We start from the raw sequence: 49,957 nt of genomic DNA, 5'->3' as shown, positions 1-49,957 counted from the left end.
ACCCGTTCCCATCCCGAACACGGCAGTTAAGCTCTTTTGCGCCAATGGTAGTTGGGGGTCTCCCCCTGCGAGAGTAGGACATTGCTGGGCCCTGTAAGAAGAAAAAGCCGTAGCCGGCATTCCCGGCTACGGCTTTTTTGTGTTTCTGACGATAATTACCGCGAGTTGAGTTGAATAAACCATCACTAGTGCTCAGAACTAATGAAAAAACTGTCTATGTTGTCTAGGTCATGAAACGCTTTATTATGATAGGGAATAATTTTTCAAGAGACAATTCTACAGAATGGCTGGCTGCATGACCATTATTGATTAAAGTTACGTCAAAAATGGAGACGACAGCAGTTCTGAGGGCTGTATTAATGAAGTTTTGTTTTGCACATAATTGTTAAATGTTCAGCTTGATATAAGGCAGTGACCGCATTTTTATCAAATACTACCGCGCTGCCAGGAATATCTATTCAAGAATGAATTTGAAAGCCCGGTTTTGCCCATTTGCTACATCTTAAAAGCGAACAAATAGAATTTATGTAGTAGCGGGAGTTTATTAATGAAGGATTAATAAAATCTAATAGTCGTTCTTGATTGAACACAGTTTGTTCTACTTCGCTTCATTCAATAAGAGGCAGCCATAAAACAAAAATTAAAAAGTGTGCTTCGTGTATTAACTTCTTTGCTCTAAATTCTTGCTAGCACCTTCTTTTCCATGTTACTTATGAAGCAATTCCTATCGTTTCCTACAGTCTATTGCACTCTGCCTTGCATTCCCAAGTAGTTTCTACTAGTATGAAACTTGAATGTTTTAAGGCAACACAGAAAGGGTGCGAAATGTGGATATTAATCCATGGTTAATGGTTATTATTATTTTCTCTATAAATATCGTTTATGTAACCTTCTTTACAATACGGATGATTATGACGCTTAAAGGTTATCGTTATATTGCTGCAGTTGTGAGTATGGTCGAAGTAGTTATTTATATAGTAGGTTTAGGACTTGTTTTAGACAACTTGGATCAGATTCAGAATTTGGTAGCTTATGCAATTGGTTATGGATCAGGCGTGATTATAGGATCGATAATTGAAGAGAAAATGGCACTTGGCTATATCACGGTGAATGTTATCACCAGTGATGAAAACCAATTGCTTCCGAAGAAATTGCGGGAGAAAGGCTATGGAGTGACAGACTGGATAGCTAACGGCATGGAAGGCGGGCGGCATTCAATGCAAATTTTAACGCCACGCAAAATGGAGCTTCAATTATATGCGGTTATTAAAGAGCTAGACCCGAAAGCTTTTATCATCGCTTATGAACCAAAAACGATCCATGGTGGATTCTGGGTGAAACAAGTAAGGAAAGGAAAGTTATTTAAATGAGCAAGAAGACAATATGGTTTGAGGTCGGCGAAAATGAAACAATGGATGCTTGTCTTGAACGCATGAAGCGGGAAGGATATGCAGCTGTCGGCCGTAAAGAAGAACCTTTATTTGAAGAAATTGATGGCAAGCCGGTACCAATACGGCAAATTGTAAAATTTAAGGGAATTAAGCTAAGCGAATAAGCATAGAACCTATAAAAAGCCGAACGATTAGTTTAGTAAATAAACAATCGTTCGACTTTTTTTATTGACTAGGCAACAGTATCTTGTTATGATGATTGAGGATACCCCATATATGCAGGAGAATTGGCTTCTGCGTTTCTACCAAGACACCGGAATGTCTGGACTATGCGGGAAAGCAACTTATGGATACGTGGCGAAAAATGTGCTTATTTAAGGCATCATTCAATTTCGTCTTATTAAAAAGTCCTTAAGTAAACTGCTTTTCACGTAATGTGAGCAGTTTACTTGAGGGCTTTTATTTGTTTTAAAGGAGAGATTTCGAAAATGAATCCACGAATCGGCGTAATAATGGGAAGTTCAAGTGATTGGGAAACAATGAAGCATGCATGTGATGTGCTTGAGGAAATGAATATCGCGTATGAGAAAAAAGTGATTTCAGCTCATCGTACACCCGACTTGATGTTTACCTATGCAGAGGAAGCAAGAGAACGTGGTCTGCATGTAATCATTGCAGGTGCGGGTGGAGCTGCTCATTTGCCAGGAATGGTCGCAGCAAAAACGACGCTTCCGGTCATCGGAGTTCCTGTCCAATCAAAAGCGTTAAGCGGTCTGGATTCACTGTTGTCAATTGTTCAAATGCCTGGAGGCGTTCCGGTCGCAACTGTTGCAATCGGAAAAGCAGGCGCCACCAATGCTGGTCTTCTTGCCGCTCAAATTCTGGGCACAACAGACGCACAAGTTGCTCAGGCATTGCAGGACAGAAGAGATCGAACGCATGATGAAGTCTTAAAAAGTACGGGTGACTTACAATGACAAAAATTATTTTACCGGGACAAACGATTGGAATTATTGGCGGAGGGCAGCTTGGCCGCATGATGGCATTGGCTGCTAAAGAAGCAGGCTTTAAAATAGCTGTTTTAGATCCGGCAATGGATTCGCCGACAGGCCAAGTGGCCGATGTTCAAATCATCGCTCCTTACAACGATATGCATGCCTTAGAAGAATTAGCGGAAGCCAGTGATGTTATTACTTATGAATTTGAAAACATAGACGTTATCGGCTTAGAAAAGCTGGCCCAAATAGCATATGTACCCCAAGGATCTGAGTTGATCCGGATTACACAAAATCGCATTTTTGAGAAGCAAGCAATCTTGGAAGCAGGCGTACCGATTGCAGAATACATTACGGCTTCATCATTTAGTGAATTAGAAGAGAAAAGCAGTCAATTGCCTTTTCCTTTTGTCGTGAAGACTGCCAGAGGCGGATACGACGGAAAAGGCCAGCAAACGGTCACTTCCAAAGAAGAATTGGCTTTAGTAGAACCGCTTTTCCAAAATGGTGAATGTGTAGCAGAGGCATTCGTTGAATTTACAAAAGAAATTTCTGTCATTATTCAACGTAATGTCCAGGGCGAGATGACAATATTGCCAATCGGGGAGAATGTACATAGAGACCATATTCTTCACCAAACAATCGTTCCTGCTCTTGTCATGGACTCAACGATTGAAAAAGCGAAAGAAGCTGCTGCAAAGATTGCCAGTCACTTGGATATGGTTGGCACGCTGGCCGTCGAAATGTTCGTGCTTGAGAACGGGGAAATCCTGGTCAATGAATTGGCGCCTCGTCCGCACAACTCAGGCCATTATTCAATAGAAGGAACGAATATCTCCCAGTTTCATCAGCATGTGCGGGCCATTTGCGGATGGCCGCTCAGAGAACCGAAACTATGGGCAGATACAGTGATGGTGAATATTCTTGGAGAGCATGTAGCTCCGCTAACAGCAAAGATTTCCAGATATCCGAACTGGTCCGTTCATTTATACGGCAAAGATGAAGCCAAACATAAACGCAAAATGGGCCATGTTACAATATTAACGGAAGACCTGCAAGGGACTTTAATAGAAATAGATGAATCCGGCATTTGGCCGAAATAATTGGAGGAATTAAATTATGATAGCACGTTATACTCGACCTGAAATGGGCGCAATTTGGACAGACGAAAACCGGTACAATGCTTGGCTGGAAGTTGAAATTCTAGCTTGTGAAGCTTGGTCGGAGATTGGAGACATTCCCAAAGAGGATGTTGTGAAAATTCGTCAGAACGCTTCATTTTCGGTAGACCGCATTTTGGAAATAGAAGAAGAAACCCGCCACGATGTGGTGGCCTTTACACGGGCAGTATCCGAAACATTGGGCGAAGAGCGCAAATGGGTACATTACGGGCTGACTTCTACAGATGTGGTAGATACGGCGTTATCGTATTTGATTAAACAAGCAAACGTAATTATCCGCAAAGATTTGAATAATTTTATCGAAATTTTGGCGAATAAAGCCAAAGAACATAAAATGACTGTCATGATGGGGCGCACACACGGCGTCCATGCAGAACCAACAACATTCGGTTTGAAACTGGCTCTATGGCACGAAGAGATGAAACGCAACTTAGAGCGCTTTGAAGCAGCTGCTAAAACAATCGAAACCGGCAAAATGTCCGGTGCTGTTGGAACCTACGCAAATATCGATCCGTTTGTCGAAGAATATGTCTGCAAACAGCTTGGACTTGCGGCTTCACCTATTTCAACACAAACTTTGCAGCGTGACCGCCATGCGCAATATATGAGCACGTTGGCATTGATTGCGACGTCAATTGAGAAGTTCGCAACGGAAATCCGCGGCTTGCAAAAATCAGAAACGCGTGAAGTGGAAGAATTCTTTGCGAAAGGGCAAAAAGGTTCTTCAGCTATGCCGCATAAACGCAATCCGATCGGTTCTGAAAACATGACAGGGCTTGCGCGCTTGATTCGCGGTTATATGCTGACAGCTTACGAAAACGTTCCGCTTTGGCATGAACGCGACATTTCGCATTCTTCTGCAGAACGGGTAATTTTACCGGATGCAACAATCGCTTTGAACTATATGCTGAACCGCTTCTCGAATATCGTGAAAAACTTGACGGTGTTCCCAGAGAACATGAAGCGCAATATGGATTCGACGCTTGGCTTGATTTATTCACAGCGCGTGCTTTTGGCCTTGATCGATAAAGGCATGGCGCGTGAAGCGGCTTATGATACAGTCCAGCCTTGTGCGATGGAAGCTTGGGAAAACCAAACGCATTTCCGCCAAATCGTGGAAGCGAACGAAACAATCACTTCACAATTGTCTAAAGAAGAATTGGATGATTGCTTTGACTATAACCACCACTTGCAGCAAGTGGACATGATTTTCAATCGTCTTGGATTAAACTAAACGGGGGCATCGAACATGGAAAAAGGTCAGCTATTGTACGAAGGCAAAGCGAAACGTTTATATGCAACAGATGAGCAGGATATCTTATGGGTGGAATATAAAGACTCGGCAACAGCTTTCAACGGCGAGAAGAAAGCGGAAATCGTCGGCAAAGGCATGCTGAACAATAAAATCACATCATTGATTTTTGAAAAATTGCAGGAAGCGGGCATTGCTTCCCATTTCGTTAAACAATTGTCTGACCACGAGCAGCTTGTGCAGCAAGTAGCGATCATTCCAGTCGAAGTAGTGACCCGGAATATCGTTGCCGGCAGTATGGCTAAACGGCTCGGTTTGGAAGAAGGAACCATCCTGAAACGTCCAATCGTTGAATTCTATTATAAAGATGATGAACTTGGTGATCCGATCATTACAGAAGACCATATTGAAATGCTGGAACTTGCGTCAACGGAAGAAATTCAGGAACTGCGTGAAAAAGCGCTGAAAGTCAATGAAGTGCTGATTGGATTCTTCAAAGAAGTCGGCGTTGATTTGGTGGATTTTAAAATTGAATTTGGCCGCGACAATAATGGCCGCATTTTATTGGCAGATGAAATTTCACCGGATACTTGCCGCCTGTGGGATAGCGAAACAAAACAAAAACTTGATAAAGATGTATTTCGCCGGGATCTGGGCAATTTAACTGACGCTTACGGACTTATTTTAGCTAAACTGGGAGGACAACATTCATGAAAAAAGTAAAAATTTACGTCACGTTGCGCGAAAGCGTATTAGATCCACAAGGGTCTGCGGTAATGGGATCTCTTCATAAGATGGGTTACGCTGAAATTGAAGATGTCCGGATCGGCAAATACTTGGAATTGATGGTTTCAGATGACGCACGTGATATCGATGCTTTAGTTAATGAAATGTGTCAGAAGTTATTGACGAATACGGTAATTGAAGATTACCGTTTCGAAATTGAGGAGGCTGTCTCGCAATGAAATTCGCAGTAATCGTATTTCCTGGATCAAATTGTGACTTGGATATGTATCACGCAGTCAAGGATGAACTTGGTGAAGAAGCAGAATACGTTTGGCATGATTCAACAGATTTGAGCGGTTATGACGGCATTTTATTGCCGGGCGGATTTTCATACGGCGATTACTTGCGCTGTGGGGCGATTGCCCAGTCTTCAGCAGTGATGGATGAAGTGAAAAAAGCAGTGGAAGCCGGCAAACCGGTTCTCGGCATCTGCAACGGTTTTCAAATTTTGACTGAAGCGGGACTTCTTCCAGGCGTTTTGCTCCGCAATAAAAACTTGAAATTCATGTGCAAAACAGTCGGCTTGAAAGTTGAAAATGCCAATACGCTATTTACTAGTGAATATGCAGACGGCCAAGAAATCCAAATTCCAATCGCACATGGTGAAGGGAATTATTATTGCGACGATGCGACTTACGAGCAGTTGAAAAAGAACAACCAAATCGTCTTTTCATATGCGGATGATTTTAACGGCAGCCGCAATAACATCGCAGGAATCATCAACGAGCGCGGAAATGTGCTTGGTATGATGCCGCATCCAGAACGTGCTGTAACCGATTTGATCGGCGGCAGCGACGGACTGGCATTATTCAAATCAATCGTGAAACAGTGGAGGGAAGCAAATGTCAGTCATGCTTGAGCCAAATACTGAGCAAATCAAAGAGCAGAAAATTTATCAGCAAATGGGATTGTCCGATGCAGAATTTGCCATGGTGGAGAACATCTTGGGCAGAACGCCAAACTACACCGAAACCGGCTTATTCTCCGTCATGTGGTCCGAGCATTGTTCATATAAAAACTCTAAACCTGTGCTGGCGAAATTCCCGACAAAAGCGCCGCGCGTTCTTCAAGGTCCGGGCGAAGGAGCAGGAATTGTGGATATCGGGGACGGCCAGGCAGTGGTCTTTAAAATGGAATCCCACAATCACCCGTCAGCGATAGAACCTTATCAAGGTGCCGCGACTGGTGTCGGCGGCATTATCCGTGACGTTTTCTCAATGGGGGCACGCCCGGTTGCCTTGCTGAATTCTCTTCGTTTCGGTGAATTGACAACGCCACGCGTGAAATACTTATTTGAAGAAGTAGTCGCTGGAATTGCAGGATACGGCAACTGCATCGGCATCCCGACAGTCGGCGGTGAAGTGCAGTTTGATGATTCATACGATGGCAACCCGTTAGTCAATGCCATGTGCGTTGGATTGATTGACCATAAAGACATTCAAAAAGGCGTAGCTTCAGGAGTTGGCAACCCAGTAATGTATGTCGGCGCTAAAACAGGGCGAGACGGCATCCACGGAGCAACTTTTGCTTCAGAGGAATTGACGGAATCATCTGGTGACAACCGTCCCGCTGTACAAGTCGGGGATCCATTTATGGAGAAATTATTGCTGGAAGCTTGTCTGGAACTAGTGAAATCCGATGCGCTTGTCGGCATTCAGGATATGGGAGCAGCAGGGCTGACTTCTTCTTCCGCAGAAATGGCTTCAAAAGCTGGATCTGGAATTGAAATGGATTTGGATCATGTGCCTCAGCGCGAAACTGGGATGACGGCTTATGAAATGATGCTGTCGGAATCACAGGAACGCATGCTGATTGTTGTGAAAAAAGGCCGTGAGCCTGAAATCGTGGAGCTATTTGAGAAATATGGCCTTGATGCTGTAACAGTCGGAACCGTAACAGACGATTCTACTTTGCGTTTGGTCCATAAAGGCGAAGTCGTAGCGGAAGTTCCGGTTGACGCGCTTGCAGAAGACGCACCGGTTTACCACAAACCATCAAGTGTACCTGCTTACTTCAAAGAATATCAGCAAATGGAAAATGTGGAACCGGAAGTGGAAAACTATGGTGAAACACTGACGGCTTTATTGAAACAGCCGACAATTGCTTCTAAAGAATGGGTTTATAATCAATACGACCACCAAGTGCGTACAAGCACAGTCGTCAGCCCGGGATCTGATGCAGCAGTGATCCGCGTCCGCGGCACAAACAAAGGTTTAGCGATGACGACAGACTGCAACTCCCGTTACATTTACTTGGACCCGGAAATGGGCGGCAAGATTGCAGTAGCGGAAGCAGCACGAAATGTCGTCGTCTCCGGTGCAAAACCGCTTGCCATTACCGATTGCCTGAACTTCGGAAACCCTGAAAAGCCGGAAATCTTCTGGCAGCTCGAAAAAGCGGCAGACGGCATGTCTGAAGCTTGCACAATTCTCGATGCACCTGTTATTGGCGGAAACGTCTCTTTATATAACGAAACAAACGGCACAGCGATTTATCCAACACCGACAATCGGTTTGGTCGGCCTGGTGGAAGACCTTTCTCATGTAACGACTCAGGATGCTAAAAATGCTGGTGATTTCGTTTATATGATCGGTGAAAGTTTTACCGAGTTTGGCGGCAGTGAACTTCAGAAAATGGTCGAAGGACGCATTTTCGGAAAAGCACCTTTCATCGACTTGACTGTTGAAGCACAGCGCCAAGCGCAAATCTTGTCCGCTATTCAGCAAGGGCTTGTTGCTTCAGCTCATGATGTAGCAGAAGGCGGTGTTGCCGTAGCTCTTGCAGAAAAAGCATTTGGCAAAGGGTTAGGGCTAGATATTACACTGACCGGCTCAGCTACTACCGCTCTTTTCAGCGAATCCCAATCACGTTTCATTTTGACTGTGTCTCCTGGCAAAGCAGGGCAATTCGAACAGATCGTTACAGATGCCAAGAAAATCGGAACTGTCACTGACACCCAGAAATTAGTGATCAAAAGTGAAGACGGTACGGCTTGGATTAATGATTCAGTCGAAACGCTTCGCTCAGCCTGGAAAGGAGCAATCCCATGCTTGCTGAAATCAGAAGCTTAAATGAAGAATGCGGCGTCTTTGGAATATGGGGACATGCAAATGCTGCTCAGCTAACGTATTACGGACTGCATGCCTTACAGCATAGAGGCCAAGAAGGTGCAGGAATTGTTTCAACGGACAAAGCTTCTTTACAAGCATTAAAAGGCGAAGGCATGGTCAGTGAAGTATTTTCTCCGGAAAAAATCGAGAAAATAGCTGGAACTGGTGCAATTGGACATGTCCGCTATGCAACAGCCGGCGGCAGCGGCATTGAAAACGTTCAGCCGCTGCTCTTTAACTCGACAACTGGCAGCTTAGCTATCTCGCATAACGGCAATTTAGTCAATGCCAACCATTTGAAAAGCCACCTAGAACGGCAGGGAAGCATTTTTCAAACGACTTCTGACACTGAAGTGCTGGCTCATCTGATCAAGCGGAGCGGCTATGCAACATTTGAAGAACAGGCAAAAAATGCATTATCTCTTTTGAAAGGCGCTTTTGCCTGTGTGATTCTAAAAGAAGAAGCGATGTATATCGCACTTGACCCGAACGGCTTACGCCCATTATCTCTTGGGAAACTAGGCGATGCCTGGGTAGTGGCATCTGAAACATGCGCATTTGACATCATCGGGGCGGAATTTGTCCGTTCTGTTGAACCAGGTGAGTTCTTAGTGATCACAGACGATGGATTGCGGGCCGAGCGTTTTGCTTACCCGGCAGAACGGTCAATCTGCACGATGGAATATGTCTACTTTTCACGTCCGGATTCAGACATTGACGGCATTAACGTGCATGCTGCCCGGAAACGCCTCGGAAAACAACTGGCAAGAGAAATCCAGATTGATGCGGACGTCGTGACCGGTGTGCCGGACTCGAGCATTTCAGCAGCAATCGGCTTTTCAGAAGAAAGTGGCATTCCGTATGAACTCGGTTTGATCAAAAACCGCTATGTTGGCCGGACTTTTATCCAGCCTTCCCAGGATCTTCGTGAACAAGGCGTGAAGATGAAACTCTCCCCGGTGCGCCAAGTCGTAAAAGGCAAACGCGTCATCATGGTAGATGATTCGATTGTGCGCGGAACGACTTCCCGCCGCATCGTCAACTTACTGAAAGAAGCGGGAGCAACAGAAGTCCATGTCGTAATCAGTTCACCGCCGATTAAAAGCCCTTGTTTCTATGGCATCGATATTTCAACATCAGGCGAATTAATTGCTGCCAATAATACAATCGAAGAAATGCGTGAAATTATTGGAGCGGACTCTTTGACATTTTTATCAGTGGACGGCATGGTGCAGAATATCGGACGTACAGATCCGGGTTCTAAATGCGGCCATTGCTTAGGGTGTTTTACCGGCGAATATCCAACCAATATTTATCCGGATACGGTATTGCCGCATGAAAAAGAGAAAGTGAAATAAGGAGGAACCGGTGTGTCAAAAGCATATGAAAAAGCAGGCGTAAATATCGAAGCAGGCTATGAAGCGGTAAATCGCATGAAATCTCATGTGGAACGGACTGCGCGCAAAGGGATGCTGGGCGCATTCGGCGGCTTCGGCGGCATGTTCGATTTATCCGAGCTGAATTTAAAAGAACCGGTTCTTGTTTCTGGAACTGATGGTGTAGGCACGAAACTGAAATTGGCATTTATGGCGGATCGCCACGATACAATTGGCATCGACTGTGTGGCTATGTGTGTGAATGACATAGTGGCACAAGGTGCAGAACCGCTGTTTTTCCTCGACTATATTGCAGTCGGCAAAGCAGTGCCGGAAAAAATCGAACAGATTGTTAAAGGCGTGGCGGACGGCTGCGTTCAAGCCGGCGCAGCTTTGATCGGCGGGGAAACAGCAGAAATGCCTGGACTTTATGATGAAGAAGAATACGATATTGCAGGATTTGCAGTGGGTGCGGCAGAAAAATCCAAGATTGTCACCGGCGAAAAGATTCAAGCGGGGGATGTTTTGATTGGGCTTGCTTCAAGCGGAATCCATTCCAATGGCTATTCTCTTGTCCGCAACATTGTTTTCGATCAGCACCATTACCAGCTGGATCAACTCGTAGAAGGATTCGAAGACCTCGGGCCGATTGGCAATGAATTGCTGACGCCGACAAAAATTTACGCCAAGACGGTGGCAGCGATTGCTAAAGATACTGAAATCCATGGAATGGCTCATGTGACCGGCGGTGGATTTATCGAGAACTTGCCCCGCATGATGCCGGAAGGACTAGGCGCTGAAGTTGAACTTGGCAGCTGGCCTGTATTGCGTATCTTTGAAATGCTTCAGGAAAAAGGTTCGTTGACAGACCGCGATATCTTCTCAGTTTTCAATGCGGGGATCGGCTTTGTGCTTGCCGTAGCGCCAAAGGATGCTGAACAGGTTTTAACATCTGCAGAGGCAAGCGGTGAACAGGCTTATGTAATTGGCCAAGTTTCTGGCAAATCCGGCGTGCAATTCAAAGGTGAACAGGACGGAACGCTCGATGAACAATAAACCAAAAATTGCCGTTTTCGCTTCTGGAAACGGCTCTAATTTTCAAGCGATTGCCGATGCGATTCAAACAGGTGAGCTGGAGGCTGAATTGCTGCTTGTAGTGACAGACCGTCCGAAAGCTTTTGTAGTGGAACGCGCGAAGAAAGCGGGAATCGCTTCTTTTGCTTTTATTCCAACTGAATACGATTCTAAACAAACATATGAAAAGATGCTGAAAGAGAAGTTGAAAAGCCATGGAGTGGAATGGATTATTCTGGCCGGCTATATGCGGTTGATTGGTCCAGTGCTTCTTGAAGCCTATGAAAACCGGATTATCAATATCCATCCATCTGCTTTGCCGGCTTTCCCCGGAAAAGATGCGATTGGCCAAACGATGGCTTCCGGTGCTAACACAGCAGGCGTCACGGTGCATTTTGTGGATGCCGGAATGGATACCGGGAAAATTATCGCCCAACAAACCTTTTCCATAAATGGTCGCAATCAAGAAGCCGTTGAAAAAGAAATACATGCGATTGAACACCGGTTATATCCGTCAACTTTACAGCAATTATTCAACCGGTAATGTTACCGGTTTTACTTTTTAGGAGGACTCCAAGTGAAAAAAAGAGCATTACTTAGCGTATCGGACAAATCAGGAATTTTGGAATTCGCACAGGAATTGGACAAAATGGGCTATGAAATTTTGTCGACAGGCGGTACTAAACGTTTTTTGGAAGAAAACGGCGTTAACATAACGGCTGTTGATGAAGTAACAAAATTCCCGGAAATTCTGGGCGGACGTGTGAAAACTCTTCATCCTTTAATCCACGGCGGACTTCTTGCTAAACATGATGACAGCCAGCATCAAACTGAAATGGCGGAAAACGGCATTGCTCCGATTGAGGTTGTCTGTGTAAACCTATACCCATTCCGCGAAACGATTATTAAACCGGATGTCACAGTGGATGATGCCATTGAAAACATTGATATCGGCGGTCCGACAATGCTCCGCTCTGCTGCGAAAAACCATGCATATGTGACGGTTATTGTCGACTCCAAGGACTACGCGGTTGTGATCAGTGAATTGCGTGCTCAAAGCTCTACTACTCCAGAAACAAGACGCCGTTTGGCAGCGAAAGTTTTCCGCCATACCGCAGCGTACGATTCTTATATCTCAAATTACCTGACAGAATTGACTGGCGAAGAATATCCGGAAGGGCTTACCCTTACATATGAACTGGAACAGCCGCTCCGATATGGCGAGAACCCGCATCAGAAAGCCGCATTCTACCGCAGCCCTCTTGGATCGGATTTCTCGATTGCCAATACAAAACAAGTACATGGCAAGGAATTGTCTTATAACAACATCCAAGATGCCAATGCTGCTCTTCAGATCATCAAAGAATTCAAAATGCCTGCTGCTGTTGCGGTGAAGCATATGAACCCTTGTGGGGTTGGAACAGGAGAAACTATCTCCGGTGCATTTGCTAAAGCTTATGAAGCTGACTCTACTTCGATTTTTGGCGGTATTATTGCTTTGAACCGGGAAGTGGATGCTGAAACGGCAACTCAATTAGCCGGCATCTTCCTTGAAATTATTATTGCGCCAGCGTTCTCAAAAGAAGCGCTGGAAATATTGACGCAGAAGAAAAATATCCGCTTATTGACGATTCCTTTCGATGGTACGAAACAAGATAAATGGAATACAGTCTCTGTAGAAGGCGGATTGCTTGTGCAGCAGCCTGACACTTTCGGTTATAAAGATGCAGAAATTCAAGTGCCAACCGACCGCCAACCAACTGAAGCAGAACTTGAAGCCTTGAAACTTGGGTGGAGCGTTGTAAAACATGTGAAATCCAATGCCATCGTTGTTTGTGACTCGGATATGACATTAGGAATTGGCGCTGGCCAGATGAACCGCGTGGGTTCTGCAAAAATCGCTTTGGAACAAGCTGGCGATCGTGCCAAAGGAGCAATCATGGCTTCTGATGCATTTTTCCCGATGTCTGATACGGTTGAAGCCGCTGCAAAAGCCGGAATCAAAGCGATTATCCAGCCGGGCGGTTCGAAAAAAGACCAGGATTCAATCGATATGGCCAATGCACATGGTATTGCTATGGTCTTCACAGGCGTTCGCCATTTCAAACACTAAGTGAGGTGCAATTTGATGAAAGTAATGGTCATTGGAAGAGGCGGAAGAGAACATGCTATCGTACGCCAATTTGCACGTTCAGCTTCGATTGAAAAGGTTTATGCAGCTCCAGGCAACGATGGAATGGCAGATGATGCTGAAATCACAGCAATCGATGAAATGAATTTCCAGGCGCTTGTAGATTTTGCCAAACAACAGCGTATTGATTTTACATTTGTTGGTCCTGAGCAGCCACTCGCTGCCGGAATTGTCGACTTTTTTGAAGAACGTGGACTGCGGATTTTCGGACCTTCGAAAGCGGCAGCCCAAATTGAAGGCAGCAAAGCTTTTGCTAAGGAATTGATGGAAAAGTATAGCATTCCGACAGCAGCATATGAGACGTTTACCGAAACAAAACCAGCGACTGATTTTATTCGTAAGCATGGGGCTCCTATTGTCATTAAAGCGGATGGTTTGGCCGCGGGCAAAGGAGTGGTCGTAGCGATGACCGAAGAAGAAGCAATCTCAGCGGTCCATGACATGCTGGAAGACCAAAAATTTGGAGATTCCGGTTCACGGGTTGTCATTGAAGAGTTTTTGGAAGGCGAAGAATTTTCATATATGTCATTTGTTCAAGATGGACAGATTTATCCAATGGCCGTTTCGCAAGACCATAAGCGTGCGTATGACGGAGACCGAGGGCCCAATACCGGGGGAATGGGTGCGTATTCACCAGTCCCTCAAATCCCCGCTTCAGCTGTAGAGGAGACTTTTACGAAAATCGTCGTTCCCGCAGTTGAGGGAATGGCAGCAGAAGGAACGCCTTTTAATGGCATTTTGTATGCGGGTGTCATTTTAACAAGCACCGGCCCGAAAGTGATTGAGTTTAATGCACGTTTTGGCGATCCTGAAACACAAGTTGTCTTGCCGCGCATGAAATCTGATTTCGGTGCTTTTATCGATAGCCTGCTAAAAAATAAACCGTTTGATCTTGAATGGGATGACCAAGCTGTACTGGGCGTGGTCGTGGCAGCAGAAGGATATCCGGAAGCTGTCGTAAAAGGGCAAACCTTGCCGGACCTTAGCAAGCTAAAAAATGTTGAAGTCACTCATGCTGGAACGAAGCAAGCTGATAAAGGATATGCTGGAAACGGCGGGCGTGTCCTGTTAGTTTCAGCAGCCGGTGAGAATCTTGAAGACGCGCAGCGGCAAGTGTATGAACAACTGGGCAAACTTAAATGGACCGGTTTCTTCTTCCGTTCTGATATCGGATGGCGTGCAAAATAATTTTCTCTATGTTATAATAAAAAAATAGGAAATGGCGTTGATTTCGAAAGAAATACGCCATTTTTTGTTTTCTCCCTAAGATAAAGGGGTATATGATTCAAGTTGAAGGTTTCAAATACCCGTCGATTACACCTCTATGTACACTCCAGAACGGTATAACCGCAAACTTCAGTAGCCATACAAAAAAGCTTTGCAAAAACGAAAGGGGCACCTTTAATGAATTGGTACGAAAAATTAAATCAGTATTTCCCGGTAGAAGAAATGAAATCAAAAGAACATATGGATACTTTGCTGAAAGAAAAAGGCAATGTTTATCATAAAGACGAAGGTCCATACCATGTATTGATGTACGCAGAGTTTGACAACTTTTCTTTTGTTGATTATTTATTTGTTTCAAAAGAATCGCGGGGAATGGGTCTTGGCAAAAAGTCACTGCAAATGCTGAAAGACAAAAACAAGCCGATTATCCTTGAAGTGGAACCGGTAAATTATGAAGATACAGATACTGAAAAACGCCTCCGCTTCTATGCTCGTGAAGGATTCGAGCATGCCTCATCAATCGGCTATTGCCGCCGGTCACTTGCAACTGGCGAAGAAAACTCGATGGAGATCTTGTATTGGGTTCCAAACGGGGAAACTGAAGAAGAAATTTTTGAAGCGATGAAGAAAATGTATAAAGACATTCATACGTATAAAGACGTTCATTTTTACGGGGAATCCTATGATTCAGTTTCAAAGGTTTTGACTTTTGAAGAAGACAGCAAAGAAGATGTATTGGAACCTTTCACGAATACAATTTCAAATTAAAATAAAGTCCACGCGGCAAGCGTGGACTTTTTGTGTCTGAATTTAATCTGAATGTTCTTATATTTGGAAGTCCTCTCTGTATTTTCATACAATGTTATGCTACGATATTAAGTAGAGAAATAGAGAGAGAAGGTGCCGGCACATGGTAAACCCGATATGGAGAAATACAGAAATCAGAGAACAAATGAAGATTATTACAAAAGAAGCATCGCCGGATCTTGTTCTGACGAATGCCACTTATTTACATGGAATCTTTAAAAAATGGGTAACAGGTAATATTTGGATCAAGGGAGACCGCATTGTATACGCTGGACAAGAGCTGCCGAAAATTGGCGCTGCCACTGAAGTAGCGGATATGGAAGGTAAATTCATCGTTCCGGGATACATAGAACCGCATGTCCATCCTTATCAACTTTACAATCCGCAAACCTTTGCTGATTATGCAGCTCAAGGCGGAACGACCACGTTCTTATCCGATAATCTGACTTTGTTTTTAGCATTGGAAAACAAGAAAGCGTTTTCATTGCTGGATAAACTGGCAGAACTGCCTTTTAATTTTTATTGGTGGACCCGTTTTGACTCACAGACAGAGTTGAGTGATGAGGACGGTTTATTCACTTCCAAAGCGGTTGGCGAATGGCTGGACCGCCCGGATGTGCTGCTCGGTGGGGAATTGACAGGCTGGCCAAAACTGATGGCGGGCGATGACCAGATGCTGTACTGGATTCAAAAAGCGAAATTGGGCCTGAAGAAAATCGAAGGCCATTTTCCTGGCGCATCCGAAAAGACTTTGGCACGCATGAGATTGCTTGGAGCCGATGGCGATCACGAAGCCATGACCGTCGAGGAAGTGGAAATGCGCTTGCTGCACGGCTATGGCGTAACGCTCCGGCATTCATCCATCCGTCCTGATTTACCGGACTTGCTAAAGGGAATTGTTGAACGTGAGTTGAATGTGTTTGATAAATTGATGATGACCACTGATGGTTCAACTCCTGGGTTCCATAAGGATGGTGTTATGGACTTATGCATCAAGATTGCGCTGGAGGCGGGGGTACCGCCGATCGACGCTTATATGATGGCCTCTTATAACGTTGCCCGTTATTACAACGTTACGAATCTTCATGGATTAATCGCAACGGGCAGGATAGCCAACTTGAATATATTGGACGAGATTACAAATCCCGTCCCTTCCGGAGTAATATCAAAAGGTGTTTGGTTGAAAAGAGACGGAGAAAAAGTGTATACGCTTCCGGATATCGACTGGTCGGTAATGCCTGAACTCAATATGGAGTTTGAATTGACCGAAGACGACTTCCAATTCTCGATGCCTTTCGGACTGGAAATGGTCAATGATGTTATTACCAAACCATATTCGGTCAGTGTTGATACCCATGATGGCAATTTATCGAAAGATCATGAAGAAAGTTTCCTGATGCTAATTGATAAACATGGCAAATGGCGGGTAAATACGTTGATCAAAGGTTTTGCATCGGGCGTCAGCGGATTTGCTTCTTCTTATACAAATACGGGCGATGTCATTTTAATCGGCAAAAACCGTAGAGATATGTGGGCCGCTTTTGAAGAACTGAAACGCATCAAAGGCGGCATCGTCTTGATGGAAGATGGCACAAACGTTTGCACGCTGCCGCTGCCAATCGGCGGAGGCATGTCGGATTTGCCGATGGAGCAGTTGATTCTTCAGGAAGCGGCATTAAAAGAAGCGTTGGCGGCACGGGGGTATAAACATGGAGATGCGGTTTACACATTGCTCTTTTTACAGGCGACCCATCTTCCATATGTACGAATTACTCAAAAAGGAATATACGATGTAATGAATAAAAAAATCCTGTTCCCAGCATTTATGCGCTAAGGCAAGCCGTTTCAGCTTATGGATAGCCGTATTATTTCTGTCTCTTTGCTGAAAGTGCTAAACTAATGGAACAGGCTTCTAAATTTATTGTCTTATAAGGCATGGAGAAGCAAGCTTCTTCATGCCTTTTACATAGAAAGACATAGCTTAGTAAAGAGGAACAAAAGGAAAGGACGGTGAAGCTGCATGCAGGTAGATAAAATCCGAGGTCCTCAAACAGACCAATTAATCGAAGCGATATTGGCGTTGAAAGACAAAGAAGAAGCTTATCGTTTTTTTGATGATCTTTGCACCATCAGTGAAATCCAGTCGCTGTCCCAGCGTTTGGAAGTAGCCCATATGCTGAGAATGAAAAAAACATATGAAAAAATAAAAAATGAAACTGGTGCGAGTACAGCTACCATTTCCCGAGTGCGTCGCTGCTTACATTACGGCAACGATGGCTATGATGAAATGCTGGGCAGGCTGTATCCTGACGAAAAACCGTTTCAACTGCCAAAAGAATGAATAAAAGAGTTGGCACAGATTACTTTGGGCCAACTCCTGGACAGCAGCAGAGCTAGTACTCCACGTTGATTTTAAAAAAGAGGGCTAACCAATAAGTCGTGAACTAGACTTATTGGTTAGCCTCATTTTTTTGTTATAATGAATTGATGAAAAAAGAACCAAGGTTAGGTGGATGATTGTGGACTTTCAAACATGGCGACATGTGTTTAAATTGGATCCGGCAAAACCCATTACAGATGAACAGTTGGAACGAATTTGCGAATCTGGGACCGATGCCATCTTGATTGGCGGGAGCGATAATGTCACACTCGACAATGTCCTTGATTTGATGGCGCGGGTGCGCCGCTACACTGTACCGGTGGTGCTGGAAGTATCCACGGTAGAATCGGTTACGCCGGGGTTTGATTATTATTTCATTCCAACCGTGCTGAACAGCGACAATCCATTATGGATTAAAGGACTTCACCATGAAGCAATCCGTGAGTATGGAGATATAATGGACTGGGAAGAACTGATTCCGGAAGGTTATTGTATTTTAAATCCCGATTGCAAAGCGGCAGAACTGACCGGTGCCAATACGGCATTGTCATTGGAAGACGTGGTGGCATATGCAAGAATGGCTGAACATTTTTTCCGTTTGCCGATTTTTTATATGGAATACAGCGGAACATATGGAGATGCCGCATGGGTCAGTAAAATAAGAGAAGTTCTTGATCATACCCGGTTATTTTACGGCGGGGGAATCGATTCAGCAGAAAAAGCAAAAGAAATGGCCGGAATTGCCGATACAGTAGTGATTGGCAATATTATATATGAAGATATGGAAAAAGCGATTTCGACCGTCCAGGCGGTTGCGGAAATGACTAACGAATCGCTATAATGAAAAGAACAGATGTTCGAGGTGGTGCACAATGGAAATGATAACAAAGAATTTACTAAAAGGGATGAATCCCGAGCAAGAACAAGCAGTGAAGGCGACTGACGGTCCGCTATTGATCATGGCAGGTGCCGGCTCAGGCAAAACACGTGTGCTGACACATCGAATCGCTTATTTAGTGCTGGAAAAAGAAGTTTATCCTTCTAATATTTTGGCTATTACGTTTACGAATAAAGCAGCGCGTGAAATGCGCAACCGGATTGACGGATTACTTGGGCATGGCACAGGGGAACGCATGTGGGTATCGACGTTCCACTCGATGTGCGTCCGTATTTTGCGCCGTGACATTGACCGGCTGGGCTTTTCAAAGAATTTTTCGATTCTGGATACAACAGACCAGCTGACCGTTATTAAAAATGTCTTGAAACAGCTTGATTTGGATCCGAAAAAGTATGAACCGCGGACCATGCTGAATGCTATTTCTTCATCGAAGAACGAGTGCATCAGCGCAACAGAGTTCGCAGCGAATATGAATCCACATAATCCATATGAAAAAACAGTGGCAGATGTTTACGCTGCATACGAGAAACGGCTGAAAAAAAATCAATCTCTCGATTTTGATGATTTGATTATGACAACATTGATTTTATTCAATACAGTGCCTGAAGTGCTGGAATATTACCAAAACAAATTCCACTACATCCATGTAGATGAATATCAGGATACAAATAATGCACAGTACCAACTTGTCCAAAAGCTTGCGAGCAAATTTAAAAACATTTGCGTCGTCGGAGATTCGGACCAGTCGATTTACCGCTGGCGCGGCGCGGATATCACAAATATCCTATCGTTTGAAAAAGATTATCCGAACGCCAAAGTCATTATGCTGGAGCAGAATTACCGTTCGACAAAACGGATTCTGCAGGCTGCAAATGATGTTATCAAGAAAAACACCAGCCGCTATCCGAAAGAATTGCGCACTGATAATGCGGATGGCCCGGCCATCACTTTGCATAAAGCTGGAGATGAACGCCAAGAAGCACAATATGTCGTGCAGACGATCCAGAAATTGATGCAGGAAGAAGGCTATAAAACGTCGGATTTCGCGATTCTTTACCGGACGAATGCCCAGTCGCGGGTATTAGAGGAAATGTTTGTCAAATCGAATATGCCGTATACGATTGTGGGCGGGACCAAGTTCTATGACCGAAAAGAGATCAAGGACCTGCTTGCTTATTTGCGGTTGATTGCCAATAACGATGACGATTTGTCGCTGGCCCGTGTCATCAATGAACCGAAACGCGGCATTGGCGCCACTTCGTTTGAGCGCATGGCCCGTTTTGCGATTGAACAGGACCGGACCATTATGGATGCCTTGCAGGAAGTCGATTTCATGGGGCTGACGCCGAAAACGGCGCAGACAGCTCTCGAGTTCCGCACGATGATTGACGGTTTTACGCAGATGCAGGAATATCTATCGGTAACAGAGCTGGTTGAGGAAGTCTTGAAGAAATCAGGCTACAAGCATATGCTGCAAATCGACAAAACAATTGAAGGCGAAAGCCGTTTGGAAAACTTGAACGAATTCTTGTCAGTTACCCAGGCATTTGAAAAGCAAAGTGATGATAAGTCACTGGTAGCTTTCTTGACGGATTTAGCTTTGATTTCTGACATAGATGCAGTCGATGATGAAGAAGATGCAGATGGCCCTATCATTTTAATGACGATGCATGCTGCAAAAGGGCTTGAATTCCCTGTGGTCTTTATCATTGGACTTGAGGAAAATGTTTTCCCGCATTCCCGTTCCAACAACGATGATGATGAATTGGAAGAAGAACGCCGTTTGGCTTATGTCGGCATCACTCGGGCAGAACAGCGCTTGTATTTGACGCATGCATCTTCCCGTACTTTGTTTGGAAAGAGCAATTACAATATGCCTTCCCGTTTCATCAATGAAATTTCGGAAGAACTGATTGAACAGACAACACCGGTTCACCGAGCTGGTGGAGCAACAAGCTATAAGCAAGTTCAGAAACGGGCAGCGGTCAGCCGACCTGCTTATCAATCTTCTGGCGGCGACAAACTTGGATGGAAGCCGGGCGACCGGGCGAAACATAAAAAATGGGGAACTGGCACTGTAGTCAGTGTTAAAGGTGACGGCGAACAAACAGAACTTGATATTGCTTTCCCAAGCCCAGTTGGCATCAAACGGCTGTTGGCAAAATTTGCGCCAATCGAAAAAGAATAATCGGGAGGAAACCAAATGGACCGCATACAAGCAGAGCAACGCGTTAATGAATTAAATGAACTACTTCGGGGATATGGCCATGCTTATTATGTGCTGGACAAGCCGGCAGTTCCTGACTCTGTCTACGATCAATTGCTGAACGAATTAATTGACCTCGAGACCTTGTATCCCGATTTGATTTTTCCCGATTCTCCTACTCAACGGGTTGGGGGCACGCCCATTACGAACTTTGATAAAGTGACGCATACATTGCCGATGCTCAGTTTGTCGAACGTTTTTAATGAAGATGACATAAGGGAATTTGATAAGCGCGTTCGAAACGGTGCCGGCGACAATATTGAATACGTCTGTGAGCTTAAGATAGACGGGCTCGCTGTGTCCCTGATATATGAAAACGGCCAATTTGTCCGTGGAGCGACTCGCGGGGATGGCCGGGTTGGAGAAGACATTACCGTTAACTTGCGTACCGTTCGGACGATCCCGTTGAAACTTCGGAAATCTGTTTCATTGGAAGTGCGCGGAGAAGTATTCATGCCGAAAAAATCGTTTCATAATTTGAATGCCGAGCGAGGCGAACGGGGCGAGGAATTATTCGCTAATCCAAGAAATGCTGCGGCCGGCTCATTGCGCCAGCTGGATCCTAAAATTACAGCAAGCCGGAATTTGGATGTTTTTATTTACGGCATTGGCGGTGACGCCGAGTCGCATGGCTTAAGTGAACATGAAGAAACGCTTCAATTCATCGAAGCACTTGGTTTTAAAACGAATAACGAACGCCAAGTGTGTAAAAGTGTAGAAGAAGTGCTGGCGTATATTGAAAAATGGACCGAGCAGCGTTCAAATCTATCCTATGAAATTGACGGCATTGTCATCAAAGTAAACCGCTACCTTCAACAGCAGGAACTGGGCTTTACAGCAAAAAGCCCGAAATGGGCAACGGCCTACAAGTTTCCGGCAGAAGAAGTGATGACTACGGTACGGGATATTGAACTCAGTGTCGGCCGAACTGGCGTAGTTACACCGACAGCAATTCTTGAACCGGTATCGGTAGCGGGCACGACTGTCCAGCGTGCTTCCTTGCATAATGAGGATTTGATCCGAGAAAAAGATATCCGTATCGGTGATAAAGTCATTATCCGAAAAGCAGGCGACATCATTCCAGAAGTGGTTTCTGCACTTATTGAGCAGCGTACAGGAAGTGAACTTCCGTTTGAAATGCCGGAAAACTGTCCGGCATGCGGCAGTGAATTGATCCGTATTGAAGGGGAAGTGGCATTGCGCTGCGTCAATCCGCAATGTCCGGCGCAGATTACGGAAGGGCTGATCCACTTTGTATCGCGCAATGCCATGAATATCGATGGGCTTGGCGAAAAAGTGATCGAACAGCTATATCGTGAAGGATTGATTGCCGACATTTCGGATATTTATAAATTAACGAAAGAACAGTTATTGAATCTTGAACGAATGGGAGAAAAATCTGCCTCTAACTTGATTGCAGCAATCGATGCCTCACGCAGCAATTCAATGGAGCGGCTGCTGTTCGGCCTTGGAATCCGCCATGTTGGAGAAAGAGGAGCACGCATTTTATCCGAGCATTTCGGTTCCGTGGAAAAGTTGATGGCTGCCACTTTTGAAGAGTTAGTCGGAATCCACGAAATTGGCGAGAAAATGGCGGATTCAGTCGTTTCCTATTTTGAGACGGAAGAAGTTCAACAATTGATGAAACGTTTGGCAGAAACAAACGTCAATTTAATATACACCGGTTCACGCATCCGTGTTGAAGAGGGAGCAAATGCCTTTGCCGGCAAAAAAATCGTTTTGACCGGAAAACTCGAAAAACTGACGCGGGGGGAAGCCCAAGCACAAATTGAAGCGCTTGGCGGCAAAGTATCCGGCAGCGTCAGCAAAAAGACAGACTTGGTCATTGCGGGCGAAGAAGCGGGCTCGAAACTAGTGAAAGCGATGGAACTCAAGGTGGACGTTTGGAACGAAGAACGTCTCATTGAAGAATTGAGCAAATGAGGAGATCTATAGATGAAACGCATATGGTGGATCCCGGTTGGCATATTGTTGCTGGCGGGATGTGTGCCTTCTGTATCGGATGACACAGAAGTGCTTAAGACGGAAGAAGAAGAAGCGGAGACGGCAATCATCCCAAGCATTCAACTTGATGACCGGTATTACCGGACCTTGCTTCCTTATAAACAAAGTGCTACCCGAGGAAAAATTGTCAACCGGTTAAATTCACATTATGACATCAAAGAAGCTGAAAACGGGCTTCTGCGTTTGTCGCAGCATCAGTTTTCTCCGGATGATTATTATTTCCAGGAAGGCCAAAAAATAACGGATGAAGACGCTACTGCTTGGCTCAGCCGAAAAAGCGAAGACAATCCTTTAGGGCTGAATCCTGCCGATCCGCGTACTGAAGCCCAGAAAAAAGCGGGAGATCGTCCGCCGGTAGAAATTCTTGCCCATATAGTCGAACAGAATTACTTGGTGAAAACCAATGAAGAGACGATTCGGCTAGGCGGAGTTTCTGTCGGCCTGGCTTTGAATTCCACCTATTACAATTCAATCAATGATATTCCCTATGAAGAAGCGATTCCTCAAGTGCAAATCGAAAAAGAAGGAATCCGCCTGGCTAATGAAATCGTTAAGCGTCTTCGTGAAAAAGAAGGAATGGCAAAAATTCCGATTACGGTAGGTCTTTACAAGCAGAATAGCCGCGGTGCTATCGCACCTGGTACGTATTTCTCTTACGGAGTAGCTCCTGGAGGGCAAAATGCAGTCGCCAATTGGAAGGCTATCAATGAGGAGTATGTAATTTTTCCGACGTCAGGCTCTGAAGAAAAATACCGTGAAGTCGATACAACGTTCCGAAATTTTAAAATGGATGTAGAAGAATATTTTTCAAATTTCACCAGTGTTATTGGAACCGGTTTTTATCAAGAAAACCAATTGCGGAAAATGCAAATTGATATTCCAGTACAATTTTATGGAGCAGCTGAATTGATTGGCTTTAGCCAATATTTGACGGGTCTTGTCCTCGAGCATTTCCCTGAAAACATCGAAGTGGAAGTTAATGTCTCTTCGACAAATGGACCTGAAGCTCTTATTTTAAGAAAAGCTGATCAAAAGGAACCAAATGTTCATATTTATGATTAATTTGTTCAAGAATGGGGATAGCCAGACGGCTGTCCCTATTCATTTTTTTAGAAAAATGGTATGATATAGCGTATGTTTACTGAATCCGGAGGTGTAGAAATATGGCGAAAATAACAAAAGACGAAGTAATTGAAGTGGCACATTTGGCACGATTAGCTATTACTGATGAAGAAGCGGTGCATTTTGCGGATCAATTGGAAGCAATTACGAATGCAATGGAATTGCTGAACGAATTGGACACGGAAAATGTCGAGCCGACAACACATGTGCTAGAAATGGTTAACGTCCTGCGCAAAGATAAAGCAGAACCTGGATTAGACCGGGAATTGGTTTTGAAAAACGTTAAAGAGCACGAAGCTGGACAGATTAAAGTTCCAACTATCTTAGATTGATCACAAGGAGGGAAAAAGATGTCATTAGCAGATAAGACTGCAGCTGAACTGCAGGAATTGATACATACAAAAGAAGTGACCATTGCCGAAATGGCGAAAAAAGCATTTGACCGTATCGAAGAATTGGATTCGAAAGTTGACGCTTTTCTAGCACTTGATAAAGAAGGCGCAATGGAACAAGCGGCACAATTGGAAGAAACGCCAATTGCTGAACGCGGTCCGCTTTTTGGGTTGCCTATCGGCATTAAAGACAATATCGTGACTGAAGGCATTGAAACAACGGCTTCGAGCCGTATCCTCACAGGCTTCAATCCTATATACAACGCAACCGTTGTCGAAAAAGTAAAAGCTGCAGGAATGGTTATCGTCGGCAAGTTGAACATGGACGAATTTGCGATGGGATCTTCAAACGAGAATTCCTATTACAAAAACACGAAAAACCCATGGAACCTTGAAACAGTCCCAGGCGGATCTTCAGGTGGTTCAGCGGCTGCTGTAGCAGCAGGAGAAGTACCGTTTACGCTTGGATCAGATACTGGCGGATCGATTCGCCAACCAGCTGCATTTTGCGGAGTGGTGGGCATGAAGCCAACATACGGACGGGTTTCCCGTTTCGGTTTGATCGCTTATGCTTCATCATTAGACCAAGTTGGGCCTATCACACGGACAGTTAAAGACAACGCTTTGCTTTTGAACACGATTGCAGGACATGATGAAAAAGATTCAACTTCTGCAAACGTTGAAGTGCCTGATTTTGCTGCTGCATTGACAGGCGATATCAAAGGCCTTCGCATTGGCGTGCCAAAAGAATACTTCGCAGAAGGCGTGGGAGAAGCTGCAAAACAGGCAGTTCGCGACGCATTGAAAGTACTTGAAGAAAAAGGCGCGACTTGGGAAGAGATTTCTTTGCCGCATTCTAAATATGCACTTGCTACGTATTACTTGATCGCTTCTTCAGAAGCTTCTTCCAACCTGTCACGCTTTGACGGCATCCGTTACGGTTACCGTACAGAAAAAGCGGGCAATTTGCTTGAGTTCTATATGAATACCCGATCAGAAGGGTTTGGCGATGAAGTGAAACGCCGCATTATGCTTGGGACCTATGCACTCAGCTCCGGCTATTACGATGCCTATTACAAAAAAGCACAAAAAGTGCGCACGCTGATCAAACAGGATTTCGATAAAGCGTTTGAAAAATACGACGTTATCATTGGGCCAACGACTCCAACACCAGCTTTCAAAATCGGTGAGAAAATTGATGACCCACTGACAATGTATGCGAACGATATTTTGACGATACCTGTTAACTTGGCAGGCGTTCCTGCAATTTCAATCCCTTGCGGATTTGAAAATGGATTGCCGCTTGGTTTGCAAATTATTGGAAAATATTTTGATGAAGAAACAGTTTACCGCGTTGCGGGTGTTTTTGAACAAGCAACCGATTTCCATAAAAAAACTCCTCAAGTTTGGGAGGGAGCTGCACAATGAATTTTGAAACAATAATCGGCCTCGAAGTACACGTCGAGCTAAAAACAGAATCTAAAATGTTCTCACCAGCACCGGCCCATTTCGGTGCAGAACCGAACACCAACACGAATGTCATTGACCTGGCCTATCCCGGCGTATTGCCTGTAGTAAACAAACGGGCAGTGGATTGGGCAATGAAAGCCGCTTTGGCATTAAACTGCCAAATCAACCGCCACACGAAATTCGACCGTAAAAACTATTTTTACCCAGATAATCCGAAAGCCTATCAAATTTCTCAGTTTGATGAGCCAATCGGTGAACATGGATGGGTTGAAATCGAAGTCAAAGGCGAGAAAAAACGCATCGGCATCACGCGCCTCCATATGGAAGAAGATGCTGGGAAACTGACTCATACAGGGAATGGCCATTCGTTGGTCGATTTAAACCGACAAGGCACACCGCTGATCGAAATCGTTTCAGAACCGGATATGCGTACACCGGAAGAAGCTTATGCATTCTTGGAAAAAGTCAAAGCGATTATCCAGTACACAGGCGTTTCCGATGTTCGCATGGAAGAAGGATCACTTCGCTGTGATGCGAATATTTCGTTGCGTCCTTATGGACAAGAGCAATTCGGCACCAAAACGGAATTGAAGAACTTGAACTCATTCAACTTTGTCCGTCGAGGGATTGAGCACGAACAAATCCGCCAAGAACAAGTTTTGTTGTCAGGCGGCATCATCGGACAGGAAACGCGCCGCTATGATGAATCAACCGGAAAAACAATCCTGATGCGTGTCAAAGAAGGATCAGACGATTACCGTTACTTCCCGGAACCCGACCTTGTGGATATCATTATCGACGATGCTTGGCTTGAACGCGTACGTGCCGAAATTCCGGAACTTCCGGATGCCCGTAAAGCACGCTATGTTTCTGAACTTGGCATGTCTGAATACGATGCCATGGTTTTGACTTTAGCGAAGCCGATTTCGGATTTCTTTGAAGCGACTGTAGCTGCCGGAGCAGATGCGAAACTCGCTTCGAACTGGCTGATGGGTGAAGTATCTGCTTACCTGAATGCCGAACAAAAAGAGTTGAGTGATACAAAATTGTCTCCAGAAGGATTGGCTGGCATGATCAAGCTGATTTCAGATGGCACCATTTCATCTAAAATCGCCAAAAAAGTCTTTAAAGAATTGATTGAAAAAGGCGGAGATGCCAATGACATCGTCAAAGCGAAAGGCCTTGTCCAAATTTCAGACGAAGGCACTTTGCGTGAGCTGGTGACAAACTCATTGGATAATAATCCTCAATCGATTGAAGACTTTAAAAACGGTAAAGATCGCGCAATCGGATTCTTAGTAGGGCAAATCATGAAAGCAACGAAAGGGCAGGCGAATCCGCCATTGCTCAATAAAATCTTGCTTGAAGAAATTGCAAAACGGTAATATAAAAGATGGCCCTTCTAGGGCCATCTTTTTAATGTCTCCATATTAACGGGCTAAAGACTAAATAGGTTGAAGCTTCCACTGACTACAAGTAAACTAGGATAAAGAGAAACTTCACCTGAACCACTGAACCGTGTGAAGTTGACTCATTTGAGTTTTCGCTGCCCGGAAGAAGGGTAATCTACTGGGTATGAAAGCAGGATAAAGGAGAAGTGATCTTACTATGTCAACGGAACAGCAGTATTTTGAAAATGCTATCACTTTGGATAGCTATATGGCTCAAATGGAGTCAAATCAGGAAAAATCCTATTCAATCTATGAAAAATTCGAACTGCCGGAAGATCCGGAGTTTATCCATCTATTAAAAGAAAAACAGCCCCATGTATTGGTCATTACAGAAGACTGGTGCGGAGATGCGATGATGAATAATGCCATTTTACGCAAGATGGCGGAAGCGGCAGGAGTACAAGTGCGATGTGTATACCGCGATCAAAATCTAGAATTGATGGACCAGTATTTGACGAATGGAGGCCGTTCCATCCCGAAATACATCATTCTTTCCAAAGAAGGCGAAGTACTGGGAGACTGGGGGCCGCGCGCACCGAAAGTCCAGGAATTCGTAACTGAAAAAAGGTCCATACTTCCTGAAAAAGATGACCCTCAGCATGACTTGCATTTGAAAACGGTCATCGGTGAAATTTCAGATGGCTTTACATGGAACAGTGATTTTTGGCAGGCAGTCTATGAAGACTTGCGCAAGACTTTTATTGAAGTACTGAAGTAAGAAGTGGAAGGCCGGCAATATGTCGGCTTTTTTCTTGAAAGCAACTTCTGCCCGGTTAAAAGAGTCTTATTCTATAGAACGTTGAGAAAGGCTGAATATGGTATGAAACGAGCACGAATCATTTACAATCCGACTTCCGGACGCGAATTGTTCCGCAAGCATTTACCGGAAGTGCTTGAAAAAATGGAGAAAGCAGGATATGAAACATCCTGCCATGCCACCACTGGTGAAGGCGACGCCACAGTAGCAGCATCCCTTGCAGTAAATAGAAAATTCGACTTGATTGTGGCTGTTGGCGGAGACGGGACATTGAACGAAGTGGTTGCAGGAGTCTCCCAATTTGAAGACCGGCCGAAAATCGGTTTGATTCCTATGGGGACGACAAATGATTTTGCCCGTGCCGTTCACATCCCTCGGGACATCAATAAAGCTGTTGATATCATCATTCAAGGCGATTCTATACCGGTTGATGTCGGCCTGATGAATGAACGTTATTTTATCAATATAGCCGGAGGCGGCAGACTGACCGAATTGACATATGAAGTCCCCAGCAAACTGAAGACAGTGCTTGGCCAGCTGGCTTATTACTTAAAAGGCATCGAGATGCTGCCGTCTATCCGTGCTTCAAACGTCCGAATCGAATATGATGGCCAAGTTTTTGATGACAAGGCAATGATGTTTTTAATTGGATTGACAAATTCCGTTGGCGGTTTTGAAAAATTGGCTCCTGATGCCAGCATCAATGACGGAAAATTCACGTTGCTGATTTTGAAAGAATTGAACATGGCAGAGTTTATTCGCGTAGCTTCCTTGGCGCTGCGTGGAGAACATTTATCAGATCCAAATGTAATTTATGCAAAAGCCAGCAAGATCTCTGTTTCTTCTGATGAACGGGTGCTGTTAAACCTCGATGGCGAATTTGGAGGCTTATTGCCTGCAAAGTTTGAAAACCTAGGCCGCCATATCGAAGTTTTAGTTCCGCTTTCTTCAATTGTTGAAAGAGACCGGAAATAAGAGTAAATTTGTATAAACGAAAAGACCAGATCGGGTTGCGGTTTGGTCTTTTGTCATCTTTACCTTTACTTTATCAAAGGGGGGCTAGCAGATGAACTATTTTGTGATTGGCGATGTGCATGGCTGCTATTACACGTTCAGCAATATGATTAACCGCTATTGGGATAAAGAAAATGAGGTAATGGTGCAAGTAGGAGATTTAATAGACAGAGGAAAGAATTCACCTCAAATGGTCGGGCTGGCCAGACAGTTAAGCGGAGAATTGCCAGAGCAGGCCAATTTCTTGAAAGGCAATCATGAGCTTGAGATGCAGGAACATGTTTTCCGCGGGCCCAATCCGAATTGGCTATGGCAGGGCGGTGCAGACACGCTTGCCCAATATAAAAACTCAGATAGGAATTTCAAGTCCGATATGGAATGGCTGAGCCGATTGCCACTATTCTTTGAAACCGAGCATTTGTTCATCAGCCATGCCGGAATATCCGTGCAAGCAGAAAACCCTTATATAGAAGATGATATGTACGGCATTCTCTGGAACCGCAGCCCTTTGAAAAACATCGGAAAGCTGCAGATCATTGGTCATACGCCACGCGAAAAACCGCTGTATGACGCCAAGAGCCACGCCTGGAATATTGATACAGGCGCAGTTTATGCCCGATATTTGACCGGAGTGAAAGTTAAACCGAATGGAGAAATCATTGAATTTTTAAAAGAAGAAACAGATGCCAGAGATATTTAAGGGAACGACAGGAGTTCTTTAAGCAGCACCTTTACTATCTGATGCACAAAAAATGCAGACAAGCTCGGAATATTCGAGTGTCTGCAAGGAAACACATGGATTTCCAGCCATGTGTTTTTTTAGCGTTTAATGCATTCTAGTTTTGACTATTCCATAAGTTCAAGTGCAGCATCTTGGTCTGCTGCTAGTTTCGGGCAGTTATTTACCGGTTCCCAGTGGAATAGGAAGGTCCGGCCATTGTCTTGGCCATCGCTGACGATAGTATGTTCCCAGGATTCTACAGGTTCCCCCGTATATTCAAAATGAAAGATATTCCGTTCATATACTTTATCTTGATGTTCGGGGTAGTAATTGTATTTATGGACCTTGCCTACAAATTCCAGAACCACACGCGGCAAGCCTGTTTCTTCATGTACTTCCCGGTAAAGGGCATCAATCAGCATTTCCCCTTCTTCGATTGTTCCCCCAGGCACTTGCAGTCCTGCTTCTGGTTCTCCTTTATGTTCAAAGACCAGCAATTCCCGTTGGTCTTCCGCGCCTCTAGTAATATAAGCGAATACTTTCCGTCTTGTTTTCATGCTGCATCATCCTTTGTTTGTGTTCCAAATAGAATACTAAACTTTTAGAAATATTTCAAACATTGAAACTTTTGCTGTCACAAGTTATTCAAAGCTGCGTATTTGTTGGGGTTTTACAGTGGTTAAAAACTTAAAAAAAAAGAGTGATAAGGTACAATAGGTGTGTAGAGTTGAGTATAAGAATTAATGCGATTTTGAAAGGAGAAAAAAAATGGGATTTGAAGATACGGCGTTATTAAGCCGAATTTTGACTTTAATGACGCTTTCATTCCATATTATTTATGCGACAATTGGCGTTGGTGTTCCGCTGATGATCATGATTGCCCAATGGGTCGGGATTAAGAAAAAAGACGATCATTATATTCTTTTGGCCAGACGCTGGGCACGAGGTTTTGTCATTACGGTTGCAGTCGGTGTAGTAACCGGTACAGCTATCGGTCTGCAATTGTCGTTATTATGGCCGAATTTCATGCAAATGGCCGGTAATGTCATTGCATTGCCGTTATTTATGGAAGTTTTCGCGTTTTTCTTTGAAGCAATTTTCCTTGGAATTTATTTATACACATGGGACCGGTTTGAAGATCAGCGCAAACACTTCTTGCTGCTGATTCCGGTAGCTCTCGGAGCGGCTGCATCTTCGGTGTTCATCACTATTGTGAATGCTTTTATGAACTCACCGCAAGGTTTTGAAGTATTGAATGGTGAATTGGTCAATGTTAGTCCATTGCTTGCGATGCTAAGTCCGGCAATGCCGACAAAAGTAGCGCATGTTATGTCAACGGCCTTTATGACTTCGGCATTTTTACTGGCGTCTATCGCCGCTTTCCGAATGATTCGCGGGTCAAATCATATTTACCACAAAAAAGCGCTATTCTTAACCATGAAGTTAGGATTAGTATTTTCCATCGCGACAGCGCTTATCGGAGATTTCTCTGGTAAATACTTAGCTGAATACCAGCCGGAAAAATTGGCGGCTGCAGAATGGCATTTTGAAACGGAAGAAGGGGCAGACCTTATCCTGTTCGGCATTTTGGATGGGGAAGATGTGAAATACGAAATAAGAGTTCCATATGCCTTAAGTATTCTTGCTCACAGTCTGCCTAACGCAGAAGTTATTGGACTGGAAGAATTTCCAAAAGATGAAATTCCGCCGCTGTGGATCCATTATCTCTTTGATATTATGGTAACAATTGGCATGTGGCTGGCGTTCTTCTCCTTTGTTTATGTCGTGGCTGCATGGCGCGGCTGGTCGTTTATCAAAGCGAAATGGTTCCGTTGGCTGATCGTGGCTGGTGGACCGCTGGCACTTATTGCAATCGAAGCCGGCTGGTGGTTTACAGAAGTCGGACGCCAACCGTGGATTTTGCGGGGCTATATGAAAACCGCTGATGCCGCGACAACGAGTGGTCAAGTCGACTTGATGATTATCTTGTTCGCAGGACTGTACTTTATTCTTGGAGTCGGGACTATCGTGGTCCTGTCACGGATGTATAAACGCAATCCGGTCGAAAAAGAACTAGCTGACCGAGAAGCGCAACAAAAAGGCGGTGAACAAGGATGACACTTGAAATCATCGGAATATCGGTTTTATGGCTATTCTTGTTCTTGTATGTCATTGTGGCATCGATTGATTTCGGTGCCGGATTCTTCAATGCCTACAGCGCTTTTACCAACAAACAGCATATTTTAACGAATATTATCCAGCGCTATCTGTCGCCGGTATGGGAAGTCACAAATGTCTTTTTTGTTTTCTTCTTTGTCGGCATCGTCGGATTCTTTCCGCAGACAGCCTTTTATTACGGCACAGCATTGCTGGTGCCAGCGAGCATAGCGCTCGTATTGCTGGCCATTCGCGGCTCTTATTACGCCTTTGCAACATATGGGGCAAAAATCAATCATAGAGGTTATATCTATATGTATGGATTGTCCGGGCTGCTGCTTCCAGCATCTCTGTCGCCGGTATTCGCCATGTCGCAAGGCGGCTTTATCAAAATGAATGGCGACACGCCATATCTTGATTACTGGGCATTGTTCTCAAGCCCGTTGACCTGGAGTATCGTAGTATTAAGTTTGGCAGCAGTCCTTTACATTTCGGCTGTTTTCCTTACTTGGTATGCGGATAAAGCAGGCGACGCCAAAGCAACAGATTTGATGCGAAAATATGCGCTCATCTGGGCAGGACCGGCGATCATTACAGCAACAGGCATTATTTTCGAGTTGCGCAGCCACAATACAGGGCATTTCGAAGCCCTTCTTGATTTATGGTGGGCATTCGGCATATCGTTCCTGTTGTTCCTGGGAACCGTATACTTGATCTGGAAACGCCGGAATTACGGCTGGGCGTTCATCCTCTTGGTGGGTCAATTCTTCACTGCGTTTTTCGCATACGGCATCTCGCATTTCCCGTATTTGCTGTATCCATATTTGACGATCTACGACAGTTTCACGAATGAATCGATGGCGATTGCGCTGATCGTAGCATTCATAGCAGGGCTTGGCTTATTATTGCCTTCGCTTTACTTGCTGTTCCGCCTGTTCTTGTTTGATAAAGATTACGTTAAAGGGAAATCGGATTATCACGCGTAAGGAGGAAACAGAATGACGGATTTCTTAATATTTTATGCGCCGTTTTTAGTGTTATTTGGAGCTATTGGATTTGGCTTCTGGTTTTCACTGAAAGATGGACTCGCGACAAAAGAAGACAAATAATAGACGCGAGCAGGCTTAGGCCTGCCGCGTTTTTTTGTTGCCTTTAAAGTTTTACGATGCCAGTGTTAAGCCTGTCGTGCCTGGCACAGGCGCTTCCGCTTTTCATGTCTAGCTGCAGCGCCTAGCTCTTCAGGACATAATCCAGCCCAACTGCGTGGCAAAGAGCACCACTTCGCTGGTCTGTCTTATGCCCGTCAGAGCTGAAAAGGCGCTTCCACTTTTCATGTCTAACTGCAGTGACCAGATTCTCGGGACATAAGCCACTCCGGCTGTGCGGCTGAAGGCACGCCGCTTCGCCAAAGCGTCTTACGCCGATCGAATCTAAACGGTCACTTTCGCCTTTCTTTTGTGATACAATATAGCAATGTGAAATGGAGTGAACGAATTGAAACCAGTACAAAAAAATGACCGATTGCTTGTTCATGTGGAGGATTTGACGCATGACGGAGCAGGCGTTGCCAAAGTCGACGGCTATCCGCTTTTCATCCACGGCGCCTTGCCGGGAGAAGATGTTCAGGTCCATGTCTTGAAAACTCTAAAGTCTTATGGTTTTGCAAAATTGATAGAAATCGAGCAAGCGTCACCGTTTCGTGTAACGGCGCCTTGCCCGGTATTCGATACATGTGGCGGCTGCCAGATCCAGCATTTGTCTTACGAGGGCCAAATGACGTTCAAGCGGAAACTGGTCCGCGATGCCATCACGCGCATCGGGAAATTGCCGGATGTGCCGGTCCATCCTGTGAAAGGCATGGAAAATCCGTGGCGTTACCGCAATAAATCTCAGATTCCTTTCGGTACAGAGAATGGCCGCGTAGTGGCGGGCTTTTACCAGACACGTTCCCATAATATTGCAGACACCGATATCTGCATTATCCAGACCCCGGAAGCGGATGCCATTATGACTGGCTTGAAAAAGAGCTTACATCAAATGGGCATCGAACCTTATGATGAAGAAAAGCACCGCGGCATGCTCCGCCATGTTGTGGTTCGCAAAGGACGCGCAACCGGTGAAATCATGGTCGTCCTTGTGACGAAGAAAAAGAAATTTCCTCAGGCAGAACGTGCTGTGGAACTGATCCGTTCGCTCGTGCCGGAAGTCGCATCCATCGTTCAGAACGTCAACGGCGAAAAGACCAACGTCATCTTTGGCAATGAAACAGTGACGCTATGGGGCAAAGATGTCATTGAAGACCGCATCGGCGATGTGCGTTTCGAAATTTCTGCCCGGTCGTTTTATCAAGTGAATCCCGAACAGACTGAAGTATTGTACGGACAAGCTTTGGAGTATGCACAGCTGACAGGTGACGAAACCGTTATAGACGCTTACTGCGGCATCGGTACAATCTCGTTGTTCTTAGCAGAACGCGCAAAATTTGTGATGGGTGTTGAAATCGTTCCCCAGGCAATTGAAGACGCCAAGCGCAATGCCGAGCTAAACGGCTTTTCAAATACTTTATTCGAAGCAGGACCTGCAGAACAAGTGATTCCACGCTGGTATAAAGAAGGCAAGACAGCAGACGTTTTAATGGTCGATCCGCCGCGGAAAGGCTGTGATGAACAGCTGCTGCAAACTATCCTGAAGCAGCGCCCAAGACGGGTAGTCTATGTTTCCTGCAACCCGGCAACGCTGGCCCGTGACTTACGCATTTTGGAAGATGGCGGCTACCGCACACAGGAAGTGCAGCCGGTCGATATGTTCCCACAGTCTACGCATTGTGAAGCGGTGGCTTGGCTGGAATTAGCTGAGTAACCTACTTTTAAGATATCCGTTAATATCTAATTTAATATGTGGTGAGATAAAAGTAGACTATTTAAAAGTACGGATTGTATTTTTAAATCATCTGCTTTTGTTTTCAAACGAAAGGATTTGTAAGAAGATGAAAGAAAATTTTTGGCAGGATTTGCCGAAACCCTTCTTCGTACTTGCCCCAATGGAAGATGTGACGGATGTTGTATTTCGTCATGTAGTAAGCGAAGCAGGCAGACCGGATGTTTTTTTTACAGAGTTTACGAATACGGAAAGCTATTGTCATCCAGAAGGCAAGAAAAGTTTGCGTGGGCGTTTGACTTTTACAGAAGATGAACAGCCAATGGTGGCACATATTTGGGGAGATAAGCCTGAACATTTCCGTCAAATGAGCATTGGTATGGCAGAGATGGGTTTTAAAGGCATCGATATTAATATGGGCTGTCCAGTGCCGAATGTGGCATCGAGAGGCAAAGGCAGCGGCCTTATCCTCCGTCCGGATGTTGCGGCGGAAATTATCCAGGCAGCAAAAGCGGGGGGACTGCCTGTTAGTGTAAAAACAAGGCTTGGCTATACAGAGTTAGACGAGTGGCAAGACTGGCTTGCACATATATTGGAACAGGATATTGCCAACCTTTCCATCCATTTACGGACGAGAAAAGAAATGAGCCAAGCAGATGCACATTGGGAGCTAATTCCAGAAATTAAGGAATTGCGTGACCGCCTTGCGCCCAATACGCTGCTTACCATTAACGGTGACATCCCAGACCGCCAAACGGGTCTTAAGCTCGTGGAACAGTATGGAGTGGATGGCATTATGATCGGACGCGGGATTTTTAAAAATCCATTTGCCTTTGAAAAAGAACCGAAAGAACATAGCAGTAAGGAATACCTTGATCTTCTAAGATTGCAGCTGGATCTTCATGATCACTATATAGAAGAATTGCCGCGTTCAGTTACAGGGCTTCACCGCTTCTTTAAAATATATGTCAAAGGCTTCCGTGGAGCAGGTGAATTAAGAAATCAATTAATGAATACAAAGTCAACTCTTGAAGTACGTACCTTGCTTGATAACTTTGAATTGAACCATGTTCAATGATGACAGCAGCAAAATTAGCTTGGCTAAAACTAGTTGGGTGATTAAATAGCAAATGGTCATTTTTAGGCCGAAAATAATAAAATCCTGGGTTCCTATTGGAATCCGGGATTTTTTTATATTTTATCGGATACCCAATACTATTTTTTGCTAAGGTCCAAAAAATATTAGACACTTTGTCTTCATAATATCAATAAAATAGCTTTAATAATAAAAATGATTACTTGACATTATTTTATTACGATTATAAACTTAGTTATATAAAGTAACAAGAAGGAAGAAAAGATGAATGACTTGTAAAGTCAGTTATTTGAGAAGGAGAGATTTTATTGACTGCAAAAAAACAAAATAGCATTGAGATAGGTGTATATACACTGGCAGATATAGGTCCGGACCCTTTTACAGGAAAGACGATCAGTGCCAAGCAACGAATGGACGAAATTATTCAAGCGGCAAAATTAGCTGATGAAGCCGGCCTTGACATCTTCGGAGTTGGGGAACATCACCGATTGGATTATGCAGTTTCTTCTCCTGCAGTAGTATTGTCTGCTATTGCCTATGCCACAGAGCATATTAAATTAACAAGTGCCACAAGTGTATTAAGCACGCTCGACCCAGTTCGGTTATACGAAGATTTTGCTACAGTAGATTTGATTTCAAATGGCCGTGCCGAAATTATAGCAGGCCGGGGAGCTTTCGTAGAATCGTTTCCACTTTTCGGATACAGCACGAATGATTATAACGAACTTTTCAGCGAGCATATGGATTTGCTTTTAAAACTGAGTGAAAATGAAATTGTTTCTTGGGAAGGAAAGTTCCGTTCTGCATTAACGGAAGCTGAAATCGCCCCCCGGTCAATACAAAAACAACTGCCAATTTGGATTGGCGTTGGTGGGACTCCTGAAAGTGCTGAACGTGCAGGGAAATTGGGAGTCGGAATGGCTTTAGCCATATTAGGTGGAGATCCTTTGCGGTTTAAGCCGCTTGTTGACATCTATCGCCAAGCAGGAATGGAAGCGGGACATACAGCGGATGCATTAAAAGTCGCTGTGACAGGGCATACTTATCTGGCAGAAACGACCGAACAGGCAATGGATGAGTTTTACCCTTATTATGTTAACTATTGGAATTATGTCAATCGACAACGCGGGATGGGAACAAGAATGTCCAGAGGTGATTTTGAACAATTAGCTAGTCCGGAAACAGCCTTGTTTGTAGGAAGCCCTGAACAAGTTGTAGAAAAAATTCTCCGCCAGCATGAACTATTTGGGCATACACGTTTTTTGGCGCAAGTTGATATTGGCGGAGTTCCATTCCATAAAGTAGAGAGAAATATCGAATTGCTGGCAACCGAAGTTATACCAAGACTGAATAAAGCAATCGGCAATGACGAAAAACAAGATACCGACATGATTTCTATCTCGTGATTATAACAGGCAGGATTCACTTCAAAAAATAGCAGGAGAAAAATTAAAAATTAACTTTGATAAAAACCGATAGCCATAAACAGGTATCGGTTTTTTGTATGTTTATTTAATAAAAATGATGAGTTTCAAATAAAGAAAAGAGTATACTGAGTAAGAAAAAAATTTTTCTGACGATACAAGCAGAGCGGGAGATGGCAAGATGATTATCCTAAAGAAATTGTATTTTAAAGCGACTAATCTTTCATGGTTGATTTTAACAACGTGTACAGTCATCCTGATAGCGCTCAGCACATTGTTGCTGCCATGGATTGAGCCGGAAACGTTCCTGTCACATTTTGACGCTTTGTGGTTTACGATGACGACAATGTTAACAGTCGGTTATGGTGATTTTTTCCCTGCAACTATTCTCGGCAGAGTATTCACTATTATCTTCTTATACATCATTGGCATTGGATTATTCGCTACATTCATTGGCAAAGCGATTGACAGCATAACCTTATACAGACGACAGAAAGAAAGCGGTGGTTTGATGTACGAAGGAAAAAATCATATCGTCATCATTGATTGGTCCCATAAAGCGGAAAATGCGATTAAAGAAATATTAGCAAGAGATTCCAAAGTGGAGATTGATGTAATTGATACGATTGAAAAGGCGAAGGAAATTCATGATCGGATTCATTTTGTTAGAGGGCGCGCGACTGACGGCGATGTTTTGAACAAAGCCAATGTACAGCATGCTGATGCGCTATTAATATTTTCCGATGATAAAATTGATGATCAAGTCCTGGCAGACGGGAAATCTCTAATGATTGCTTGCGCGGTTGAACGCATATCGCCTGGAGTGCATACAACCGTCGAAGTAGAGCGCGAAGAGCATATTCCAAACTTTTCGCATGTGAAAGTGGATAATTTTATTCTTTCAAATGCTACAATTGCAAAATTGGCTGTGGATTCAATTCTGAAATAGAGAGAAAAGTATGTTCCGCACATCTTTTTTGCTTTGTGGTTTTCAATCCAAAAAAGTGAAAAAAGAAACACAAATAAATGGCTTTTCAGGTTTTATGAAAGCGCTTTACAGGGTAGAGAGGAGAGAGAACGTAACAAGGAGAGAAAGAACAAGATGGAACAAATACCAGAATCTAAATTTGAAGATAAACGATCAATCATCATTGAACAGCTGGTAGAGCAAAATGTCTTTAAAATTCATGGCAGACAGCTCTACGAACTATCCTTATATGAATTGATGAAAACATATACAGAAGAACTGTAAGCCGGAGCTTCCGGCTTTTTTCAATACAGAGATTTAACTGGAAAGCAGATTCGATAAATGAGAAAACGGAGGAAAATGTATGCATCATAAAAAATTAGAAGAATACCGGCTCAACCAATTAGATGAAAAAACCATTGCAGAATTGCAGCTGGAACTGGCTGATGGAAAAATTACATCAGAAGAACTTGTATTGATGTACAAGGAAAACATCTCGCTTCGTGATAAAAATACCAATGCTGTCTTGGAAATCAATCCGGATGCTTTGCACATTGCACAAGCTCTTGATTTTGAACGGCAGCATATGGGAGTGCGCTCACCGCTTCACGGCATCCCGATTTTAGTGAAGGACAGTATGAATACTAAAGATAAAATGCATACCAGTGCAGGATCGCTTGCACTGAAAGACCATTATGCGCTGGAGGATGCCACAATAGTCGCCAAATTGCGCGAAGCAGGTGCGGTCATACTTGGTAAAACAAATATGACCGAATGGGCAAATTTCTTGTCAGATAAACTGCCCAATGGCTATAGTTCACGCGGCGGGCAGGTAAAGAACCCCTATGGACCATTCGATGTCGGAGGCTCCAGTTCAGGTTCTGCAGTAGCCGCTGCCACAAATTTAGCGGCAGCCGCTCTCGGGACGGAAACATCCGGATCGATCATCGATCCAGCCGCTCACAATAGCTTGGTCGGCCTCAAACCGACTGTCGGCATGATCAGCCGCAATGGAATAATTCCACTGTCGCATACCCAGGATATTCCTGGACCAATGGCACGCACAGTAGAAGACGCTGTCACAGTTTTTGCGGCAATGACCGGTTTTGATCCGGAAGATCCTATCACAATCTTTGCAAAGCAGTTTGAAGACTATGACTGGACGCAGCATTTCAAGAAAGATGGGTTGAAAGGCATCAAACTGGGCGTGCCAAGAGCGCTGTTCGAAGAAGGGGTTTCCCAGGACCAATCGGAACAGTTTGAAAAAGCCATGGACAAGCTGCGCGAATGCGGGGCAGAGATTATCGACAACGTAGACCTCGGAGCCGACCAAGGGGATTTAGGGTTTGCGGTTTTGCTGCATGAATTTAAAGCGGACCTTAATGCGTATCTGGCAAAATCCAATCCGCAAAATCCGATCCGTTCAATGGATGACGTGATTGCGTTTAACAATGAGCATGAAGAAACCATGTTGAAGTTTGGCCAAAACCTTATGGAACAAGCAAACGGCATGAGCGGGAAGCTGAACGAACGGGAATATGTCGAGGCTTTGGAGCGAAACCGCTTTTTAGCAGCTGAACAGGGAATCAACAGCACGTTAAATGAAATTGGGGCGGATGCGCTTGTGTTGCCTCAAGATTTCGGCTGCAATATCGGAGCGGCGGCAGGATTTCCTTCTATTACCGTACCTTTCAGCTTCTCAGCCGAAAACGAACCTTTCGGCATCACTTTTACGGGATATGCCTTCAGTGAACCTGCGCTGATTGAATATGCTTATGCATTGGAACAAGCAGCAAAAGGCCGAAGAAAACCATAAGAAAAGAGGCATCGCCAATTGCGGCGAAGCCTCTTTTTACATTTGCTGAAGTTCTTTCCAAACTTGTTCGAACGCCATTACCAGTTCGTGTTCGTATGCATTACTTTGAGTCAAAGTAGATAAAACGCTTTCCATCAACGCTTTGCGGGGAGTTTCTGCAACTAACTCCTCCGCTAAAAAGCTGATCAGCTGCCTTGTATCTTCTTCCTCATCCTGCAACAGCTGTTTGAGCTTTTTGCTTAGTTCCTCTAAAGACAGCTTTTCTGCTGGTGTTTCGCTGGAAATACTTGCTTCTCTGATAAACCGGTCACCCGACTTGATTTGCTGAGTGATTGCCGCTTTCAAGCGCCTAATCACAAACGAGGCCAATTCATCAGTGGGCAGGTCTTCTTCTGTGCCAAGCTTCCAAATATGGATCAGCTGTTGAATGGATCCATGCACCACTGCTGCGTTTTCTAAAGCATAAGGTTCAGCTTCTTCTCCAAATACTTCTGTTATGCGAAATTTAATCCAGTTTAATTCATTAATATATGTTTCTTTGGCAAACTTTTTCAGCTCTTCGTCTTGAGAATAAAAAATGCTTTCATATAGTGAAAAAAGATTTTTTTCCCGGTTAAGCCGTATTCGGATGCACAATTGCTCGGCAAGAACTTCGGAATCGTTCACTGATTTGCCGACTGCAGCTGCCATTCGCTTTTGGCGGATTTCGCTGCCAATCGATTCCATGATGGCTATCAGACATTCCGTCTTCGAAGTGAAATAATTATAGAAAGTGCCTTTTGACACGCCTGCTTCATCCAGAATGTCTTGAATAGAAGAAGAATTATATCCTTTGTTGATGAACAGAGAATAAGCGGCATTGATGATTTGTTGTTTTTTTAGATTCATATTTTTCACCTTTATACTATTAGTCTAGTTCCATAGTAGCCTGTAAGTACTTTTAAATCAATGTTTTTGGACTGTCGGTATATTTTGCTTGATAAAAATATACTGTGGGTATAGAATTGTGCAATGGAGAAAAAACATTAAAATAACGGCAAGAAATTACGGAGGAATAAAAAGAATGACAGAACAGAAAAAACCGCCTTATGGCATAATAGCAATTTTGTTTACAGGGGCGTTTGTGGCAATCTTTAACCAGACATTATTGAATATTGCTTTGCCTGAAATCATGATTGACTTGAATATTACCGCTTCAACGGTGCAATGGCTGGTGACCGGTTATATGTTGGTCAACGGTATTTTGATTCCAGCGAGTGCATATTTTATCCAGCGCTATTCGAACCGTTCTATATTTATTGTGGCCATGTCTTTGTTTGCATTAGGAACTTTACTGGCTGCAATAGCACCGGTGTTCAGCGTGCTGCTGATTGGCCGGATGGTGCAGGCAGCCGGTTCGGCATTGATGATGCCGTTATTGATGAACGTCATGCTGGCCGCTTTCCCGATTGAAAAACGTGGATCAGCAATGGGTTTTTTTGGCCTCGTGATGGTAGTGGCTCCAGCAATCGGGCCTACACTGTCAGGATTCATCGTTGAACATTATTCATGGCGCGTCCTCTTCTGGATTGTACTGCCGATTGCGTTGATTCCACTTGCTTTGGGAATCTTCAAGTTAAAAAACTTAACTTTCCAGGACAGAAACCTGTCTTTGGATAAATTATCACTCGCACTTTCAAGTTTAGGGTTTGGCGGCATTCTATATGGATTCAGTTCAGCAGGGACCATGGGCTGGACTGATCCTGTTGTAGTGCTAACAATCGCCATTGGAATTGTCTCATTGCTTATTTTCGGGTTCCGACAGCTAAAATTGGATGAACCATTGCTTCAAATCCGAATCTATAAATATCCGATGTTCGCTTTGTCATCCGCCATTTCAGTGGCAATCTCAATGTCGATGTTCTCGGCAATGATTTTGATGCCAATCTATATTCAGACAATCAAAGACATATCGCCAATTGAATCAGGGCTGCTTATGCTTCCGGGAGCACTCGTGATGGGGGTTATGTCGCCAATTACGGGCCGCCTGTTCGATAAATTCGGTGCAAGAGTACTGGCCGTTCCCGGGTTGGCTATCGTAGTGGCGACCACTTATATGTTCAGTCAATTAAGTTTGGAATCGAGCTTTTTCAACATCATGCTGATTTATACAATTCGCATGTTAGGGATTTCTCTTGTCATGATGCCGGTCATGACAAACGGCTTGAACACTTTGCCGATGAAATCATATCCACATGGTACTGCCATCAACAATACGCTTCAGCAAGTAGCAGGAGCCGTCGGTTCGGCTTTCTTGATTTCGATTATGAATGTACGCACCGAGTCAACTGCAAAGGATTTAGCTGCCAATGGAACCGATCCGGCAAGCATTTTAAATTTAGCGATGCTTGATGGCATCAACTTCGCGTTTTTTGTTTCGACATTCATTGCGCTTGTCGCTTTAGCGCTGTCCATCTTCATCAAGAAACCGGTTCGCCCAGTTTCCGAAGCTGAAAAGGAAATAGTTTATAAACGCAAAGAAGTAACTGAATAGGAAAGCCAAAGCTGGCCCAAGCAATTGGGCCAGCTTTTTCATTTTTGGATTCCAAGGCTCAGAAATTGAGGAACCAAAGCTGATCTGATTATGCGGCTGAAAACATGCCGCTTCGCCGGTCTCTCTTATGCCCGTCGAGGGCCCGCTAAGCGGGTCAGGTAACCGGTGCGACAGAATGTCGCGCACTTAGGTTAGCTTCAGCTTTTGGGCGCTTGCGCTTTTCTGATTGTCCAGCTTCAGCGCCCAGCCCCTCGAGTCGCTTCAGCCTCGGCAGCAATGGCAAATGACGCCATTACCGCCAAGGCCTCCAGCGCTTGTCAGGGCTAGACCGGTGCTTGCGCTTTTCTTTTTAAAAAAGCGGTGAAACGCCAAATATGGTACACTATTAGCATCGAAAAGAAGGTGGAATAAGATATGAACTTTATAGAACAATTAAATCCGATTTGGCAAGAAAAATGGAATAAGGCAGGATTTGAAACAGCCATGCCCATTCAAGAACAAATGATTCCGGAAATGCTCGCTGGCAAAGACATCGTTGCTGAATCTCCGACAGGCTCTGGTAAAACCTTGGCTTATGTATTGCCAATCTTACAGCGTGTGAATACGGCAAAACCAGCAATTCAAGCGATGATCATCGCCCCATCTCAGGAGTTATCCATGCAGATTGTCAATGTTCTGCGCGAATGGACAGAAGGTACCGATGTAACAGTCGCCCAACTGATCGGCGGAGCCAACGTGCAGCGCCAATTGGAAAAATTAAAGAAAAAACCGACGATTGTAGTAGGGACACCAGGCCGCTTAAATGAATTGGTCAAAACCAAAAAGTTGAAAATGCATGAAATACGCATGCTGGTTTTGGATGAAGGCGATCAATTGATGGCCCGTGAGCACCGCAATATCATGAAAGACTTGATTGAAAAAACACAGCATGACCGTCAATTGGTTCTTGTATCAGCAACCATAACAGAAGAAGTGGAGTTGGTAGCGGATCGTCTGATGCAGCATCCGACGCGCATTCAGGTAACTGCAGAGGATTTGCCAATGTTCGGGAAAGTGACGCATTCGTTCATTAAAGTGGAAGAACGTGACAAGACCGATATGCTTCGCAGAATTTCGCATATCGACGGTGTGAAAGCACTGGCTTTCGTCAATAATCTTGATCAGCTGCTGATGAAAGAAGATAAACTGAAATTCCGTGACGCGAAAGTAGTTACACTGCACTCTGAAATGAAAAAAGAAGAACGTAAAAAAGCGCTTGAGTCATTCCGAAAAGGAGAAGTTTCCGTACTGATTGCGACGGAAGTGGCTGCGCGCGGCTTGGATATTGATGCAGTGACGCATGTAATCCACGTGGACGTCCCACAAACGGTAGACCAGTATTTGCACCGTTCCGGCCGGACAGGGCGGGCAGGAGCAGACGGTGAAGTTCTGACATTACTAGCTTATCAAGATGAGCGCCATTATAAGAAATTCACGAAAGAACTGCCTTCAAAACCAGTTCAGAAAATTCTTCATGGCGGTCAGTTGATTGAAGGAAACAGTAAAACAATGTCAGAAAAGGGGAACAAACGATGACTTTCCAAGAAAAATTGGAGCAGTATGCAGACCTTACTGTTTACGTAGGATTGAACGTCCAAAAAAACCAAACCATCATGATTAATACAACGGTTGATACGATTGAGTTTACCCGTCTCGTGGTAAAAAAAGCATACGAAGCAGAAGCAAAACGCGTTTATGTGAATTACGCCGATCCTGTTCAAACAAGAATCCATTTTGAAATGGCGCCTGATGAAGCTTTCACTGAGTATCCGGAATGGTCGGTAGTTCAACGGGACGAAGTCATCAATACTGGTGGATCGTTCTTATGGATTGACGCAGAAGATCCGGATTTATTGACGGGGATTTCGGCAAAACGCCTGTCTGACTCACAAAAAGCTTCAGGAAAGGCTTTGGAGCGCTACCGTCAGGCAGTAGGATCAGATAAAGTAGCCTGGTCAATTGTTGCGATTCCTTCCCAGAAATGGGCACAAAAAGTTTTTCCGGAGCTTGAAAGCGACCGGCAGATGGAAGCTCTTTGGGAAGCGATTTTCAAGACAGTGCGCATCGGAGAAGGCAATGCTGTGAAAAAATGGCAAGAACATATTAACACTTTAGAAAAGCGCGCAGGTTTGTTAAATGATAGAAGATTCGAGAAGCTGCATTATACAGCGCCTGGAACGGATTTGACGATTGCTCTTCCTGAAAAGCATATTTGGATGTCTGGAGCTTCGAAAACACCGCAAGGCAATCCGTTTATCGCCAATATGCCGACCGAGGAAGTTTATACAGTTCCTTTGAAATATGGTGTAGAAGGAGTGGTACGCAATACTAAACCGCTTGTCTATCAAGGCAATATCATCGATGGATTTACTTTGACATTCGAAAAAGGGAAAATCGTCAAAGCACAAGCAGCGTCAGGGCAGGAATTGCTTGATGAGATGATAACTGCGGATGAAGGAGCGGCTTATCTAGGTGAAGTTGCTCTAGTTCCGCACCAATCACCAATATCGAATGCCAATATTTTGTTTTTCAATACATTATTTGACGAAAATGCTTCAAACCATCTGGCAATCGGTGATTCTTATCCTACTTGCTGTGAAGGGGCACGTGATTTGGAACGGACGCAATTAGAGTCAATCGGATTGAATACTTCCATTGTCCATGAAGACTTTATGATTGGGAGCGCAAAAATGAACATTGACGGCATTCGGGAAGATGGGACAAAAGAGCCGATTTTCCGTAATGGAAACTGGGCATTCTAAGAGGTGAGCAATTTGAAGAAATTTTGGACAGCAATGTTGGCTACTGCCTTTTTGATCAGTGGATCGATGCCGGTGCAAGCGGAAGTGAGAATTCCGGCGGTTTATATCGCACTTGGCGATTCTTTAGCAGCAGGGCAAACGCCAAATTCTCAAATTGATGCAGGTTATTCGGATTTGATTGCGCAAGAATTGGCGCGCCATCAACCGGTTGCTTTCTATACGAAAAACCTGGCATTTCCAGGGTTTACAACAGAAGATGTGCTGAAACGGATTCAGTCACCCGAAGCTAAAGAAGTACTCGCTTCTGCCAACATCATTACCTTGTCTGCAGGGGCGAATGATCTCCTGCCGTTAATCCAATCAAATCCAGCAGAAGGCTCATTAGCATTTCAGCAAATCCAAGTAGATTTTGCTTTAAACAAGGCCCGGATTAATCTGGAAGCTATTATTGCCGAGCTGAAAAAGACGGCTCCTCAAGCAGACCTGTATATAATGGGTTATTATTTTGCTTATCCTCATGTCCGGGATACGCAAAAACAAGGTACTGGAAAACAGCTTGACCAACTTAACGCCATATTAAAGCAAACGTCAGAAAAAGCAGGGGCGCAATTTGTTTCTGTAGATCAATCATTTGGAAAAAATGCAATTGATAAAATTCCAAATTCGGCAGATGTCCATCCCAATATAAAAGGCTATCAAGCGATGGCGAACGCTTTTTTAGAGCAATATCAAAATGGCTGGGAATTAGAAGATAAGGAATTGCCAGCGGCTGCTCCTAAAACATTCGAAGAAATGTTGCAAATACTGGAGCAGGGCGGGGAAGAAAGAAGCGCGACGATTGATGGCGTGACCTCGATGCGTCCTTCTGAGAAGATGGAAGTCGAATATTTAGCGCTGCGTGAAGTTGTGCCTTATGTCTGAAAACAGCCTTTTATCAAACGAAGGCTTTGCCATCTCTCTTAATGGTTGTTTCACCGACTGGCCATTCATGCCGAATATGCATAATAAAGGAGTTGTCCCAAAAGTAATTTGGGACAACTCCTTTACGACGAAGCTAGCGCAGCGGCGGTTTTTTCTGCACCGAAGCTAGCGCAGCGATGCAGGTGCAATGCAGGAGCAATAGTATTAACCTACGCTTTATTAAAAGCAAGGGGCTGTCCAATAAGTCTAATATTAGACTTATTTGGACAGCCCCTTTGTTATTTTTAACGTTTGGCCTGTGGAGTTTTGTATTGGCTGGTATTTCCGGTTTTTTTACTTTTTTGCATTGCTTTGCGGATAATTGGATAAGCAACGGGTGCTATTTTAATAGCAGTTTTTACAAGACGACTTATTTTCATATCTATCTCTCCTATCATAAGTGAGGTATAAACTAGTTTCCCTTGTTTCTATTTTTATAAACCTAGGCATTAGAATGGGCTAATAAAATAAGAACTTCCTTATAATCGTGGATACTGGAGACTAGGACGAATTCTGCGTTGCCATGCCAGTCATCTCCGGCAGGGCCAAACTCTATAGCTCCTTCACCGCCGTTCACAGACGCATAATAGCGGGTATCGGCAGCTCCGTGCTGGCCGAACAATACCGACTCTTTGCCGGTCGTCTGTTTAATGGCTTTTTGCAAGGTTTGTATAAACGGATTCTCTTTTGAAGTGGTCAGAGCCGGCGTTGAACCGCTCGCCTTATATTCCATATCAATATTTAAAGTTTCGGAAAGCTCCTCCATTTGCCGGATGATTTCTTGTTTATCCTGCCCTGGTATAAAGCGGATATCATAAGACATATGACAGATTTCAGGAACTACATTATAGCGTTCGCCGGCATTGATAATTGGCAGATTAACAGACGGTTGTTCGTAATACTCCGTGGATTCTTTTCGGAACGGCAATTCTGCCATGGCCATGTGGAATTTCATGGCAGATTCAATGGCGTTGATGCCTTCCCAAGGCCGGCTGCCATGTGCGGGTTTGCCTTTGAAAGTCAAATCCATCCGCAGTATCCCTTTAGATTGCAGACCCACTTTCAAGCCGGTGGGTTCCCCGCAAATAACAAAATCTCCATGATAACCTTGATCCACTAGCCATTTTGACGTATTGCGCCCGCCGATTTCTTCATCGGTGACGATATGTAATTGGACAATCTGATTAAGCTTGCCTTCATCTAACTCCACAAAAGCCTGCATCATAGCAGCAACTCCCGCTTTCATATCAGCAGCTCCGCGGCCGTAAACTCGGCCGCTTTCTTCCATAGGAACAAATTGTTCGGCATGTCCGGGCACAACATCGACATGTCCGTTCCAAACAATCGTTTTGGTTCCTTGGCCTTTAATGGCTGTCAGCATCAGGTAGCCATCGTTATCATGGACTTTGATGTCTTGCCCGTTGTTTTTCAGCCAGTCGGCACAAAAAAGAAGGGCTTCGTTCGCTCCTTCTTTTGTATCACTTTCAATTTTAATCAAATCCTTTAGCAGATGAATCATCATTTGGCAGCTTTGTTTAACTGCCTGCACCACCTTTCAAATTTTACGGTTATTAAAAGTATACCCTAACGATAGAGCTTGAAACGATATTGCTTTAAGGACGATATTTGTGTACAATACAAGTGTTAGCGAAATAATGTATACACCACAAGGGGAGCTTATTGCTGAGAGTGAACATTTTGTTCTTACCCTTCGAACCTGTAAGTTAACACTTGCGCAGGGATGTGGATGGAAACCTGCCCTTAACGCGGCGCCAGGATCTATCCTGGCGCCGCTTTTATATGGTTTTTTTCTGCGGCCCTTCTGGTGATGTGCATAACACATAAGGAGGAAGTCATGAGAAATTTACGAGTTTTATTGATGGTGGAAATAGCGATTTTCGGAGCGCTTGGCTATGTGCTGGATTTTGTGGCGTTTAAAATGCCACAGGGCGGTTCCGTCAGCTTTGTAATGATTCCCATCGTCTTGATAGCATTTAGAAGAGGCGTTCTGGCAGGGGTATTAACCGGTCTTCTTGTAGGCTTGCTGCAAATTGTCACAGGAGTCATTTCAGTTACGCCGCTTTCGTTTGGTTTTGTAGTGATGCAAGTGCTCCTGGATTATCTGGTCGCCTACGGAGTAGTTGGCCTTGCTGGTATGATGCGTGGAAGATACTTGCAGGCTTACAGAGAGCATCGCACTGGCGGCATGATTACTGCAGTAGTAATTGGGCTGTTTATTGGATCTCTCCTGCGTTATATTACTCACGTAATTACGGGCATCTTATTCTTTGGCATGTTTGCAGAAGGCAATGTTTTTATCTATTCAGCAGTTTATAATGCCACCTATATGATTCCGGTATTTCTGCTCGCGGCTTTTGTCTGCTCCGCACTTTTTGCTGCTGCCCCTAAACTGGTAGATACAAAAGCTTAAATGGAATTACTGAGCTTTCGTAAAATACCTGTCGAGAGCATATCATCAGCCTGTAGGAGGATTATCGTTATGATAGTCCTCTTTTCTTATGGTATAATTTTTGTTAGACAAGTTGAAAGAAGGGTATTAAATGATAGCCAATACAGAAAAAGATATTGAAATGCTAAAAAAAGCCGGCCGAATGGTCGCTGAAATTCGTGATGCGATGAGAGCTGCCACTAAGCCGGGCATCACCACAAAAGAACTCGATGAGATGGGCGGCCGAATGTTTGAAGAACTCGGCGGCGTCTCAGGTCCGAAATCGGAATATGATTTCCCGGGCTATACTTGCATCAGTGTGAACGAGGAAGTGGCACACGGCATGCCAGGAAAACGGGTCATCAATGAAGGCGATATGGTCAATATTGATGTATCAGGATCCTATGAAGGCTATTTTTCAGATACGGGCATTTCTTTTGTAGTAGGGGATGGACATCCTGAAAAAGAAAAACTTTGTGAAGTGGCTGCTTCGGCATTTGATCGTGCCATGTCAAAAGTAAAGGCTGGCGCAAAATTGAACCAGATCGGCAAAGCAGTTGAACGTGAAGCTAAACAGCAAGGCTTATTTGTTATCAAGAACCTGACTGGCCACGGAATTGGAAAATCATTGCATGAAGCTCCTCAGCATATTTTGAATTATTATGATGCTTGGGAAACCACTATATTAAAAGAAGGAATGGTCCTGGCTGTAGAGCCGTTCATTTCGCAGAAATCTGAGCATATTGTAGAATCTGGAGACGGCTGGACGTTCATCACTCCTGACCAGTCTCTTGTCGCCCAAATTGAGCATACTGTGCTTGTTACAAAAGGCGAGCCGATTTTACTGACAAAAATAGATTGATAAAAAAAAGACCCTTTAGGTGCTGCACCCCAAAAGTTAGAGTTAAAAACTAACTTTTGGGGTGTTTTTCTATGTCAAAATATAGCGAAGAATTCAAAATGAACCTGGTCAACGAATACTTGGACGGCT

General features: G+C 44.3%; 46 protein-coding genes, 1 rRNA gene and 2 riboswitches. Of the genes, 43 read left to right on the top strand and 4 right to left on the bottom strand.

Features of this window, described 5'->3' with window-relative positions; translation table 11 throughout:
• The 28 genes from rrf to ACSFXN_RS19190 form a co-directional block, all read left to right on the top strand.
• Nucleotides 1-90 (top strand): 5S ribosomal RNA (rrf, locus tag ACSFXN_RS19325); the annotation flags it as partial.
• 758 nt (nucleotides 91-848) lie between these two features.
• Complete coding sequence (locus ACSFXN_RS19320; RefSeq protein WP_436837180.1) at nucleotides 849-1,370, top strand: DUF2179 domain-containing protein; 522 nt, start codon at nucleotides 849-851, stop codon at nucleotides 1,368-1,370.
• The gene (locus ACSFXN_RS19315; protein ID WP_437151839.1) at nucleotides 1,367-1,555 is read left to right on the top strand and encodes an NETI motif-containing protein; all 189 of its coding nucleotides are present in this window, start codon (nucleotides 1,367-1,369) and stop codon (nucleotides 1,553-1,555) included. Before ACSFXN_RS19320 ends, ACSFXN_RS19315 begins: the two co-directional genes overlap by 4 nt.
• Nucleotides 1,556-1,641: 86 nt before the next feature.
• Nucleotides 1,642-1,741, top strand: a riboswitch (purine riboswitch).
• A 138-nt stretch (nucleotides 1,742-1,879) separates the two neighbouring features.
• Nucleotides 1,880-2,368, top strand: coding sequence for a 5-(carboxyamino)imidazole ribonucleotide mutase (purE, locus tag ACSFXN_RS19310; protein ID WP_437151838.1), 489 nt, complete (start codon nucleotides 1,880-1,882; stop codon nucleotides 2,366-2,368).
• A complete protein-coding gene (gene purK / locus ACSFXN_RS19305; RefSeq protein WP_437151837.1) occupies nucleotides 2,365-3,489 on the top strand; it encodes a 5-(carboxyamino)imidazole ribonucleotide synthase in 1,125 nt (374 codons plus the stop codon). The genes purE and purK overlap by 4 nt, the downstream gene beginning before the upstream one ends.
• A gap of 16 nt (nucleotides 3,490-3,505) precedes the next feature.
• Nucleotides 3,506-4,801 carry an adenylosuccinate lyase gene (purB, locus tag ACSFXN_RS19300; RefSeq protein WP_437151836.1) on the top strand — a complete coding sequence of 432 codons (1,296 nt, stop codon included), beginning with the start codon at nucleotides 3,506-3,508 and terminating at the stop codon, nucleotides 4,799-4,801.
• A gap of 15 nt (nucleotides 4,802-4,816) precedes the next feature.
• A complete protein-coding gene (purC, locus tag ACSFXN_RS19295; RefSeq protein WP_437151835.1) occupies nucleotides 4,817-5,533 on the top strand; it encodes a phosphoribosylaminoimidazolesuccinocarboxamide synthase in 717 nt (238 codons plus the stop codon).
• Nucleotides 5,530-5,784: a phosphoribosylformylglycinamidine synthase subunit PurS gene (gene purS / locus ACSFXN_RS19290; RefSeq protein ID WP_300991826.1), complete on the top strand. Its 255-nt coding sequence runs from the start codon at nucleotides 5,530-5,532 to the stop codon at nucleotides 5,782-5,784. Before purC ends, purS begins: the two co-directional genes overlap by 4 nt.
• On the top strand, nucleotides 5,781-6,464 hold the full coding sequence (gene purQ / locus ACSFXN_RS19285; protein ID WP_300991828.1) for a phosphoribosylformylglycinamidine synthase subunit PurQ: 684 nt from the start codon (nucleotides 5,781-5,783) through the stop codon (nucleotides 6,462-6,464). Before purS ends, purQ begins: the two co-directional genes overlap by 4 nt.
• The gene (gene purL, locus ACSFXN_RS19280) at nucleotides 6,448-8,676 is read left to right on the top strand and encodes a phosphoribosylformylglycinamidine synthase subunit PurL (RefSeq protein ID WP_437151834.1); all 2,229 of its coding nucleotides are present in this window, start codon (nucleotides 6,448-6,450) and stop codon (nucleotides 8,674-8,676) included. Before purQ ends, purL begins: the two co-directional genes overlap by 17 nt.
• Nucleotides 8,652-10,073 carry an amidophosphoribosyltransferase gene (gene purF / locus ACSFXN_RS19275; protein WP_301857629.1) on the top strand — a complete coding sequence of 474 codons (1,422 nt, stop codon included), beginning with the start codon at nucleotides 8,652-8,654 and terminating at the stop codon, nucleotides 10,071-10,073. Before purL ends, purF begins: the two co-directional genes overlap by 25 nt.
• A 12-nt stretch (nucleotides 10,074-10,085) precedes the next feature.
• The gene (gene purM, locus ACSFXN_RS19270; protein ID WP_437151833.1) at nucleotides 10,086-11,147 is read left to right on the top strand and encodes a phosphoribosylformylglycinamidine cyclo-ligase; all 1,062 of its coding nucleotides are present in this window, start codon (nucleotides 10,086-10,088) and stop codon (nucleotides 11,145-11,147) included.
• Nucleotides 11,137-11,709 carry a phosphoribosylglycinamide formyltransferase gene (gene purN / locus ACSFXN_RS19265; RefSeq protein ID WP_437151832.1) on the top strand — a complete coding sequence of 191 codons (573 nt, stop codon included), beginning with the start codon at nucleotides 11,137-11,139 and terminating at the stop codon, nucleotides 11,707-11,709. Before purM ends, purN begins: the two co-directional genes overlap by 11 nt.
• A 33-nt stretch (nucleotides 11,710-11,742) precedes the next feature.
• The gene (gene purH / locus ACSFXN_RS19260) at nucleotides 11,743-13,278 is read left to right on the top strand and encodes a bifunctional phosphoribosylaminoimidazolecarboxamide formyltransferase/IMP cyclohydrolase (protein WP_437151831.1); all 1,536 of its coding nucleotides are present in this window, start codon (nucleotides 11,743-11,745) and stop codon (nucleotides 13,276-13,278) included.
• A 15-nt stretch (nucleotides 13,279-13,293) separates the two neighbouring features.
• The gene (purD, locus tag ACSFXN_RS19255; RefSeq protein ID WP_437151830.1) at nucleotides 13,294-14,544 is read left to right on the top strand and encodes a phosphoribosylamine--glycine ligase; all 1,251 of its coding nucleotides are present in this window, start codon (nucleotides 13,294-13,296) and stop codon (nucleotides 14,542-14,544) included.
• Nucleotides 14,545-14,760: 216 nt separating this feature from the next.
• Nucleotides 14,761-15,351 carry a GNAT family N-acetyltransferase gene (locus ACSFXN_RS19250; RefSeq protein ID WP_437151829.1) on the top strand — a complete coding sequence of 197 codons (591 nt, stop codon included), beginning with the start codon at nucleotides 14,761-14,763 and terminating at the stop codon, nucleotides 15,349-15,351.
• 142 nt (nucleotides 15,352-15,493) lie between these two features.
• On the top strand, nucleotides 15,494-17,224 hold the full coding sequence (locus tag ACSFXN_RS19245; RefSeq protein ID WP_437151828.1) for an adenine deaminase C-terminal domain-containing protein: 1,731 nt from the start codon (nucleotides 15,494-15,496) through the stop codon (nucleotides 17,222-17,224).
• Between the two features lie 186 nt (nucleotides 17,225-17,410).
• Nucleotides 17,411-17,731 carry a YerC/YecD family TrpR-related protein gene (locus tag ACSFXN_RS19240; RefSeq protein WP_300991841.1) on the top strand — a complete coding sequence of 107 codons (321 nt, stop codon included), beginning with the start codon at nucleotides 17,411-17,413 and terminating at the stop codon, nucleotides 17,729-17,731.
• A gap of 178 nt (nucleotides 17,732-17,909) precedes the next feature.
• Nucleotides 17,910-18,611, top strand: coding sequence for a heptaprenylglyceryl phosphate synthase (locus ACSFXN_RS19235; protein ID WP_437151827.1), 702 nt, complete (start codon nucleotides 17,910-17,912; stop codon nucleotides 18,609-18,611).
• A 31-nt stretch (nucleotides 18,612-18,642) separates the two neighbouring features.
• Complete coding sequence (pcrA, locus tag ACSFXN_RS19230) at nucleotides 18,643-20,856, top strand: DNA helicase PcrA (protein WP_437151826.1); 2,214 nt, start codon at nucleotides 18,643-18,645, stop codon at nucleotides 20,854-20,856.
• 15 nt (nucleotides 20,857-20,871) lie between these two features.
• On the top strand, nucleotides 20,872-22,878 hold the full coding sequence (gene ligA, locus ACSFXN_RS19225) for an NAD-dependent DNA ligase LigA (RefSeq protein WP_437151825.1): 2,007 nt from the start codon (nucleotides 20,872-20,874) through the stop codon (nucleotides 22,876-22,878).
• Nucleotides 22,879-22,890: 12 nt separating this feature from the next.
• On the top strand, nucleotides 22,891-24,021 hold the full coding sequence (locus tag ACSFXN_RS19220; RefSeq protein ID WP_437151824.1) for a CamS family sex pheromone protein: 1,131 nt from the start codon (nucleotides 22,891-22,893) through the stop codon (nucleotides 24,019-24,021).
• 101 nt (nucleotides 24,022-24,122) lie between these two features.
• On the top strand, nucleotides 24,123-24,413 hold the full coding sequence (gene gatC / locus ACSFXN_RS19215; RefSeq protein ID WP_437151823.1) for an Asp-tRNA(Asn)/Glu-tRNA(Gln) amidotransferase subunit GatC: 291 nt from the start codon (nucleotides 24,123-24,125) through the stop codon (nucleotides 24,411-24,413).
• Between the two features lie 18 nt (nucleotides 24,414-24,431).
• Nucleotides 24,432-25,901, top strand: a complete 1,470-nt coding sequence (gene gatA / locus ACSFXN_RS19210; protein WP_437151822.1) for an Asp-tRNA(Asn)/Glu-tRNA(Gln) amidotransferase subunit GatA — start codon at nucleotides 24,432-24,434, stop codon at nucleotides 25,899-25,901.
• The gene (gene gatB / locus ACSFXN_RS19205) at nucleotides 25,898-27,328 is read left to right on the top strand and encodes an Asp-tRNA(Asn)/Glu-tRNA(Gln) amidotransferase subunit GatB (protein ID WP_300991852.1); all 1,431 of its coding nucleotides are present in this window, start codon (nucleotides 25,898-25,900) and stop codon (nucleotides 27,326-27,328) included. The genes gatA and gatB overlap by 4 nt, the downstream gene beginning before the upstream one ends.
• Nucleotides 27,329-27,551: 223 nt before the next feature.
• Nucleotides 27,552-28,112, top strand: a complete 561-nt coding sequence (locus tag ACSFXN_RS19200; protein WP_437151821.1) for a thioredoxin family protein — start codon at nucleotides 27,552-27,554, stop codon at nucleotides 28,110-28,112.
• Nucleotides 28,113-28,214: 102 nt separating this feature from the next.
• Nucleotides 28,215-29,126, top strand: a complete 912-nt coding sequence (locus ACSFXN_RS19195; protein ID WP_437151820.1) for a diacylglycerol kinase — start codon at nucleotides 28,215-28,217, stop codon at nucleotides 29,124-29,126.
• A 91-nt stretch (nucleotides 29,127-29,217) separates the two neighbouring features.
• The gene (locus ACSFXN_RS19190; RefSeq protein WP_437151819.1) at nucleotides 29,218-29,865 is read left to right on the top strand and encodes a metallophosphoesterase; all 648 of its coding nucleotides are present in this window, start codon (nucleotides 29,218-29,220) and stop codon (nucleotides 29,863-29,865) included.
• A gap of 146 nt (nucleotides 29,866-30,011) precedes the next feature.
• Here ACSFXN_RS19190 and ACSFXN_RS19185 read toward each other — a convergent pair whose 3' ends face one another.
• Nucleotides 30,012-30,443 carry an NUDIX hydrolase gene (locus ACSFXN_RS19185; RefSeq protein WP_437151818.1) on the bottom strand — a complete coding sequence of 144 codons (432 nt, stop codon included), beginning with the start codon at nucleotides 30,441-30,443 and terminating at the stop codon, nucleotides 30,012-30,014.
• Between the two features lie 211 nt (nucleotides 30,444-30,654).
• On the opposite strand from ACSFXN_RS19185, the gene ACSFXN_RS19180 reads away from it, so the two are divergent.
• The 9 genes from ACSFXN_RS19180 (at nucleotide 30,655) to ACSFXN_RS19140 (ending at nucleotide 40,223) form a co-directional block, all read left to right on the top strand.
• Nucleotides 30,655-32,004 carry a cytochrome ubiquinol oxidase subunit I gene (locus ACSFXN_RS19180; RefSeq protein WP_300991857.1) on the top strand — a complete coding sequence of 450 codons (1,350 nt, stop codon included), beginning with the start codon at nucleotides 30,655-30,657 and terminating at the stop codon, nucleotides 32,002-32,004.
• On the top strand, nucleotides 32,001-33,029 hold the full coding sequence (locus ACSFXN_RS19175) for a cytochrome d ubiquinol oxidase subunit II (protein WP_437151817.1): 1,029 nt from the start codon (nucleotides 32,001-32,003) through the stop codon (nucleotides 33,027-33,029). The genes ACSFXN_RS19180 and ACSFXN_RS19175 overlap by 4 nt, the downstream gene beginning before the upstream one ends.
• A gap of 12 nt (nucleotides 33,030-33,041) precedes the next feature.
• Complete coding sequence (gene cydS, locus ACSFXN_RS19170) at nucleotides 33,042-33,152, top strand: cytochrome bd oxidase small subunit CydS (RefSeq protein ID WP_436837167.1); 111 nt, start codon at nucleotides 33,042-33,044, stop codon at nucleotides 33,150-33,152.
• Nucleotides 33,153-33,537: 385 nt separating this feature from the next.
• Nucleotides 33,538-34,902, top strand: coding sequence for a 23S rRNA (uracil(1939)-C(5))-methyltransferase RlmD (gene rlmD, locus ACSFXN_RS19165; RefSeq protein WP_437151816.1), 1,365 nt, complete (start codon nucleotides 33,538-33,540; stop codon nucleotides 34,900-34,902).
• 127 nt (nucleotides 34,903-35,029) lie between these two features.
• Entirely contained in the window at nucleotides 35,030-35,998 is a 969-nt protein-coding gene (locus ACSFXN_RS19160) for a tRNA dihydrouridine synthase (RefSeq protein ID WP_437151815.1), read from the top strand.
• A gap of 326 nt (nucleotides 35,999-36,324) precedes the next feature.
• Nucleotides 36,325-37,422 (top strand): LLM class flavin-dependent oxidoreductase, encoded by a 1,098-nt coding sequence (locus ACSFXN_RS19155; protein ID WP_437151814.1) that lies wholly within the window; start codon nucleotides 36,325-36,327, stop codon nucleotides 37,420-37,422.
• A gap of 199 nt (nucleotides 37,423-37,621) precedes the next feature.
• Nucleotides 37,622-38,389: an ion channel gene (locus tag ACSFXN_RS19150; RefSeq protein WP_437151813.1), complete on the top strand. Its 768-nt coding sequence runs from the start codon at nucleotides 37,622-37,624 to the stop codon at nucleotides 38,387-38,389.
• 153 nt (nucleotides 38,390-38,542) lie between these two features.
• Complete coding sequence (gene fbpA / locus ACSFXN_RS19145) at nucleotides 38,543-38,692, top strand: Fur-regulated basic protein FbpA (RefSeq protein WP_437151812.1); 150 nt, start codon at nucleotides 38,543-38,545, stop codon at nucleotides 38,690-38,692.
• 79 nt (nucleotides 38,693-38,771) lie between these two features.
• The gene (locus ACSFXN_RS19140) at nucleotides 38,772-40,223 is read left to right on the top strand and encodes an amidase family protein (protein WP_437151811.1); all 1,452 of its coding nucleotides are present in this window, start codon (nucleotides 38,772-38,774) and stop codon (nucleotides 40,221-40,223) included.
• Nucleotides 40,224-40,259: 36 nt separating this feature from the next.
• Here the strand turns inward: ACSFXN_RS19140 and ACSFXN_RS19135 are convergent, their stop codons facing one another.
• The gene (locus ACSFXN_RS19135; RefSeq protein ID WP_437151810.1) at nucleotides 40,260-41,111 is read right to left on the bottom strand and encodes a TetR/AcrR family transcriptional regulator; all 852 of its coding nucleotides are present in this window, start codon (nucleotides 41,109-41,111) and stop codon (nucleotides 40,260-40,262) included.
• A gap of 175 nt (nucleotides 41,112-41,286) precedes the next feature.
• Here ACSFXN_RS19135 and ACSFXN_RS19130 point away from each other — a divergent pair, with 175 nt between their 5' ends.
• The 4 genes from ACSFXN_RS19130 (at nucleotide 41,287) to ACSFXN_RS19115 (ending at nucleotide 46,478) form a co-directional block, all read left to right on the top strand.
• On the top strand, nucleotides 41,287-42,756 hold the full coding sequence (locus tag ACSFXN_RS19130; protein WP_437151809.1) for an MDR family MFS transporter: 1,470 nt from the start codon (nucleotides 41,287-41,289) through the stop codon (nucleotides 42,754-42,756).
• Between the two features lie 414 nt (nucleotides 42,757-43,170).
• Nucleotides 43,171-44,331: a DEAD/DEAH box helicase gene (locus ACSFXN_RS19125; protein ID WP_437151808.1), complete on the top strand. Its 1,161-nt coding sequence runs from the start codon at nucleotides 43,171-43,173 to the stop codon at nucleotides 44,329-44,331.
• The gene (locus ACSFXN_RS19120) at nucleotides 44,328-45,557 is read left to right on the top strand and encodes an aminopeptidase (RefSeq protein WP_437151807.1); all 1,230 of its coding nucleotides are present in this window, start codon (nucleotides 44,328-44,330) and stop codon (nucleotides 45,555-45,557) included. The genes ACSFXN_RS19125 and ACSFXN_RS19120 overlap by 4 nt, the downstream gene beginning before the upstream one ends.
• Before the next feature lie 12 nt (nucleotides 45,558-45,569).
• Nucleotides 45,570-46,478, top strand: a complete 909-nt coding sequence (locus tag ACSFXN_RS19115; protein ID WP_437151806.1) for an SGNH/GDSL hydrolase family protein — start codon at nucleotides 45,570-45,572, stop codon at nucleotides 46,476-46,478.
• A 284-nt stretch (nucleotides 46,479-46,762) separates the two neighbouring features.
• Here the strand turns inward: ACSFXN_RS19115 and ACSFXN_RS19110 are convergent, their stop codons facing one another.
• Complete coding sequence (locus ACSFXN_RS19110) at nucleotides 46,763-46,897, bottom strand: hypothetical protein (RefSeq protein WP_437151805.1); 135 nt, start codon at nucleotides 46,895-46,897, stop codon at nucleotides 46,763-46,765.
• A 62-nt stretch (nucleotides 46,898-46,959) separates the two neighbouring features.
• Nucleotides 46,960-48,036, bottom strand: a complete 1,077-nt coding sequence (locus ACSFXN_RS19105; RefSeq protein ID WP_437151840.1) for a M20 family metallopeptidase — start codon at nucleotides 48,034-48,036, stop codon at nucleotides 46,960-46,962.
• A gap of 140 nt (nucleotides 48,037-48,176) precedes the next feature.
• Nucleotides 48,177-48,276, top strand: a riboswitch (TPP riboswitch).
• A 96-nt stretch (nucleotides 48,277-48,372) separates the two neighbouring features.
• Here ACSFXN_RS19105 and thiT point away from each other — a divergent pair.
• Nucleotides 48,373-48,948 carry an energy-coupled thiamine transporter ThiT gene (gene thiT, locus ACSFXN_RS19100; protein ID WP_437151804.1) on the top strand — a complete coding sequence of 192 codons (576 nt, stop codon included), beginning with the start codon at nucleotides 48,373-48,375 and terminating at the stop codon, nucleotides 48,946-48,948.
• Nucleotides 48,949-49,078: 130 nt separating this feature from the next.
• Nucleotides 49,079-49,828 carry a type I methionyl aminopeptidase gene (map, locus tag ACSFXN_RS19095; RefSeq protein WP_437151803.1) on the top strand — a complete coding sequence of 250 codons (750 nt, stop codon included), beginning with the start codon at nucleotides 49,079-49,081 and terminating at the stop codon, nucleotides 49,826-49,828.
• Nucleotides 49,829-49,957: the final 129 nt, after the last annotated feature.

This window comes from Planococcus sp. 1R117A (assembly GCF_051417975.1).
Classification (GTDB): Bacteria; Bacillota; Bacilli; order Bacillales_A; family Planococcaceae; genus Planococcus; species Planococcus shenhongbingii.
This window is presented reverse-complemented; position numbering and strand designations above follow the sequence as displayed.

Bases quoted from the DNA above. Each gene is read 5' to 3' on its own strand.
- ACSFXN_RS19320 (WP_436837180.1), top strand. From the start codon at position 849: ATGGTTATTATTATTTTCTCTATAAATATCGTTTATGTAACCTTCTTT.
- ACSFXN_RS19315 (WP_437151839.1), top strand. From the start codon at position 1,367: ATGAGCAAGAAGACAATATGGTTTGAGGTCGGCGAAAATGAAACAATG.
- purE (WP_437151838.1), top strand. From the start codon at position 1,880: ATGAATCCACGAATCGGCGTAATAATGGGAAGTTCAAGTGATTGGGAA.
- purK (WP_437151837.1), top strand. From the start codon at position 2,365: ATGACAAAAATTATTTTACCGGGACAAACGATTGGAATTATTGGCGGA.
- purB (WP_437151836.1), top strand. From the start codon at position 3,506: ATGATAGCACGTTATACTCGACCTGAAATGGGCGCAATTTGGACAGAC.
- purC (WP_437151835.1), top strand. From the start codon at position 4,817: ATGGAAAAAGGTCAGCTATTGTACGAAGGCAAAGCGAAACGTTTATAT.
- purS (WP_300991826.1), top strand. From the start codon at position 5,530: ATGAAAAAAGTAAAAATTTACGTCACGTTGCGCGAAAGCGTATTAGAT.
- purQ (WP_300991828.1), top strand. From the start codon at position 5,781: ATGAAATTCGCAGTAATCGTATTTCCTGGATCAAATTGTGACTTGGAT.
- purL (WP_437151834.1), top strand. From the start codon at position 6,448: ATGTCAGTCATGCTTGAGCCAAATACTGAGCAAATCAAAGAGCAGAAA.
- purF (WP_301857629.1), top strand. From the start codon at position 8,652: ATGCTTGCTGAAATCAGAAGCTTAAATGAAGAATGCGGCGTCTTTGGA.
- purN (WP_437151832.1), top strand. From the start codon at position 11,137: ATGAACAATAAACCAAAAATTGCCGTTTTCGCTTCTGGAAACGGCTCT.
- purD (WP_437151830.1), top strand. From the start codon at position 13,294: ATGAAAGTAATGGTCATTGGAAGAGGCGGAAGAGAACATGCTATCGTA.
- ACSFXN_RS19250 (WP_437151829.1), top strand. From the start codon at position 14,761: ATGAATTGGTACGAAAAATTAAATCAGTATTTCCCGGTAGAAGAAATG.
- ACSFXN_RS19245 (WP_437151828.1), top strand. From the start codon at position 15,494: ATGGTAAACCCGATATGGAGAAATACAGAAATCAGAGAACAAATGAAG.
- ACSFXN_RS19240 (WP_300991841.1), top strand. From the start codon at position 17,411: ATGCAGGTAGATAAAATCCGAGGTCCTCAAACAGACCAATTAATCGAA.
- pcrA (WP_437151826.1), top strand. From the start codon at position 18,643: ATGGAAATGATAACAAAGAATTTACTAAAAGGGATGAATCCCGAGCAA.
- ligA (WP_437151825.1), top strand. From the start codon at position 20,872: ATGGACCGCATACAAGCAGAGCAACGCGTTAATGAATTAAATGAACTA.
- ACSFXN_RS19220 (WP_437151824.1), top strand. From the start codon at position 22,891: ATGAAACGCATATGGTGGATCCCGGTTGGCATATTGTTGCTGGCGGGA.
- gatC (WP_437151823.1), top strand. From the start codon at position 24,123: ATGGCGAAAATAACAAAAGACGAAGTAATTGAAGTGGCACATTTGGCA.
- gatA (WP_437151822.1), top strand. From the start codon at position 24,432: ATGTCATTAGCAGATAAGACTGCAGCTGAACTGCAGGAATTGATACAT.
- gatB (WP_300991852.1), top strand. From the start codon at position 25,898: ATGAATTTTGAAACAATAATCGGCCTCGAAGTACACGTCGAGCTAAAA.
- ACSFXN_RS19200 (WP_437151821.1), top strand. From the start codon at position 27,552: ATGTCAACGGAACAGCAGTATTTTGAAAATGCTATCACTTTGGATAGC.
- ACSFXN_RS19195 (WP_437151820.1), top strand. From the start codon at position 28,215: ATGAAACGAGCACGAATCATTTACAATCCGACTTCCGGACGCGAATTG.
- ACSFXN_RS19190 (WP_437151819.1), top strand. From the start codon at position 29,218: ATGAACTATTTTGTGATTGGCGATGTGCATGGCTGCTATTACACGTTC.
- ACSFXN_RS19185 (WP_437151818.1), bottom strand. From the start codon at position 30,443: ATGAAAACAAGACGGAAAGTATTCGCTTATATTACTAGAGGCGCGGAA.
- ACSFXN_RS19180 (WP_300991857.1), top strand. From the start codon at position 30,655: ATGGGATTTGAAGATACGGCGTTATTAAGCCGAATTTTGACTTTAATG.
- ACSFXN_RS19175 (WP_437151817.1), top strand. From the start codon at position 32,001: ATGACACTTGAAATCATCGGAATATCGGTTTTATGGCTATTCTTGTTC.
- cydS (WP_436837167.1), top strand. From the start codon at position 33,042: ATGACGGATTTCTTAATATTTTATGCGCCGTTTTTAGTGTTATTTGGA.
- ACSFXN_RS19160 (WP_437151815.1), top strand. From the start codon at position 35,030: ATGAAAGAAAATTTTTGGCAGGATTTGCCGAAACCCTTCTTCGTACTT.
- ACSFXN_RS19150 (WP_437151813.1), top strand. From the start codon at position 37,622: ATGATTATCCTAAAGAAATTGTATTTTAAAGCGACTAATCTTTCATGG.
- fbpA (WP_437151812.1), top strand. From the start codon at position 38,543: ATGGAACAAATACCAGAATCTAAATTTGAAGATAAACGATCAATCATC.
- ACSFXN_RS19140 (WP_437151811.1), top strand. From the start codon at position 38,772: ATGCATCATAAAAAATTAGAAGAATACCGGCTCAACCAATTAGATGAA.
- ACSFXN_RS19135 (WP_437151810.1), bottom strand. From the start codon at position 41,111: ATGAATCTAAAAAAACAACAAATCATCAATGCCGCTTATTCTCTGTTC.
- ACSFXN_RS19130 (WP_437151809.1), top strand. From the start codon at position 41,287: ATGACAGAACAGAAAAAACCGCCTTATGGCATAATAGCAATTTTGTTT.
- ACSFXN_RS19125 (WP_437151808.1), top strand. From the start codon at position 43,171: ATGAACTTTATAGAACAATTAAATCCGATTTGGCAAGAAAAATGGAAT.
- ACSFXN_RS19120 (WP_437151807.1), top strand. From the start codon at position 44,328: ATGACTTTCCAAGAAAAATTGGAGCAGTATGCAGACCTTACTGTTTAC.
- ACSFXN_RS19110 (WP_437151805.1), bottom strand. From the start codon at position 46,897: ATGAAAATAAGTCGTCTTGTAAAAACTGCTATTAAAATAGCACCCGTT.
- ACSFXN_RS19105 (WP_437151840.1), bottom strand. From the start codon at position 48,036: ATGATTCATCTGCTAAAGGATTTGATTAAAATTGAAAGTGATACAAAA.
- thiT (WP_437151804.1), top strand. From the start codon at position 48,373: ATGAGAAATTTACGAGTTTTATTGATGGTGGAAATAGCGATTTTCGGA.
- map (WP_437151803.1), top strand. From the start codon at position 49,079: ATGATAGCCAATACAGAAAAAGATATTGAAATGCTAAAAAAAGCCGGC.